General features: G+C 63.2%; 56 protein-coding genes and 1 pseudogene (2 of these 57 cut by a window edge). 10 read left to right on the top strand and 47 right to left on the bottom strand.

Annotated elements, in window-relative coordinates; translation table 11 throughout:
- Positions 1-535 carry the 5' end (the start) of an APC family permease gene (locus BSY16_RS27910; protein WP_069063020.1) on the bottom strand. 959 nt of this gene lie to the left of the window's left edge, so 535 of the gene's 1,494 nt are visible here — the first part of the coding sequence; the start codon lies at positions 533-535; its stop codon lies beyond the left edge, outside the window.
- Positions 536-810: 275 nt separating this feature from the next.
- Here BSY16_RS27910 and BSY16_RS27905 point away from each other — a divergent pair, with 275 nt between their 5' ends.
- Both BSY16_RS27905 and BSY16_RS27900 read left to right on the top strand, forming a co-directional pair.
- Positions 811-1,353, top strand: coding sequence for an Lrp/AsnC family transcriptional regulator (locus tag BSY16_RS27905; RefSeq protein WP_069063019.1), 543 nt, complete (start codon positions 811-813; stop codon positions 1,351-1,353).
- An 18-nt stretch (positions 1,354-1,371) separates the two neighbouring features.
- Entirely contained in the window at positions 1,372-2,283 is a 912-nt protein-coding gene (locus BSY16_RS27900) for a carbon-nitrogen hydrolase family protein (RefSeq protein WP_286157273.1), read from the top strand.
- On the opposite strand, the gene BSY16_RS27895 is transcribed toward BSY16_RS27900, so the two are convergent.
- The 5 genes from BSY16_RS27895 to BSY16_RS27875 are packed head-to-tail and all read right to left on the bottom strand — an operon-like array spanning position 2,284 to position 7,378.
- Positions 2,284-3,216: a phosphatidate cytidylyltransferase gene (locus BSY16_RS27895; RefSeq protein WP_069063018.1), complete on the bottom strand. Its 933-nt coding sequence runs from the start codon at positions 3,214-3,216 to the stop codon at positions 2,284-2,286. It abuts the gene before it with no gap.
- Entirely contained in the window at positions 3,216-3,869 is a 654-nt protein-coding gene (locus BSY16_RS27890) for a lysophospholipid acyltransferase family protein (protein ID WP_069063017.1), read from the bottom strand. The genes BSY16_RS27895 and BSY16_RS27890 overlap by 1 nt, the downstream gene beginning before the upstream one ends.
- Entirely contained in the window at positions 3,866-4,303 is a 438-nt protein-coding gene (locus tag BSY16_RS27885; protein WP_069063016.1) for a hypothetical protein, read from the bottom strand. Before BSY16_RS27885 ends, BSY16_RS27890 begins: the two co-directional genes overlap by 4 nt.
- The gene (locus BSY16_RS27880) at positions 4,300-5,634 is read right to left on the bottom strand and encodes a phosphatase PAP2/dual specificity phosphatase family protein (RefSeq protein ID WP_069063015.1); all 1,335 of its coding nucleotides are present in this window, start codon (positions 5,632-5,634) and stop codon (positions 4,300-4,302) included. Before BSY16_RS27880 ends, BSY16_RS27885 begins: the two co-directional genes overlap by 4 nt.
- 7 nt (positions 5,635-5,641) lie before the next feature.
- Positions 5,642-7,378 (bottom strand): bifunctional alpha/beta hydrolase/class I SAM-dependent methyltransferase, encoded by a 1,737-nt coding sequence (locus tag BSY16_RS27875; RefSeq protein WP_069063014.1) that lies wholly within the window; start codon positions 7,376-7,378, stop codon positions 5,642-5,644.
- 120 nt (positions 7,379-7,498) lie between these two features.
- Between BSY16_RS27875 and BSY16_RS27870 the strand changes: the two genes are divergently transcribed.
- Complete coding sequence (locus BSY16_RS27870) at positions 7,499-8,095, top strand: CDP-alcohol phosphatidyltransferase family protein (protein ID WP_069063013.1); 597 nt, start codon at positions 7,499-7,501, stop codon at positions 8,093-8,095.
- 3 nt (positions 8,096-8,098) lie between these two features.
- On the opposite strand, the gene BSY16_RS27865 is transcribed toward BSY16_RS27870, so the two are convergent.
- From BSY16_RS27865 to BSY16_RS27820, 11 genes and pseudogenes are all read right to left on the bottom strand, one after another.
- The gene (locus BSY16_RS27865) at positions 8,099-9,415 is read right to left on the bottom strand and encodes a replication-associated recombination protein A (RefSeq protein ID WP_069063012.1); all 1,317 of its coding nucleotides are present in this window, start codon (positions 9,413-9,415) and stop codon (positions 8,099-8,101) included.
- Positions 9,416-9,545: 130 nt separating this feature from the next.
- The gene (locus BSY16_RS27860; RefSeq protein ID WP_069063011.1) at positions 9,546-10,319 is read right to left on the bottom strand and encodes an ABC transporter ATP-binding protein; all 774 of its coding nucleotides are present in this window, start codon (positions 10,317-10,319) and stop codon (positions 9,546-9,548) included.
- A gap of 9 nt (positions 10,320-10,328) precedes the next feature.
- Positions 10,329-11,303: an ABC transporter substrate-binding protein gene (locus BSY16_RS27855; RefSeq protein ID WP_069063010.1), complete on the bottom strand. Its 975-nt coding sequence runs from the start codon at positions 11,301-11,303 to the stop codon at positions 10,329-10,331.
- 31 nt (positions 11,304-11,334) lie between these two features.
- Positions 11,335-12,186 (bottom strand): ABC transporter permease, encoded by an 852-nt coding sequence (locus BSY16_RS27850; protein ID WP_069063009.1) that lies wholly within the window; start codon positions 12,184-12,186, stop codon positions 11,335-11,337.
- Positions 12,187-12,196: 10 nt separating this feature from the next.
- Positions 12,197-13,549 carry an LLM class flavin-dependent oxidoreductase gene (locus BSY16_RS27845; protein WP_069063008.1) on the bottom strand — a complete coding sequence of 451 codons (1,353 nt, stop codon included), beginning with the start codon at positions 13,547-13,549 and terminating at the stop codon, positions 12,197-12,199.
- Positions 13,550-13,658: 109 nt separating this feature from the next.
- Positions 13,659-14,201, bottom strand: coding sequence for a flavin reductase family protein (locus BSY16_RS27840; RefSeq protein WP_069063007.1), 543 nt, complete (start codon positions 14,199-14,201; stop codon positions 13,659-13,661).
- A gap of 175 nt (positions 14,202-14,376) precedes the next feature.
- On the bottom strand, positions 14,377-14,769 hold the full coding sequence (locus BSY16_RS27835; RefSeq protein ID WP_069063750.1) for a RidA family protein: 393 nt from the start codon (positions 14,767-14,769) through the stop codon (positions 14,377-14,379).
- 105 nt (positions 14,770-14,874) lie between these two features.
- Positions 14,875-15,186, bottom strand: a pseudogene (locus BSY16_RS31765) (M81 family metallopeptidase); the annotation flags it as partial.
- 57 nt (positions 15,187-15,243) lie between these two features.
- On the bottom strand, positions 15,244-15,993 hold the full coding sequence (locus tag BSY16_RS27830; protein ID WP_069063006.1) for an SDR family NAD(P)-dependent oxidoreductase: 750 nt from the start codon (positions 15,991-15,993) through the stop codon (positions 15,244-15,246).
- Between the two features lie 10 nt (positions 15,994-16,003).
- Positions 16,004-16,783 (bottom strand): SDR family NAD(P)-dependent oxidoreductase, encoded by a 780-nt coding sequence (locus tag BSY16_RS27825; RefSeq protein ID WP_069063005.1) that lies wholly within the window; start codon positions 16,781-16,783, stop codon positions 16,004-16,006.
- A 30-nt stretch (positions 16,784-16,813) separates the two neighbouring features.
- Entirely contained in the window at positions 16,814-17,545 is a 732-nt protein-coding gene (locus BSY16_RS27820; protein WP_069063749.1) for a GntR family transcriptional regulator, read from the bottom strand.
- A gap of 205 nt (positions 17,546-17,750) precedes the next feature.
- On the opposite strand from BSY16_RS27820, the gene BSY16_RS27815 reads away from it, so the two are divergent.
- Positions 17,751-18,764 (top strand): SIS domain-containing protein, encoded by a 1,014-nt coding sequence (locus BSY16_RS27815; protein WP_069063748.1) that lies wholly within the window; start codon positions 17,751-17,753, stop codon positions 18,762-18,764.
- An 83-nt stretch (positions 18,765-18,847) separates the two neighbouring features.
- Positions 18,848-19,660: a PfkB family carbohydrate kinase gene (locus BSY16_RS27810; protein ID WP_069063004.1), complete on the top strand. Its 813-nt coding sequence runs from the start codon at positions 18,848-18,850 to the stop codon at positions 19,658-19,660.
- Between the two features lie 31 nt (positions 19,661-19,691).
- On the opposite strand, the gene BSY16_RS27805 is transcribed toward BSY16_RS27810, so the two are convergent.
- The 11 genes from BSY16_RS27805 to BSY16_RS27755 form a co-directional block, all read right to left on the bottom strand.
- Positions 19,692-20,579: a DMT family transporter gene (locus BSY16_RS27805; RefSeq protein WP_286157271.1), complete on the bottom strand. Its 888-nt coding sequence runs from the start codon at positions 20,577-20,579 to the stop codon at positions 19,692-19,694.
- On the bottom strand, positions 20,569-21,540 hold the full coding sequence (locus BSY16_RS27800) for an amino acid ABC transporter permease (RefSeq protein ID WP_069063002.1): 972 nt from the start codon (positions 21,538-21,540) through the stop codon (positions 20,569-20,571). Before BSY16_RS27800 ends, BSY16_RS27805 begins: the two co-directional genes overlap by 11 nt.
- A 51-nt stretch (positions 21,541-21,591) precedes the next feature.
- Entirely contained in the window at positions 21,592-22,872 is a 1,281-nt protein-coding gene (locus tag BSY16_RS27795; RefSeq protein ID WP_069063001.1) for an NAD(P)/FAD-dependent oxidoreductase, read from the bottom strand.
- Positions 22,873-22,933: 61 nt separating this feature from the next.
- Positions 22,934-23,761 carry a transporter substrate-binding domain-containing protein gene (locus tag BSY16_RS27790; protein ID WP_069063000.1) on the bottom strand — a complete coding sequence of 276 codons (828 nt, stop codon included), beginning with the start codon at positions 23,759-23,761 and terminating at the stop codon, positions 22,934-22,936.
- A 302-nt stretch (positions 23,762-24,063) separates the two neighbouring features.
- Positions 24,064-24,363: a DUF2218 domain-containing protein gene (locus BSY16_RS27785; RefSeq protein WP_150130167.1), complete on the bottom strand. Its 300-nt coding sequence runs from the start codon at positions 24,361-24,363 to the stop codon at positions 24,064-24,066.
- 155 nt (positions 24,364-24,518) lie between these two features.
- A complete protein-coding gene (locus tag BSY16_RS27780) occupies positions 24,519-25,583 on the bottom strand; it encodes an ABC transporter ATP-binding protein (protein ID WP_069062999.1) in 1,065 nt (354 codons plus the stop codon).
- Positions 25,580-26,503, bottom strand: coding sequence for a PfkB family carbohydrate kinase (locus BSY16_RS27775; protein WP_069062998.1), 924 nt, complete (start codon positions 26,501-26,503; stop codon positions 25,580-25,582). Before BSY16_RS27775 ends, BSY16_RS27780 begins: the two co-directional genes overlap by 4 nt.
- Positions 26,504-27,520, bottom strand: coding sequence for an SIS domain-containing protein (locus tag BSY16_RS27770; RefSeq protein WP_069062997.1), 1,017 nt, complete (start codon positions 27,518-27,520; stop codon positions 26,504-26,506).
- Positions 27,517-28,362 carry a carbohydrate ABC transporter permease gene (locus BSY16_RS27765; protein WP_069062996.1) on the bottom strand — a complete coding sequence of 282 codons (846 nt, stop codon included), beginning with the start codon at positions 28,360-28,362 and terminating at the stop codon, positions 27,517-27,519. The genes BSY16_RS27770 and BSY16_RS27765 overlap by 4 nt, the downstream gene beginning before the upstream one ends.
- Positions 28,362-29,246, bottom strand: a complete 885-nt coding sequence (locus BSY16_RS27760) for a carbohydrate ABC transporter permease (protein WP_069063746.1) — start codon at positions 29,244-29,246, stop codon at positions 28,362-28,364. The genes BSY16_RS27765 and BSY16_RS27760 overlap by 1 nt, the downstream gene beginning before the upstream one ends.
- Positions 29,247-29,316: 70 nt before the next feature.
- A complete protein-coding gene (locus tag BSY16_RS27755) occupies positions 29,317-30,555 on the bottom strand; it encodes an extracellular solute-binding protein (RefSeq protein WP_069062995.1) in 1,239 nt (412 codons plus the stop codon).
- 167 nt (positions 30,556-30,722) lie between these two features.
- On the opposite strand from BSY16_RS27755, the gene BSY16_RS27750 reads away from it, so the two are divergent.
- Positions 30,723-31,928: an ROK family transcriptional regulator gene (locus BSY16_RS27750; RefSeq protein WP_069062994.1), complete on the top strand. Its 1,206-nt coding sequence runs from the start codon at positions 30,723-30,725 to the stop codon at positions 31,926-31,928.
- A 253-nt stretch (positions 31,929-32,181) separates the two neighbouring features.
- Here BSY16_RS27750 and BSY16_RS27745 read toward each other — a convergent pair whose 3' ends face one another.
- Positions 32,182-32,868 (bottom strand): TetR/AcrR family transcriptional regulator, encoded by a 687-nt coding sequence (locus BSY16_RS27745; RefSeq protein ID WP_069062993.1) that lies wholly within the window; start codon positions 32,866-32,868, stop codon positions 32,182-32,184.
- Positions 32,869-32,936: 68 nt separating this feature from the next.
- The gene (locus BSY16_RS27740) at positions 32,937-33,875 is read right to left on the bottom strand and encodes an ATP-grasp fold amidoligase family protein (protein ID WP_150130166.1); all 939 of its coding nucleotides are present in this window, start codon (positions 33,873-33,875) and stop codon (positions 32,937-32,939) included.
- Between the two features lie 88 nt (positions 33,876-33,963).
- On the opposite strand from BSY16_RS27740, the gene BSY16_RS27735 reads away from it, so the two are divergent.
- Complete coding sequence (locus BSY16_RS27735) at positions 33,964-35,478, top strand: lipopolysaccharide biosynthesis protein (protein WP_069062992.1); 1,515 nt, start codon at positions 33,964-33,966, stop codon at positions 35,476-35,478.
- A 2-nt stretch (positions 35,479-35,480) separates the two neighbouring features.
- Here BSY16_RS27735 and BSY16_RS27730 read toward each other — a convergent pair whose 3' ends face one another.
- From BSY16_RS27730 to BSY16_RS27695, 8 genes are all read right to left on the bottom strand, one after another.
- Positions 35,481-36,599 carry a GumK N-terminal domain-containing glycosyltransferase gene (locus tag BSY16_RS27730; protein WP_150130165.1) on the bottom strand — a complete coding sequence of 373 codons (1,119 nt, stop codon included), beginning with the start codon at positions 36,597-36,599 and terminating at the stop codon, positions 35,481-35,483.
- 131 nt (positions 36,600-36,730) lie between these two features.
- Positions 36,731-37,120: a monovalent cation/H(+) antiporter subunit G gene (mnhG, locus tag BSY16_RS27725; RefSeq protein WP_069062990.1), complete on the bottom strand. Its 390-nt coding sequence runs from the start codon at positions 37,118-37,120 to the stop codon at positions 36,731-36,733.
- Positions 37,117-37,398, bottom strand: a complete 282-nt coding sequence (locus BSY16_RS27720) for a K+/H+ antiporter subunit F (RefSeq protein ID WP_069062989.1) — start codon at positions 37,396-37,398, stop codon at positions 37,117-37,119. Before BSY16_RS27720 ends, mnhG begins: the two co-directional genes overlap by 4 nt.
- Entirely contained in the window at positions 37,395-37,871 is a 477-nt protein-coding gene (locus tag BSY16_RS27715) for a Na+/H+ antiporter subunit E (protein WP_069062988.1), read from the bottom strand. The genes BSY16_RS27720 and BSY16_RS27715 overlap by 4 nt, the downstream gene beginning before the upstream one ends.
- A 1-nt stretch (position 37,872) precedes the next feature.
- The gene (locus tag BSY16_RS27710; protein ID WP_069062987.1) at positions 37,873-39,510 is read right to left on the bottom strand and encodes a monovalent cation/H+ antiporter subunit D; all 1,638 of its coding nucleotides are present in this window, start codon (positions 39,508-39,510) and stop codon (positions 37,873-37,875) included.
- Positions 39,507-39,845, bottom strand: a complete 339-nt coding sequence (locus tag BSY16_RS27705; protein WP_069062986.1) for a Na+/H+ antiporter subunit C — start codon at positions 39,843-39,845, stop codon at positions 39,507-39,509. Before BSY16_RS27705 ends, BSY16_RS27710 begins: the two co-directional genes overlap by 4 nt.
- Entirely contained in the window at positions 39,845-42,763 is a 2,919-nt protein-coding gene (locus tag BSY16_RS27700; RefSeq protein ID WP_069062985.1) for a monovalent cation/H+ antiporter subunit A, read from the bottom strand. The genes BSY16_RS27705 and BSY16_RS27700 overlap by 1 nt, the downstream gene beginning before the upstream one ends.
- A 101-nt stretch (positions 42,764-42,864) precedes the next feature.
- The gene (locus BSY16_RS27695; RefSeq protein ID WP_150130164.1) at positions 42,865-43,248 is read right to left on the bottom strand and encodes a hypothetical protein; all 384 of its coding nucleotides are present in this window, start codon (positions 43,246-43,248) and stop codon (positions 42,865-42,867) included.
- A 402-nt stretch (positions 43,249-43,650) separates the two neighbouring features.
- On the opposite strand from BSY16_RS27695, the gene BSY16_RS33190 reads away from it, so the two are divergent.
- Positions 43,651-43,977: a DUF2934 domain-containing protein gene (locus BSY16_RS33190; protein WP_069062983.1), complete on the top strand. Its 327-nt coding sequence runs from the start codon at positions 43,651-43,653 to the stop codon at positions 43,975-43,977.
- Positions 43,978-43,983: 6 nt separating this feature from the next.
- Here BSY16_RS33190 and BSY16_RS27685 read toward each other — a convergent pair whose 3' ends face one another.
- Genes BSY16_RS27685 through BSY16_RS27675 form a run of 3 tightly spaced genes read right to left on the bottom strand, consistent with a single transcriptional unit; the run spans position 43,984 to position 47,746 of the window.
- Positions 43,984-45,030 (bottom strand): glutathione synthase, encoded by a 1,047-nt coding sequence (locus BSY16_RS27685; RefSeq protein WP_069062982.1) that lies wholly within the window; start codon positions 45,028-45,030, stop codon positions 43,984-43,986.
- A gap of 11 nt (positions 45,031-45,041) precedes the next feature.
- Complete coding sequence (locus BSY16_RS27680; protein WP_069062981.1) at positions 45,042-46,937, bottom strand: flavohemoglobin expression-modulating QEGLA motif protein; 1,896 nt, start codon at positions 46,935-46,937, stop codon at positions 45,042-45,044.
- Positions 46,934-47,746: an N-formylglutamate amidohydrolase gene (locus BSY16_RS27675; protein ID WP_069062980.1), complete on the bottom strand. Its 813-nt coding sequence runs from the start codon at positions 47,744-47,746 to the stop codon at positions 46,934-46,936. Before BSY16_RS27675 ends, BSY16_RS27680 begins: the two co-directional genes overlap by 4 nt.
- Positions 47,747-47,888: 142 nt before the next feature.
- Between BSY16_RS27675 and BSY16_RS27670 the strand changes: the two genes are divergently transcribed.
- A complete protein-coding gene (locus BSY16_RS27670) occupies positions 47,889-48,248 on the top strand; it encodes a YbaN family protein (RefSeq protein ID WP_069063744.1) in 360 nt (119 codons plus the stop codon).
- A 34-nt stretch (positions 48,249-48,282) separates the two neighbouring features.
- The gene (locus BSY16_RS27665) at positions 48,283-49,725 is read left to right on the top strand and encodes a cryptochrome/photolyase family protein (protein ID WP_069062979.1); all 1,443 of its coding nucleotides are present in this window, start codon (positions 48,283-48,285) and stop codon (positions 49,723-49,725) included.
- 1 nt (position 49,726) lies between these two features.
- Here the strand turns inward: BSY16_RS27665 and phnN are convergent, their stop codons facing one another.
- The 6 genes from phnN to phnD form a co-directional block, all read right to left on the bottom strand.
- A complete protein-coding gene (gene phnN, locus BSY16_RS27660) occupies positions 49,727-50,332 on the bottom strand; it encodes a phosphonate metabolism protein/1,5-bisphosphokinase (PRPP-forming) PhnN (RefSeq protein WP_069062978.1) in 606 nt (201 codons plus the stop codon).
- Entirely contained in the window at positions 50,329-51,462 is a 1,134-nt protein-coding gene (locus BSY16_RS27655; protein ID WP_069062977.1) for an alpha-D-ribose 1-methylphosphonate 5-triphosphate diphosphatase, read from the bottom strand. The genes phnN and BSY16_RS27655 overlap by 4 nt, the downstream gene beginning before the upstream one ends.
- Position 51,463: 1 nt before the next feature.
- Complete coding sequence (locus BSY16_RS27650; RefSeq protein ID WP_069062976.1) at positions 51,464-52,171, bottom strand: DUF1045 domain-containing protein; 708 nt, start codon at positions 52,169-52,171, stop codon at positions 51,464-51,466.
- A 150-nt stretch (positions 52,172-52,321) separates the two neighbouring features.
- A complete protein-coding gene (gene phnE / locus BSY16_RS27645; RefSeq protein WP_069062975.1) occupies positions 52,322-53,824 on the bottom strand; it encodes a phosphonate ABC transporter, permease protein PhnE in 1,503 nt (500 codons plus the stop codon).
- A 9-nt stretch (positions 53,825-53,833) separates the two neighbouring features.
- Positions 53,834-54,796, bottom strand: coding sequence for a phosphonate ABC transporter, permease protein PhnE (gene phnE / locus BSY16_RS27640; protein ID WP_069062974.1), 963 nt, complete (start codon positions 54,794-54,796; stop codon positions 53,834-53,836).
- A 73-nt stretch (positions 54,797-54,869) separates the two neighbouring features.
- Positions 54,870-55,538, bottom strand: the 3' portion of a protein-coding gene (phnD, locus tag BSY16_RS27635; protein ID WP_069062973.1) for a phosphonate ABC transporter substrate-binding protein. It continues 237 nt past the right edge of the window; the window shows 669 of its 906 coding nt (coding positions 238-906); the start codon falls outside the window, past its right edge; it ends in the stop codon at positions 54,870-54,872.

Below are 55,538 nucleotides of genomic sequence, written 5' to 3'. Positions count from 1 at the left end.
CGGAGCCTTCCGCGAAGAAGGCCATGGCAAAGGGATGGTCGCCGTCGACGACGGTGATCGGCCCCTTGATCATCCAGCCGGGCAGCACGATGCCGGTGATGTTGAAGAGCAGTTTTTCGACATATTCGGCCCAGCCGACCGCCACCGCGGCGGCGGAAATTCCGTATTCCAGCACGAGGCAGGCGGCGACGAAGAAGGCGATACCCTCGCCGAGCGTCGCATAGGCATAGGAATAGGAGGAGCCCGAGACCGGGATCATCGAACTCATCTCGGCATAGCAGAGCGCCGACAAGCCCGCAGCGACCGCTGCGATGATGAAGGAGAGCACGACCGCAGGGCCGGCCACCGGCACCTGTTCGCTCAGCACGAAGAAGATACCCGTGCCGATCGTTGCCCCCACGCCGAACATGATCAGCTGGAACAGCGTGATCGAGCGTCCGAGATGGCCATGCCCGTCGCCGGCGCCCGAGGTGTCCGCAATCAGCCGGTCAACCGGCTTCTTGCGTGTGATTTGTTCCAGGATAGTTGACGCCATCGTTCCCCCCGATGTCTCCCCATATGCAATCACTGTAGCGTCGGGTCCAACAAAGGTGCTGCCGTATTTCTGTCATTTTCCGACACTTGCTGCTGAGCACAGCACCCTTCTCGAAAGTTCTTGTCGCAAGCGCCAAGGGGGGACCGGGAGGGGCGAAACGGTGACCCGGAGGCCAGCTTGACAGGGTCGGGACAAACGTATCCTTATGGGTCGAGGCTGTCGGGCCACGCTCATCGGGAGACGCATGGCCCGTCCATGCAGCAGGGGGCGAGTGAATGAAGGATGAAGACGGGTCGATCCGGCTCGATCAGATCGATCTGCGTATTCTGGCATGTCTTCAGGCCAATGCGCGCATGACGAACCAGGAACTGGCCGATGCCGTGGGCCTTTCGCCCAGCCCCTGCCTGCAGCGGGTGAAGCGGCTCGAAAAAGCCGGCGTCATTACCAATTACCATGCCATTATCGACCTCGCGAAGGTCTGCCGCCATGTCGACGTCATCGCCGCGGTGACGCTCAACAGCCATGGGTTGGAGGATTTCGAGATCTTCGAAACGATGGTCGAAGAGATGCGCTACGTGGTGGAATGCACCAAGGTCAGCGGGCCGATCGATTATCTCGTACGCTTCGTCTGCCCTGATATCGCCTCCTACCAGATGCTGTCGGACGAGCTTTTGCGGCTCGGCCCCAAGATCGGCAATCTTTCGAGCTACATCGTGCTCAAGTCGAGCAAGCCCTACCGGGGCGTGGCCTTCGACGATCTCGTCTCCCCGACGCCGCGCGGCGTGCCGACCCGGCCCGCTGTCCGCACCGGCAAATAGCTTCCATAGAGATACATCATGTCAGGCACCTTTTCCGACGCAAACGCTATGCCCGCCTCCGCCGGCCGGCGGGACAATTCCCGCTTCATGATTGCCGGCATCCAGATGTCGGTGCCGATCACCGGCCGCAACATCGCGGCCATGACGATCCAGGTGGAAAAGACCATGGCGCTCTATCCAGGCACCGATATGATCGTCTTTTCCGAACTCGCCATGCACGGTCCGCTGCATGCCTGCGCGGCGGAAGATCCGCTCGCCGACGAGGCCGTTTTCCAGGCGCTCGCCGCAAAACACCGCGTCTGGATCATTCCCGGCACCTATTTCGTGCACCGGGAGGGCAGGACCTACAATCATTCGGTTGTCATCAATCCGGACGGTGAGATCGTGGGGCGCTACGACAAGATGTTCCCCTTCATGCCTTTCGAGGCGGGCGTGACCGGCGGCACTGATTTCCTGATCTTCGACGTGCCGGATGTCGGCCGCTTCGGCCTTTCCATCTGCTACGACATCTGGGTCCCGGAGACGACGCGCACGCTGACCTCGGCGGGCGTCGAGGTGCTCATTCACCCCGTGCTGACAGGCACGACGGACCGCAAGGCGGAACTCGCCATCGTGCAGGCGACGGCGGTGATGTTCTCCTGCTACGTCATCGACGTGAACGGGCTCGATGCCGGCGGCGTCGGCCGTTCGCTGGTCGCCGATCCGACCGGCAATGTCGTGCACCAGTGTGGCCAGGTCACGGAAATCTTCCCGATCAACATCGATCTTGGCCTCGTGCGCCAGGTGCGCGCCGAAGGCGCCAACGGCCTCGGCCAGGTACTGAAATCCTACCGCGATCGCAACGTCGCGTTCTCGACTTACGAAAACGGCGGGGCATCGACCTATCTCGACAGCCTCGGGCCGCTGGTGCCCATGCCGAAGCGCCGCTGATCAGGTCCAGGCGTAGCGCACGATGTGAAAGAAGACCGGGGCTGCGAAGACGAGGCTATCTGCACGGTCGAGCATGCCGCCATGGCCCTCGATCATGTGGCCCCAGTCCTTGACGCCGCGGTCGCGCTTGATTGCCGAAGCGACCAGGCCGCCGAAGAAGCCCATGATGCAGGCAAGTCCTGCCAGCACGCCCGCCTCGAAGGGTGAGAAGGGTGTCAGCCAGTAGAGCCCGGCCCCAAGCAGCGAGGCGCTGGCAATGCCGCCGATCAGGCCTTCCCAGGTCTTCGACGGCGAAATGCTCGGCGCGACCTTGTGCCGGCCGAAGAGTTTTCCGAAGATATATTGCAGCACGTCGCTGCCCTGCACGGTGGCGATGAGGAAGGCGATCAGAAGCAGGCCGCGTCCCTCGTTGCCCGGAATGGGCAAGGTCACAAGCGCCGGCACGTGGCTGATGCAATAGACCGAGAGCATGATGCCCCATTGCTGTTCGGTGACCCGTTCGAGGAAACGCGATGTATCGCCCCGGATTGCCGTCAGCGCCGGCATGGCGAGGAAGCAGTAGACGGGGATGAAGATCGAATAGAGCCCGTACCAGTCGATCCAGATCAGGTAGTACTGCACCGGTATGATGATCAGGAACATGCCGAGCAGCGTCCAGCGGTCGGCATGGCGCGTGTTGGTCAGCGTGACATATTCGCGAAGCGCCGCGAAGGAGACGAAGGCGAACAGCAGGATCACCCCGCCCGTGCCGAACAGGAAGGCGACGCTGATGCCCGTCACCATGATCCACCAGGCCTTGATGCGCGCGTTGAGATTTTCGAGCGTCGACGGCAGCGGTTTCGGACTGCGATAGGAAAGCGCACCAGCCACGACGCTTGCCGTGACGAGCACGGCAACGAGGCCGAAAAAGAGGCGTGTGGTATCGTCGCTCATCAGCGGTTTCCATCATTTTGCGGCGCCAGCGCCAAAAGTGCCTGTCGGGCCCTGTCGAGAAAAGCCTTGCGCTCCTCCTCGGCCTCCAGCACGATCGGCGCGCCAAAAACCACGCGGCAGAGCAACGGCACGGGCAGTACCGCTCCCTTGGGCAGCACGCGCGACATGTTCTCGATCCAGCAGGGCACAAGTTCGACATCCGGCCGGGCGGCCGCGAGATTGTAGAGGCCTGAGCGGAAGCGCAGCAGCGGCTCTTCGGTCATGTTGCGCGTGCCCTCCGGAAAGAAGATCAAGGATTCGCCCGCTTCGAGCGCCGAGAGCATGACCTGCAAAGGATCGGCCGTGCGCTCGACCCAGTTGCGCTCGACGAGCACCGTGCGCAGCAGCTTTCCGGAAATGAAACGGCGGACGGAATCCGCGTTCCAATAGTCGGCGCCCGCGACGGCGGCGGTGCGGCTGCGCTCGGCCGGATACAGGCAGGTCGAGATCAGGATGAAATCACCATGGCTTGCATGATTGGCAAAATAGATGCGCTGCCGGCCGTTCGGTGCTGCGCCCGCCCAGATCGGCCTGACGCCGGTGACGGCGCGGGAAAGGCCCGCAAGTGCTGCGCCGGACACTTTTTGCAGGAGGGACGCTCCACCACCCGTCATGCGCCGCCTCCATCCATCGCGTCGAGGAGAAGGATGGCATAGAGCACCACACCGATGGCGAGCGATGCGCGCTGGAACCAGACAAGCCGGCGGCATCCCTGAAGACGCTCCGCCAGCGATCGCGGCGTGTGGTCCCTCGCCCGGAGCCCCGTGCGAGACAAGACATCATCGATGGCAGAGAGACCTGCCTCTTCCGTGTCATGGGACGCGGCAAGCTGGAAGAGTGCTGCGTCAAACAGCAGATGGACCGAGACGGCAAGCGGCAACAGGCAGAAGGCCAGCAGCAGCCACCAGCCGAGCGGTGCGGTAAAGCCATGCACGCCCGCCGTTGGCGGGGCGATCGCGAGGATCAGCAGAGCCAGCGCGCCGCCGATCAGGCCGTTCCGCCGCAGGCGGCGACCGGCGTCGCCTGCAACCCCCTTCCAGTCCGTCACCGCGCGGCCTCCTCGATAAGGGCATAGGCGTCAAATGGAAGATGGACCGGCCGGCCCTTCGCCTTGACCTGCGCCACGGCCGCGGCCGCATTGGTGGCGTGGCCCGACCGCATCAGCCAGCAGCTTGCAACGGCGGCGCTCCGTTGGAAGCCGAGCGCGCAACTGACGAGAACGGGGCCGTGCCGCCGCGCCTCCTCGACCGCCATCGCCGCTTCACGAATGCGCGGCGCGGAGGCAGAAAGCAGATCAAGGACGGGAAAGGCGTGCCAGGCGAGGCCAGGCACGTTATGTCCCGGAAATTCCGCCGACAGGTCGATCACCGCGACATAGGTCGAAAGGCCCCCACGGGATGGATAGCGACCGAGGAAGACGCCGTCCGCCACCTCCACTGCCGGTGGAAGCTTCCGGGTCCACCACAGGATGTTCAGCCGCGCGCCAAGGCGGTAGGGTGCAAGCAGCCATCGGCTGGCAAGGCTGATGCGTCCATCCGCCTGTTTCTGGAAAACGGCCGTCCCTGCCCCGGCATAGCCGAGTGCCACGATGGCAAGCGCTAGGCTCGGCCAGAGCAGAAGCAGCCCCGCCCCGGAATCCAACGTCGCGAGGATTGTCAGGATGAGGAACACCACTGCGCCGGCGGCGTAGTAGGTCGCGAGCCGCCACGCCTTCGCATCATTTGTCCGGCGGAAACCGGCGAGCGGTGAGGGTTTGCCCGCCGGAAAAAGCCAGAGCGCGAAGAGGCCGAGCAAGGCGCCGGTCGGGATGTCGATGACGTGATGCTGCCAGGTTGTCAGCACGGAAAGGCCGATCAGCAGGCACCAGACATGCCAGACGGCGAGCCCGATCCCGTGTAGCCGCCCACGCCAATGATCCCAGATGATGACGAGTAGCGCGATATGCAGTGACGGCGCCTGGTTGAATGGCTTGTCGAAACCGCCAAGCACGTCGAACATGAAGCCGGGCAGGCCGTCCGTCTCCGGCCGCACGAAAATGGCCTGCAAGGGCAGGACAATGAAGCAGACGACGGCGACGACCTGCGCCGTAAGATAGCGCCGTGCCAGCCGGCCCACCTCATCCGGCGTGTCGTTGACGAAGAGCGAGAGCGCATAGAAGGCGTTGATCGACCAGTAGGGGATGATCGTCCAGGCGATGAAGGGAATGTGTGTTTCCCAGCCGAAGGCGAGGTTCGGCACCCCTGTCCGTAAAGAAGCCAGCCAGTTTGCGGTGCCGTAGGTCAGGTAGAAGAACGGCGCCAGGACGGCGAGCCAGAGTGCCGCCGCGCGAAAGACCGCGCGGCGATCGGTGACAAGAACCGGTACGATGCCCTCTCCCATGCCGGCCTCAGAGACGTTCGGCCAGCGAGACAGTGAAAATGCCCCACTTGTCGATGCGCTGCTCGATCTTGCGGAAGCCGGCGGCGGCAACGAGCTGGTCCATTTCCTGCTGGGTACGCCGGCGCATGATCCAGGCCTCGCCGCCACGGTGCGAGGTCAGTGCGCGGGCGATCATTTCCAGCTGCGGATGCCAGGGTTGGCCGGTGTAGATCAAAAGCGACCCGGGCTCCACGGCACGCGCAAGGCCGGCAAGCGAGGCCTCGATCATGGCATTGTCCGGGAAGAGTTCGTAGAGGCCGGAGACGATGGCAAGCGTCGGTCGCGGTTCTATCGTCGCCAGTCCTTCCGTATCGAAGGCATCGGCGCGGTGGAAGGCGGCGACGCCTTGAAGACCCCGCTCGGCGATCAGGGCCGTCCCCTTCTCCACGTTGATCGGCGAACAGTCCTGCAGGCGGATCCTTTCGGGTTTCGCCTCCGATGCCGCCACCGCGTCGAGCACGTAGCGCCCGTGACCGGCTGCGATATCCAGCACGCGAAGCGGCTTGCCTTCGGTCTTGAGACGCGAGAGTGCCTTGCCGATCAGTTCCTCCAGATGGACCTTGCGCTGGCGGATGCCGCGCCAGCCGATGGCGTCGATAAACTGCCGGTCGATCAGGCGGCCCCCCGGCCCCAGGCCGCGCGGTTCGTTCTCATAGACGTAATCCAGCGTCGAGCCGGAATCGAAGCCGGTGCGCACGCCAGTGGCGATGCCTTTGGAAAACAGCCCGCCAAAGCGGATCGAGGCGCGCGTCATCGCCCAGTAGAGCCCGCGCGGCGACAGAAGCGGCAGCGGCGTCGCCAGCCGGTCGGCCTCGTCGCGGGTGTAGCCGGAAAGATGCGCACGGCGGACATCCGCCACCACCGGCGGCTCGGCGAAACGCGCCGTGACGAAGGCGCGCACCTTCTCCAGGGCTTTCGCCCGATCCCGCTCGCCCAGCGTGTCGTGGTAGAAACCGGGCAGCACATGCCGTTCCTTGATCGTGCTGCCGAGGTTTTCGAAGAAACGGTGCTGCGGCCCGTGGCGCACGACGAAATCGGCGCCCGAGATGAGGAGTTGTGTCGGCACGGTGATGGCGCGCGCATCGGCGACCACCCGGTCCGCCGCCTCGTAGAGTTCGAGCAGGATGTTGGAGGCGATTGGGCGGGTGATCAGCGGATCGGCCTCGAAGGAGGCGATTCGCGCCGGATCATGCGTCAGGAAGCGCGCCTTCACGTAGGAATTGACGAAGAACGTGCCCTTCAGCTTCTGCCACAGCGCAATCCCCTCCTTGGCGAAGGGCACGTAGAGCTTGACGTCGAAAGCGGGTGAGGCAAGCACCAGTGCGCGGATATCCGGCGCATAGTCATGCACCCAGGTTGCGGCCAGCACCGCGCCGACGCTCTGGGCGATGACGGCGATCTGATCCATTGCGAAGCCGCCCGTCTCGCGGATGTGGCGCACGAAGCAGTCGAGGTCGCGCACCGAATGGGCAAAGGACGGCGAGTGACCGCGCTCGCCGGGGGATCGGCCATGCCCGCGGGCATCCCAGGCGTAGATGGCAAAGTTGTCGAGGCCGAGCTCTTCGGCGATATGGGCCACCCGGCCGCTGTGCTCATGGCCGCGGTGCAGGAGCACGATCGCACCCTTCGCCGTGCCGGAGCGTGCGGGCCAGGTGCGATAGAAAAGCTCCACGCCATCGTGGCTCGCAAACGCCGATTCGATCATACGATCCTCACTCCCTTTCAAACCTTGTCCACCCTATACGGATGAGCCCTGCGGTTTGCAGTTGATTTCATAGCGTTGCGTCTGCATTTGTTGAAGGCAATCGAGCGGATTTAAACTTTCATGTCGATCTATAAACTGAAATCGTCCTTCCAGACCCTTCTTCGCCCGCTTGTCGGCCGGCTCGCAGGCCTGGGCGTCACCGCCAACCAGGTGACACTCATCGCGGCAACAGTCTCGGTCGCGATCGGCGCGCTTCTCGTTCTACGTCCCGAGCCCGCCCTGTTCGCGCTAGTGCCGATCTGGATGGTCCTGCGCATGGCGTTCAATGCCGTCGATGGCATGCTGGCCCGCGAACATGGGCAGAAGAGCGCGCTTGGCGGCTATCTCAACGAGATCACCGATGTCATCTCCGATGCCGCGCTCTATGTGCCCTTCGCGCTGATCGCCCCCTTCTCGCTGCCATGGCTCTTCGCGATCATCTTCCTCGCCACACTGACGGAATTTGCCGGCGTGCTCGGCGTCGCGCATGGCAAGGGGCGCAACTACGAGGGGCCGATGGGCAAGAGCGACCGGGCACTGCTGTTCGGCGCGCTCGGTGCACTGGTCGCCGTTTTCGGCGTCCTGCCGGCATGGACATGGCATATCCAGCCGATGACCTGCGTGCTGCTGGTCTGGACGGTCGTCAACCGCATCAGGGCTGGCCTCGTCGAGGCTTGAGCCTCAGCGCCCGCCGCCGAACCGGCGCGGCGTCGGACGGCCCGTCACCTGATCCCAATGCTCGTCGGCACGCCGCTCGAAGGTCGCCGCATCACGGGCGTCGCTCTGGTAGAAGCTGCCGGGTGGCACATCCGGTGCATAGACCTGTTCGCTCCAGCCACGTCCGTCGTCATGCGGAAAGGCATAGCCGACATGGCCGAGTGCGGTCGCGCCCTTGTAATGCGCATCGCGCAGGTGCATCGGCACGGCCGACGGCGCCTCGTTTGCCACATGCGCCAGCGCCAGCGAAATGCCACGGCAAGCGGAATTGGATTTCGGCGCACGGGCGACGTGCAGTGCAGCGTGCGCCAGAATGATTTGCGCCTCGGGATAACCGATCTTTTCCACGGAGTGCAGTGCGGCGACGGCGGTCTGCAAAGCCGTGTTGTCGGCAAGGCCGACATCTTCCGAGGCGTGAATCATGATGCGCCGCGCGATGTAGCGCGGATCCTCGCCGCCATGGATCAGCCGGGCGAGCCAGTAGAGCGTCGCATCAGGATCGGAGCCGCGCATCGACTTCACGAAGGCCGAGACCACATCATAATGCGCATCGCCGGACCGGTCGTGATTGACGGGAGCGGCCGCATAGGCCTCCTCGACCATGGCCTCGGTTATGACGACCGGCTTGTCCGGCGCATGGCCGACAGCGAGGCCCTCCAGCACGGTCAGCGCGCGCCGCGCATCGCCGCCGGAACGGCCTGCGATACGGCGCAATTGAGCAGGCTCAAGCCGGACGTCCAGGCCGCGCGCCGCCAGATGGGCAAGGCCGCGCTGCACCACTTCCTCCATCTCCTCGAGGGTAAGCGGCTCGAGCTTCAGAATGGTCGAGCGGGATATGAGAGCGGGCGTCAGCGTGTGATAGGGATTGCCGGTCGTCGCGCCGATGAAATCGGCGACGCCCTCCTCGCAGAGCGCCAGAAGGTGATCCTGCTGGGTGGCGCTGAAGCGATGCACCTCGTCTGCAAAAAGCAGCGTCGGCCGCATGCGCGCCTCATCGGCGATCTTGCGGATATCGGCAACATTGTTGTGTGCGGCATGCAGCGGCCGAAAGCTTTTTCCGAGCATGTTGCCGATGGCGCGCGCGATCGACGTCTTCCCCAGACCCGGCGGGCCGTAGAGGATGATGCTGCCGAGCCGGCCGGCTGCGATACGCCGGCGCAGCATCGTACCCTCGCCGATGATCTTCTCCTGGCCGATCACATCGTCCAGCGTGGCCGGCCGCAGTTCGGCGGCAAGCGGCATGGAGCCTGTGCGCGGTGCGGCATCGAAAAGATCGGTCATGGGATCCTCGTCGAAAGATTCTGTCCGTCCGATGAGGCCAGGCGTCAACAAAAACGCCTGCCCCGGTCGAATGACGTTCGTCTACCGGCCGAAGCAGGCGGGGTCAAAGGCAATCGTCAGGGGATTGCGGTCAGTGCAGCCCGAAGAGGTTCAGCAGCTCTTCGCGGTGGCGAACGAATTGCGGCGAACTCCGGTCGCGCGGGCGCGGCAGATCGATTTCAATCAGTCGCGGCGCGGCATTTTTCTCGCGCGGCAGGATGAGAATGCGGTCGGCGAGATAGATCGCTTCCTCCAGATCGTGCGTAACGAGGATGGTCGTCACGTCCTCGTCGCGCCAGATGCGCGTCAGTTCCTGCTGCATGCTGATCTTGGTCATGGCGTCGAGCGCGCCCAGCGGCTCATCGAGCAGCAGGATTTCCGGCTGGACGGCAAGGGCGCGTGCAATGCCGACGCGCTGCGCCATGCCGCCGGAGAGTTGGCGCGGGTATGCGGTCTCGAAGGCCTGGAGCCCGACAAGATGCACGTAGCGTCGGGCCCGGTTGCGCGCCTCCTCCCGGCTGACGCCACCACGGGTATCGAGACCGAAGGCGACGTTGTCGAGTACGGTCAGCCAAGGCAGCAGGCGCGGTTCCTGGAAGATGACGGCGCGCTCGGCCCCCATGCCTTTAACCGCCTTGCCGTCGATCAGCACCTCGCCGTTGTCGGCCTCGTCGAGGCCGGCCAGAATGCGCAGCAGCGTCGTCTTGCCGGAGCCGCTGGCGCCGACGATGGCGAGGCTTTCGCCGGAGCGGATCTGCAGGTTGACATCGCTGAGAACCGGCAGCGGTCGGCCGTTCAGGGTGAAGGATTTGGAGAGGTGACGGATCGTCACCTCCCCGCGCACAGTCTGTGGAGCAAGGCTCATGATCGTGCCTCAGTTTGTTGCAGCATCGGGAGAGTAAAGCACGTCCTTGGCCGCAAGCTGGCCTTCCTTCAGCTTACCCTCGCGGACCAGCACGTCGATCCAGAACTGCACGTCCCGCTCGACCGGAAGACCACCGGCGCGCACGCCGTAACCACGAAAATACTGCGCGATTTCAGGGTTTTCGCCGCGTTCTCCCAAGGCTTTCGCGAAGATCTTACGGGTTTCTTCCGGATGCTCGCGGGCATAGTCGAGGGCGCGCGCGGACTGTTCCACGAAGGTCTTGGCAGCCTCCGGATGCGCCTTGATGAAGTCGCGTCGCAGCACGACGAAACCGCCGGCGATTTCGCCGAGCACATCCGTATCGCCGAAGACCGCACGCAGGCCACCGGTCTTTCTTGCTGCGCCCTCGAATGTTGTCTGCCAATAGCCGAAGGCGGAAATATCCACCTGGCCGGACCGCAGAACCTGCTCAAGTTGCGGCCCGGGCACGACGATCTGGTTGGCGGCATCCGTGGGCAGTCCGACCGAATGCAGCGCCTCGCGGATCGTGTAATCGAGATGGGCGCCGAGCGTGTTCACGGCGATGCTCTTGCCGGCAATATCCTTGATGTCCTTGATCGGGCTGTCTTCCAGCACATAGAAAATCGATTCGACTTCCTTGTTGATGCCGTTCGAGGGATAGGCCGCGACGAAGTCGTTGCCGCTGATAATGGAATTCAAGACAGCCGATGTCGCGGCGCTGCCGAGTTCCACATCGCCCGAGGCAAGCGCGATCAGCGAGGCCGGGCCACCCGTGGCATAACCGACATTTTCGATCGTGATGCCGGTTCCGTCGAAATAGCCGAGTTCGGCCGCCAGCTCATGGGCGGAAAGGCCGCCCTGGCTGGCGAGATAGCGCAGCTTGACGTCTTCCGCCGAGGCGGTGCCGGCGAGGCCGATAAAGAGGGCTGCGGAGAGGAGCAGTTTGCGGGAATGGAAGGTCATGGACGTGTCCTTTCGGAAAGAAAAATTGGGATCAGGCGTTGGGCTGCGCCCAGCGGCAGAGCTTGCGCTGGAGAAGGACGAGCACCGCATTGGCAAGCAGACCGAGCAGTGCCAGCAGCAGGATGGCAGCGAACATCAGCGGAATCTGGAAATTGTACTGGGCGTTCATCACCTGGAAGCCGATGCCCTTGTTTGCGCCGATCATCTCGGCGGCGATGAGCAGCAGCAGCGCCGTGGTTGCCGAAAGCCTGAGGCCCACGAAAATCGCCGGAACCGAGGCCGGAAGTACGACGCGACGGAAGATTGCGAGGCGCCCCGCACCGTAGGTTCGCGCCATCTCGATGAGCTTGGTGTCGACTTCCTTCACGCCGCCGATCGTCGAAAGCAGGATCGGAAAGAGCGTCGCCCAGAAGATGACGAAGACCTTCGAGGTTTCGCCAAGGCCGAGCAGCAGGATGAAGACCGGATAGAGCGCAAGCGCGGAGGTCTGGCGGAAGAATTGCAGTAGCGGGTCGAGCGCCTGCTCGATGACCCGCGCCTGCCCCATAACGAGGCCGAGCGGGATGCCGATAACCACGGCGGCGGCAAAGGCGATGCCGGCGCGCTGGAGGCTGATGGCGATGTCATCCAGCAGCGCCCCGCTCGAAAGACTGCCCCAAAGGGCGGACAGGATAAGGTCGAGCGGCGGGAAGACGGACGGATTGACCCACCCTTGCGTGCTCGAAACCTGCCAGAGCGCCAGGAAGGCCAGCACCAGCCCGTAACGGGCGAAGAATGCCGGCAACAGGGCATTCAACCGGGTGATGAGAGCCGGTGTTGCGCGGGGGCCGTTGGTCAGGCGGAAGTCCGCACCAAGGGTGGAATTGACGTTTTCGTAGGACATGGCGCTCTCCTTACTCGGCAGCCTGGGCCGTGGCGCGCGCGCCGGCCCAGAGGTTGACGGGGTACGGCAGGCCGAGATTTTCGCGCAGTGTCCGGCCCTCGTAGGCCGTGCGGAACAGGCCGCGGCGCTGGAGTTCCGGCACGATCAGCTCGACGAAATCCTCAAGCCCGGTCGGCAACCATGGCGGCAGGATGTTGAAGCCGTCGGCGGCCTCGTTCTCGAACCATTCCTGCAGGGTATCGACGATCGTTTCCGGCGTGCCGACGATGGTGAAATGGCCCCGCGCGGTGGCGATCCACTGATAGAGCTGGCGAATGGAGAAATTGTTTTCGTCGGCGATCTGGCGGATCAGCGCCTGCCGGCTCTTCATGCCCTCGGTCGGTGGGGCGGGCGGCAGCGGGCCGTCGACGTCATAGCCGCGCAAATCGAGCGTGCCGCCGGTGAGGCCGTTCAACAGGCCGATGCCGTCTTCTTCGACGATGAGTGCCGTCAGACGGTTGTATTTCTCTCGCGCCTCGGCTTCAGTACGTCCGACGAAAGGCGCCACACCGGGCATGACGAGAATATGGTCCGGGCTGCGGCCGAGGCCACGCGCGCGCGCCTTGATATCGCGGTAGAATTCCTGCGCCGTCTCGATGTGCTGATGTGCGGTGAAGATTACCTCGGCGGTGGCGGCGGCAAGTCCGCGTCCGTCTTCCGACTGGCCGGCCTGCACGATTACCGGATGGCCTTGCGGCGAGCGGGGAACGTTGAGCGGCCCGCGCACCTGGAAATGTTCACCGCGATGTTCGCTCTCATGCAGCTTTTCCTGATCGTAGAAGACGCCGCTCTCCTTGTCGCGAATGAAGGCGTCATCCTCGAAGCTGTCCCAGAGTTTCTTGACCACGTCGACATGCTCGGCGGCGCGCCGATACCGCGCGGCATGGGGAAGCTGGGTGTCGCGGTTGAAGTTCTGCGCGGTCGGGTCGCCGGTCGTGGTGACGACGTTCCAGCCGGCCCTGCCGCCGGAGAGGAGGTCCAGCGAAGCGAATTTGCGCGCTGTGTTGTAAGGCTCCTCATAGGTCGTGGACGCCGTGGCGATGAAGCCAATATTCGTGGTCAAGGGGGCGAGCGCGGAGAACAGCGTCACCGGCTCGAAGCCCGCGATACGCGCATTGCCGCCTTCACGCGCACCGCCAAAGCCGATGGCGAGGTTGTCGGCGAGAAAGTAGGCGTCGAAGAGCCCGCGTTCGGCCGTCTCGGCGAGCTGCCTGTGGAATGCGAAGCTCGTTGCGCCGTCGACCGGCTGGTCCGGATGCCGCCACGAGGCGACGTGCTGTCCCCCGCCGGGAAGGAAGGCGCCAAGTCTGATCTTGCGTGTCATCTTGTTGCCTTTCGAAGACGGCCGCGCGGCCGCAGGTTCTCGATCCCGCCAGCTGCGGGTTGGGGCATTGCAGAGTGGGTGATGCCTGCGGCGGGTGACCGCTTAGCCGTTACCGGGGCACGGCGTGATAGCGACCGTCCTGATAGAGCAGCGAATGACCGGTGCCGATGCGGATCGCCAGAACCCTGCCGATAACGATGACGTGGCTGTGCCGCTCGATGGCTTCCTCGACGGTACAATCGATCGCCGCGACGGCATCGACGAGCAGCGGCGCGCCGCTGACGGCCGTGGTCCATTCGGCACCCCGATAGCGGTCCGGCCCACGAAGGCCGCCGCGCCCGGCGAACTGGTCGGCGAGCGCTTCATGGCTGGCACCGACGATGTTGATGCCGAGATGGCCGTAGCGCTCGACGACGGGCCAGGTGGACGAGGTGCGATTGAGGGAGACGAGCATACGCGCCGGCTCCATGGACAGAGCCGTCGCGGAGGTGACGGTCGCGCCCGTGCGGCTTTCGCCCTCGCCTGCCGTGATGATGCTGACGCCGCCGCCCAGTGTGCGCAGGGCCGCTTTCAGGTGATCGGCATCCGCCGGGTGATCGAGTGCCGCCGTGTCACGGACGTTGAAGAGAGTGTTTTCGACATGCGCATTCATCGTTCCCGCTCCGCTTGAGACTTCGGATGTTCATAGGGATAACAAACGAAAACGAGAGGTAGCAGGCACGGATTTCTGAAATTGACTATTTTTATAGAAAATATGCATATCAGTCAGAAGGCCTGCCGACTTCCCCTGCCGGCGGGCCTGTTCGCACGGAGAATGCGACGAAATCTCAGACGCGCCTGCGCCGCGCCGCCATCGCCGTCACCTCGACCTTCATGCCGGGGTCGGCAAGGGCCGCGGCGCCGACGGCACAGCGGACCGGATAGGGCTTCTTAAAATAGGCGCAGTAGACCTCGTTGAAGGCCGGACGCTCGGCCATGTCGGTGAGATAGATCGTCAGGTGCATCACGTCGGCAAGGCTGCTGCCGGCTTTTTCCAGCGAGGTCTTCAGGCTTTCCAGCGTCGCGATGCTCTGGGTCTTGATGTCCCCGGTTTCCAGCGAGCCGTCCGCGGCGAGTGGAATATGCGTGGTGACAAGCAGGTTGCCGAGGCCGGCGACGTCGGAGGAAATCTCGCTCTCGTCGGTATCCTCGATGAAGAAGGGTGCGTCGTAGTCAGCCATGGCCGATTCTCCTCTGGAATGTTTCGTCCAAGAACCACCGGCTTTGGCGGCCGCCGTCAACCGGAAATGACAGGATCGAGCCCCAGCGGGTCGGCGACACGGCCCCCCCTTCGCTTGGTCATCATCCGTGATGACGACGATGCGCGTGCCCATTTCCGGCACGTCGCCGGCCATGAAACCGTGAATGACGGAAGTCGACAGGATGCCGCCCTTGCCTTCCATCGCCTTCAGCCGGTCGACAAAGGAGCGCATCGGCTCGCGGCTCGTCGGGTAGATGGTGATATCGAACTCGACGGCGATCAGCACGTTCGGGCCGACACGGTCGCGAACGTGCTCGAGAAAATCCCCCTCCGGGTCGTCATAACCCTGAGCGACCATCGCGCCATGCAGGCCAAGCACGACGGCGACGACCGGCAGGTGCTCGGGGACTAACAGAATTCGGCAAAGCACCGCTCCAATTCTCCCGATCCGGCATCAGTGCTTTGCCTCTTGCAGGATGTTGCCGCCATCCACGACGAGAACCGCACCATTTATGTAGCTGGCTTTCGGCGAGGCGAGGAAGGCGACCGCGGCGGCCACTTCGTCCGGCCGGCCGGCGCGGCCGCAGGGCGTGGCCTGCGCGGCACGGCGTTCCTCTTCCGTGGAGGCGCCGGTTTCGATCCAGCCGGGCGCCACTGCATTGATGGTGACGCCGCGCGGGCCGGCTTCGAGCGCCAGCGCATGCGTCATGCCCACCATGCCGGCCTTGGCGGCGGAATAGGCGGTCTCGCCGGGATTGGCGACATAGGGGCCGGTCACCGATGCGACATTGACGACCCGGCCATAGCCGTCCGCCAGCATGTCCGGCAGGTAGATGCGGGTGGCGAGGAAGGCCGTCTTGAGGGTGACTGAAATGCCGTGGTCCCAGTCCTCTTCCTCCAGGTCCACGAAATGCCGCTGGAGCGCCGGCTGGGCGAGGCTGCCCATGCCGGCATTGTTGACGAGCACGGCCGCCGGCCCGGTCACCTGCCGGAGCTTTTCGACGGCGGCCTTGGAGGTGAGATCACAGAGATGGCCCGTGGCCGAGAAATCCGCCGCGCGAAGCTCTTCGGCGCGGGCGAGGATGCGGTCGCTGGTTGCGACGAGATGAACCGCATACCCTTCTTCGGCAAGGCTTTTTGCGCAGGCAAAGCCGATGCCGTCCTTCGCCCCCGCCCCTGTGATAATCGCTGTCTTGCGCTGCATACCCGTCTCCTCAGTAGCCTGCCGTCACGCCGAAATCGACCGACAGCGCGGCACCCGTGATCGGTGCCGCGTCCGGTTCGCAGAGGAAGGCCACCATGCGGGCGATTTCCTCGGGCTTGATGAAGCGCGCCGCCGCCTTCTGTGGATAATTGGCGAGCAGCTTCGCCTTGTAGCCATCCGGATCGCCGTCGCCATAACGGTCGGCTTGGAACTCGATCATCGGCGTCGCGACATCGCCCGGGCAGACGGCATTGACGCGGATCTGGCGCGGGGCGAGTTCCAGCGCCAAAGCCTTGGTGAGGAGCACGAGCCCACCCTTCGAGGCACAGTAGATGGCCGCGCCATTGTTGCCGACGAGGCCCGCGTCCGAGGCGATGTTGACGATCGAGGTGCCGGCGCCGAGATGCGGAATGGCGGCTTGGATGAGGAAGAACGCCCCCTTGAGATTGACGTCCATGACGATGTCCCAGTCCGCCTCGGTCATTGTCACGGAATCGCCTTCGCGCCAGACGCCGGCGGAATTGACGACCACGTCGAGGCGGCCGCGCCAGCCGATCACAGCCTCAACCGCAGAAGCGCAGGAGGCGACCTTGCGCATGTCGAGCGGAACGGCGAGCGCATCGCCGCCCTCGCCCGCGAGCCTTTCCACCGTTGCGGTCAGTCGTTCCGATTCGAGATCCGCGATGGCAACGGCATAACCGCCGGCGGATAGCCGTGCAGCGATCGCCGCCCCCATGCCGCCGGCCCCGCCGGCAATGAGCGCTACTCTTCGGGTGGCCTGATCGGTCATGTCTGCCTCTGCTGGATTGGGTGCCGGCAGCTATTTGCGCGTCAGGCTGAAGGAAAAATGACTGCCGCGATGGTAATCGATCGCATAATTGACCGGCTCGCCGGCCGCGTTGAAACAGACTTCGGTGATCAGCAGTGCCGGGCCGAAATCCCGCAGGCCATGGCGCTCGATCACCTCGTCCGGCAACAGCACGGCGGAAACGCTCGCCGCCGACATGCGGGGGCGGTTGCCGTACTCCTCGAGAAGATTCAGGAGCGACCCGCTCCAGTCGATATCGTAGAGCCGGCCCGGGATGATGCCGCGCGGCAGGTAGTCAACGCAGTAGAGAATCGGCTCGTCTTCATGCAGGCGAATGCGCTCGATACGGATGACGCGGTCGGTTGGGCCCAATCGCAGACCCTCGGCGACGCGCGTGTCCGGTGTCTCTTCCGAGATCGACAGAACCTTGTTGACTGGGCGGTAGCCGTATTGGCGCGTCATGTCGGTGACGCTCTCGAAGACGGTGATCGGCCGGTCGACCTGGACTGCGGAGAGCGCCGAGACGAAACGCCCGCGGCCATGCTCCACATAGATCACGTCGTCCTGTTCGAGCAGTTTCAGCGCCTCGCGCAGAGCGGGCCGGGAAATCTTGAAACGCTGGGTGAGTTGCGCCTCGGTCGGCAGCTTGTCGCCCGGCCGCAGTCCCTCGTCACGGATCAGGTCGGCAATCCGGTCGCGTAGCTGGACGGCGAGGGTGCGCGAATCGCGAAGGGGCTCGTCCACCGAAATGCCTCTGTGTTCATTGATCACGCTTCCTTTCTTGTCTGACAAATTTTGACCGGTCAAGTGCGAGCAGATTCGGCATAACCGTGTGCAATATGTTACGCTTTCGTGTCCCCTGAATTTTCGGCTCCACCATCTTGACAGACAAATGTCGCGATGTCAGTTGTCAGACAACATTGAAATGATCTTCATCGGGGGCAGAACCATGTTGAATTTTGACGAGCAGAGATTCCTCCGCATCCAGTCTGGCGCAGTCGGCTTGCAGGCGCGGCTGGAAAGCGTGGTCGGCTCCTGCCTGTCGGCGGGCGCAGAAAACATCTTCTTCCTTGGCACAGGCGGCGCGGCAATCCTGATGCAACCGGCGGCGCAATTGTTGCAACGCCGCTCGCGTTTCCCCGCCTTCATCGACATGCCGGCGGAACTCGTGCTCACCGGCTCGGCCAATCTGACCGACAAGTCGATCATCGTCATGCCCTCCCTCTCCGGTACGACAAAGGAGAGTGTGGCGCTGCTCGACAAGCTGAAGGCGATCGGTGCGACGGTCATCACGCTGGTGGGGCATGCGGAAACGCCGCTCGGCAAGGGCGGCGACCATGTCTTCATCAACTTCGCCGAGGATGACACGTCCTGCGAGTCGTTCTATCTCCAGTCGCTCTTCGTCGCGCTCGCGATCCTGAAACATCGCGGTGAAATCGAAAACCATGACGCGCTCATCGCCGAACTCGCCCGCATGCCGGAACTGCTGCTGGGGGTGAAGCGCGCCTATGAGCCAAAGGCGGAGGCTTTCGCCGCGGTGCTGGCGGGCTCCGACTACCATATCGTCACCGGCGCCGGAAACGTCTGGCCGGAAGCCTTCTACTACGGCATGTGCATCCTGGAAGAAATGCAGTGGATCCGCACCCGCCCGGTGCATGCCTCCGACTTCTTCCACGGCACGCTGGAACTGGTAGAGAAGGGCGTGAGCGTCATCCTCTTCAAGGGTGAAGATGCGTTGCGCCCGCTCGCCGACCGCGTCCAGGCTTTCGTTCCTAGCTATACGGACAAGCTGGCGGTGTTGGACACCGCCGAATTCGACCTGCCGGGCATTTCGCCGGAGGTGCGGGCACTGGTCTCGCCGGTGCTGCTGGCGACCGTGCTGGAGCGCATCAGCGCGCATCTCGAGGTCATGCGCAACCACCCTCTGACGACGCGGCGCTACTACAAGCGTGTCACCTACTGACCTCGGTGACTTGACGACCCTTCCAAAGTCGCGAATGCAGGTGGTGCTGTATTCGCGGCTTTGAAGCCCATCACGAGACCCGTATGAGACCCCTCCGCTTCGCCGCCGTCGGCGACAATTGCATCGACCGTTTCCGCCCGCCCGTCTCGCAGTCCCTTGTCGGCGGCAATGCGGTTAATGTCGCCGTGCAGCTCGCCCATCTCGGCTGGACATCGCTCTATTTCGGCGCTGTCGGTCCCGATGCGGCCGGCAGGCGGACACGCACATTGCTCTCGGCAAATGGCGTCGATGTCACCTATCTTGGCGAACGCCCCGGCATCACCGCCTACACCGAGATCGACGTTTTGCCCTCCGGCGACCGCGTCTTTGTCTACGAGGATTTTGGCGCCTGCGCCGGCTACAGGCCGAACGATGCGGAAGTCGCCCTCCTCAAGAGCATGGATCACGTCCATATCGGCTGGATGGACGATGGCGGCGCCCTGCGCCGGGCGCTTGCTGCTGCCGGCGTCAGCGTCTCGCAGGACATTTCGGTCAATGCGGATCCGTCCAATCTCGGCACCGATGGCCTCTCCATCGCCTTCGCCTCGGCGGGCGGCGACGACGACGTGGCCGAGATCCTGTTGCAGCGCCTTCTCGCAAATGGGGTGCCGCTCGCCGTCGTCACGCGTGGCAGCAAGGGCTCGCTCGCCAGCGATGGCGTGGACCGCGTCGAGATTGGCATCCGGCCGGTCGATGTGGTCGATACGACCGGTGCCGGCGACAGTTTCATAGCCGGCTTTCTCTCGGCCCGCATCGCCGGCCAGCCGCTATTGCAATGCCTTGAGGCCGGTCGCGATCAGGCAGCAGTAACCTGCATGCATGTCGGCGGGTTTCCGCAGGAGCCGCAGCCGCTATAGGCAGCGTATGGGATCGCTACAGCAAGGGCTTCTACTTCAGGACCAGCCAGCCTGAAAAGATGATGATCGCCGCCCCGGCAAGCGTGTGCATCTCGACCGGTGTTGCAAAGAGAAGCACACCATAGAGGCAGCCCCAGATGATCTGGCTGTACTGGAACGGCGCCACCACCGACGCTTCGCCGACCCGGAAGGCCCGCACCAGCAGCGCATGACCGCCGAGCATCATGGCGCCGCCGGCCAGCGCGAACCCCAGATCGGCAAGGCCGATCGCGATCAGACCACCGGAGCTGGCGGCGACCCCCAGGGCGACCGGCGTCATGACGACCAGCAGGCTTGCGACGAGCGCCTCGTCCGTCTCCGCAAGCTTCGCCCGGCGCAGCAGGATGAGCGAAAACGCAAAGAACACCGCCGAGCCGAGGGCTGCGGCATGGCCGAGATTGAGCGGTGCGACGCCCGGCTTCAGCGCGACGGCCACGCCGGCAAAGCCGATCAGCACACCCGCCCAACCCACTGTGGAGAGCCGCTCTCCGAGCAGGAAGAAACCGAGCATGGCAACGAGGATCGGCGTCAGGAAGGCAATGAGATAGGCTTCCGCCAAGGGCAGTTTTGCGAATGCGTAGTGGATCAAGAGGGTATCCACGGCAAGCAGCAGAGCACGCCAGAAGGCAAGGCTCGGCTGGCGCGGCACCAGCCGGCGCACACGCCCCGTCACGAGGGCATGGACGAGCAGCAAAGCGAGCGCCGTGACGGTGACGAGGAATGTCACCTGTGGTGCCGGCATATCGGCCGCCATGATCTTCACGATGGCGTCGGTTCCGGAAAAGATCGAAAAGGCCACGAGCACGATCAGCGCACCGCGGCCGTTCGACGGCGCGATGGGTGCGCCGCCGCCATTCATAGCCTGCGCCTCAGCGGGCATTGAAGCGACCGAACCGTTCCTCGATGCGGGACTGGGCATATTCCAGCCCGATCGAAAGAATCCAGTAGATCATCGAGGCCGTGATCAGCATCTCGATATGGCGGAACTCGGTCTGACCCATGGTGCGGGCGAGATACATGATTTCCCAGACGCCGACGACCGATACGAGCGACGAATCCTTCAACATGGCGATGAACTGGTTGCCGGTCGGCGGGATGATGACGCGCATGGCCTGCGGAAGGATGACGAGCGTCATCGTCTGTGCCGGGCTGAGGCCGAGCGCGGTGGCGCCCTCCGTCTGCCCGCGGTCGATGCTCTGGATGCCGGCGCGGAAGATTTCGGTCATGTAGGCGCCGTAGCAGAGCGACAGCGCGAGGATGCCGGCCGGGACGGCGCCGATCACATAGCCCACCTGCGGCAGGCCGAGATAGATGATGTAGATCTGCATGAGCAGCGGCAGGCCGCGGAACAGCGAGGTGTAGAAGGTCGCAAGGCCGTAGATGACGCCATTGTTCGAGAGTTTTGCAATGGCGCCGGCAAGCGCGATGATCGTGGCGATGATGATGGAGATCGCGGAAATGTAGAGCGTCGTCGTCACGCCCTGCGTGATGAGAAAGCCCACCTTCTTGGCGATGAAGGCGAAGGAGAGGTCGAAGGAATAGAAGAACAGCATCAGGAGCGAGAACAGCTCGACCCAGACGGCGATGGTCTGCTGGCGGCGCGACAGCTGGCGCAGCGCCTTCCAGTTCGCGGCTACGATAAGGGCGATCAACACCGCCGAGACAAGTCGCCCGGCTGCCGGGTTCTCGCCAAGCCAGGTTGCCGAGGACGGCAGGAGATGCCCAAGCCAGGCGGAACTGACGCCGATGGAGTAAAGCGCCGCCGTCACCATGGCGAGGATCAGCAGGCCGCCGGCCCTGCGTGATGTTTCAGGGTAGGTGAGTATCAGTCGACCGATCATGTTCCGCCCTTGCCTTGTTGTTTATGTCCGCAAGCCGTCGCCGCAAACGCTTCAGGCGGCGCGCTCGCGCCACCAGTCCTGTGCCTGGAGCTTCCAATAGGTGAGCTGCGCCACGGCGAGCCCCGCAAGACCGCCGGCCCAGACGAGGCCGAAGGGTTCATACAGCTTGTAGCGCTCGCTTTCGCCCAGAATGCCTTCGGCAATCACCTTGCCGCCGATCGCCGTCGTGTTGAGGCCGTGCCCGCCGAACGCGGTGCAGTACCAGACGCCGGGGCTCATGCGCCCGATCTGGGGCATCAGGTGCCGGGCGTAGGACATCAGGCCCGACCAGGCGAGTTCCGTCTTCAGGCCGGCAAGCTGCGGATAGGTGCCGACCATTTCGTCGCGCAGTTCCTTGACGAGACCCGCCGTCGAAGCGGCATGGGTGGTAATGCGCCCGCCCCAGAGCAGGCGGCGGCCGCCGTCGACGACGCGGTAGTAGTCGCCTGCCCTACGGTTGTCGCCGATCGCATTTCTGGTGGTGATCGCCGAGGCGATCAGCTCCGGCGCTTCTTCGCTCACCATGACATAGGTGGCGATCGGTAGGAACGAGCGCTTCAGCCTGCCGTTCAGCGCGCCAGTATAGCCGCCCGTCGTGAAAACCACGTCGCGGGCCTTCACCACACCGCCAGCCGTCGTTACCTGCTTTTCCGCACCGGAAAGATCCACGGACGTCGCTGGCGACTGTTCGCAGATTCGCCCGCCAAGGCGTTCGATTTCCTGTGCTATGGCCCGCAGATAGTTGAGCGGATGCATGTGGAAGGCGTTCGGATTGCGCAGGGCCTGGAAATAGCGTTCGGATTTCAGCACCGAACGCACGGCATCGCGATCCATATATTCAAGTTCGCAGCCATAGTCCCTGCGTGTCGCTTCCGCATAGGCCTTGAGGCCCGCGCCATCATCGTAGCGCAGCACGCTCATGATGCCCGGCTCAGGCTTGGCATCCACGATGCCGAGCGACTGGATATTCTCGCGAATGAACTCCATGCCCTCGACGGAAAGCTGGTGGAGTTGGCGTGCCGCGCTTTTGCCGACAACGCGCGCGATATCGTCGCCGCCCGTTGCGTAGCCTGGCCCAACGAAACCGCCATTGCGCCCGGAGGCGCCGAAACCGATGCTTTCGGCTTCCAGAACCGTGACGCGCTTGCCGGCGCGGGCAAGCTGCAAGGCGGCCGAAAGGCCGGCAAGGCCGCCGCCGACGATGACCGCGTCGCATTCGACCGTGCCCGAAAGGGCGGCGCGCGCCGTCTGGTCCGCCATGGTGCGTTTGTAATAGGTGTCCGGATAGGCCATGCGCATGCTCCCCCTCGAATATGAAGGGCGCGGGCAGGAAACCGCCCGCGCCGGTAGTTCATCAGTCGGCGCTGTAGTCCTTGCCGTACCACTTGGTGGTGAGCGTGCCGAGCGTGCCGTCCTTCTTCATCTCTTCGATGATGCCGCCGACCTTGGCGGTCCATTCCGGATCGACCTTTTCGGCGATGACGACGAGCGGCTCGCGGAAGGCATAGTCGCCATCCAGAACGCGCAGCGGATAGCCATTCTTGATGGCGTTGAGCGCGGTCTGTTCCGGCGCGATCACGGCATCGAGACGCACACCGGCGCCGAGGCGCAGGTCATCGAAGGGCAGCATGGAATCGGCGAAGGTGCGAACCTCGCCCGGCTCCAGCTTGTATTCGATCGGCGGCAGGCCCGGCGCATCGATTTCCAGCTTGCGGTTGATGAAGTCTTCCGATGTCGTTGCCGTCTCGACGCCGATGACCTTGCCGTTGAGATCGGTGACGGTCTTCGCGCCGCTGTCCTTGTGCACAACGTAGACATAGGGGCTGTAGTAATAGATGCCGACGAAGTCGATGACCTGGGCGCGCGCCTTGGTGGGCGTCACGGAGCCGACGCCGAGATCGTAACGACCCTGCCAGCGGCCACCCGTCAGCGTCGCCCAGTCCGGGGTATCGAAGGTGACCTCGACGCCGAGGCGCTTGGCGATCTCGCGCGACACGTCGATGTCGAAGCCGACCATCTCGTTGCTGTCGTCCAGATAGCTCTGGGGCGGCCAGCCGCTGTTGGTGGCAACGACCATCGCCTTCTTTTCCATGACGCGGTCAAGCGTCTCGCCGGCCTGGGCCGAGACGGCGGCTGCGACGAAAGCGGCACCTACGGCCAGTCGCATGAAGAGCGTTTTCATGTGGTCCTCCTTTTGATCCGGAAACCGGAATCCCCATTTATGTAAGATGTCTGACAACGAAATGTGTCAGGTCGGAGGTTTCAGAGTCAAGGGTGCTGGATGGCGGAAATCATGAAACGATGAGATGAGGCCATAGAATTCTGTGATGACTTGGCCAATCGACAACGACACGGCTCGCTGTGCGATCCCGTGTAGTTGTCGTACATCTTTACCCGATCCTGCGGAAAGGCTCGGGCGGCACGGCCCATGATCGGGCTGCGATATTGCCTGCTTCACCGGTCATGCCGGTGAGAGGAAATTCGTCAGGCGGCCTCGCCCTGACGCTGCCAGTCGAAGGCGCCGAGCTCTTCGCGGAAAGCAAACCGGACAAGATGGGATTCGATGACCGACTGGCCCCAGCCGAGGCTCTCCTCATCGTCCGCCTTCACCGTCACGCGCAGACCGGCCGCATCCGCGTCCAGCGTGGCGACGCCACGGTCGAAGCGGCATTTGCCGTGATTGTCCGAGTAGGTGACGTCAACCTTGTGGGCGAAGTGCTTGCACAATTGCACCAGATATTTCGAGCCGTGCTCGGTCTTCAAATAGGCGGCGGATTCGATCATACCTTTTCCTCTCATCCCTGGACTGCGACGAGACACGCTGCGCAGTTAAAACACAACCTCCATACTCATGTTTTTTCGACAAGAAAAGCCGGGCGGCAAAGCCAAATCTCAGATGCCGGCCAGATAGCGACCCGGCAGGAAACATCGCATTGCCGTCAGTTCAGCCGCTGTTCCGTTTCCGCGTCGAAGACGTGAAAGGCGGCGGGATCGGCGCTGAGGACGATCTCGTCGCCAGCCTGAAGTTTCGCAGAGGCCGGAAGGGCTGCAACGATGCGCTGGCTGCCGACCATCGCGGTCACGACCAGTTCCGGGCCGGTCAGTTCTGCTACCTCGCAGCGCGCCGATAGAGACAGGCCGCCGTCGGCTTTCCGGATGGCCTCCGGTCGGATGCCGAGAACCAGCCGGCGGCCCGGAGCGATGGATTCCAGTCCCGGCACGGGCACAACGATATCCGTACCGTCCACCTGGAGACCGCCCTCACCCGCGGTCGCTGCCAGCAGGTTCATCGGCGGCGCACCGACGAAGGTCGCGACATAGAGGGTCGCCGGCCGGTTGTAGATGTTTTCCGGCGTGTCGAGTTGCTCGATGCGGCCGTTGCGCATTACCGCAATGCGCGTTGCAAGCGTCATCGCCTCGATCTGGTCGTGCGTGACGTAGACGACCGTCGTCCGGGTCATCTGGTGCAGGCGCTTCAGTTCGGTGCGCATCTCCATGCGCAGCTTTGCATCAAGGTTCGAAAGCGGTTCGTCGAAGAGAAAGATTTTTGGATTGCGCACCAGCGCACGGCCGATCGCCACACGCTGGCGCTGGCCGCCGGAAAGCTGGCCGGGTTTGCGCTCCAGAAGATTTTCGATCTGCAGGAGCTTTGCGGTCTCTTGCACCGCGCGGTCACGCTCCGCCTTGTCGACCTTGCGCATTTCAAGCCCGAAACCAATGTTCCGGTGCACCGTGAGATTGGGATAGAGCGCATAGGACTGGAACACCATGGCGATGTCGCGATCCTTCGGATGCACGCCGACAATCGAGCGTTCGTCGATGCGGATATCGCCGCTTGTCGGCTCGGCAAGGCCGGCAATGATGTTGAGCAACGTGGACTTGCCGCAGCCGGATGCCCCGAGCAGTACCAGGAATTCGCCGCTTTCGAGTGCGATGTCGATGCCCTTCAGCGTCTCGACGGCGCCGTAGCTCTTGCGGATGGCGTTGATGGTCAGCGTGCTCATGCGAGGCCTTCCTGCAAGGTCGGTGCGTAGCGTCTGGGATTGGTGGACACGGCGCGCGAGGCAACGCTGGTTCCTGCCGCAAGGCTTTGTTCGAGCCCGTTTCCTGCAGCATAGGCTGCCAGGAAGGCTGCATTGAAAACGTCTCCGGCGCCGATCGTGTCGATAACGGTCACTGGTGGAGCCTCGGCGCGAAAAACCTTGCCGTCGGCATTGACGGCAACCGCACCCTTCGGCCCGCTTTTCACCACGACGATGGCATCCGTCGGCATGTTCCGGCGAAGGATGTGCGCCGCCTCGACCGGGTCGGACGCGCCGGCAAGGTTTGTCGTTTCCACCTCGTTGAACAGCGCGATGCGGCTGCGCGACAGCCAACGCCTAGCTGCCGCCTTGTTTTGCTCGGTCCAGCCCGCCAGCGGCCAGCCGGTATCGAGGGCAACGGCGATGTCGTGGCGACCCGCCCAGTCGAAGAAACGGTCGTAGTCCTCCGCCAACTTGTCGGTGAGGAAGGCGCCGCAGAGCAGCGCAATGCCGCCGGCAAGACGCGGGCCGTCGAGCACGGCGAAAACATCCTCCAGGCTGAAGAGCGGCAGATGGCCTCGCGTCGTGAAGAAGGTGCGCTCGCCGTCCGGATGGGTGATGCCCACCGAGAGCGTGGTGCTTTCGCCATGCACCGGCCAGTGTTTGGCATGATCGCCAAAACTTTCCGCGAGCCAGGCACCGAAGCGGTCACTGCCGATGCTTGCGGCAATTTCGAAGGGCGTGCCGAGGGCGAGCCACGCAAGCGCGGCATTGCCGGCCGAGCCGCCGACGCGCAGTTCGTCATGGTCGACGATGATTTCCGTGCCGGGCTGCGGCCAGGGCGCGGCCGGACCCATGATCAGGTCGACATTGACGTTTCCAATGACGGCAAGCGGTTTCACTCATTCACTCCGGGTAATCTTGCTGGAGCGCACCGGCGTTCCGGCATCGGCAACGCGTGCGGCGGCGAATGCGATCATCAGGCGTTGTGCCGTCGGCAGCATGGCGAAGACAGCGCCAAGCCCGGTCGAGGGCGGAAAGGCGATCGTTGCCGCGTCGGCGACCGGCGGGTGGCCGGAGGCATCGAAGATCACGAGCCTGGCGCCGGCCGCGACCACTGAGGTCGCCATGGCCGTTACGAGATCGGCTGTCTCATCATTGCTGCGGAACAACACCACACCCACCTTCGGCGACAGCATTTCCATCGGTCCGTGGCGCAACTGGCCGCCTTCCAGCGAGAAGCACGGCACACGGGACAGCTCGGTAAAGCCGAGTGCAATAGCCTCTGCAAGGCCCTGCAGCCGGCGCCCGGATGTCACGACCGAGCGGACGCCGGAAAGGGCGGCAAGCGCCTCGTCGATGGCAGGCTCAAGCGGATTCTCCAATGCATCGACGGCCTGCGCGGCATTCTCACCAAGCGCTTCGAGGATGGCGAGGTGCAGGGCAAAGCTCACAGTCAGGCTTCGCGTCGCGGCAAAGGCTTGTTCGGTGCCGCCTTGGCCGATCAGGCAGGGGGCGGTGCGGGCGAGGAAGGAGCCATTTTCGAGCGTGAAGCCGAAGGTTTCGGCGTGGCCGCCGGTCTCGTCGTACCAGCGTAGCACTTCTGCGCTTTCGCCCGATTGCGAGGTGATGAAGACCGTGCGGCCCTCAAGCGACAGCGGTGCGCCGAGCTGTTCGGACAACGGCAGCGCGATCGCGTCGATGCCGAGCAGGCGGTAGAGCGGCTCGACGGCCCGGCCGACGGCGTGCGAACCGCCCATGCCGAGCAGCAGCAGCCTGCCGGTGCATTTCAGGCTTTCGGCCGCCTTCGCGGCCACTTCGCCATTGGTGCGGAAGGAGGCAAGCGCATCGGCATGCTGCCGGGCCATTTCCCGCTCGATGGCCAGAAGGCCCTCCGGTCGTGTCGTCGTCATTGTCATCCTTTCACACCGCCGCTGGTGAGGCCCGAAATCAAGGCCCGTTGCATGAGAAGGCCGACCAGGACCGGCGGCAGTGCGGCAAGCACGCCGGCCGTGGCGATCAGCCCGTAGTCGGAAACGCGCCCGCCGGCGAGGTCGGCGATGGTCACCGTCAAGGTTCGTGCGCGCTGGTCCGAGGTGAAGAGCAGCGCATAGAAAAACTCGTCCCAGGCGAGCAGGAAGGCGAACAGCGCCGATGTGGCGACGATCGGCATGGCAAGCGGCAGGGTAACGATACGCAGCGTGGCAAAGAGGCTCGCACCGTCCATCATCGCGGCCTGCTCGATCTCGCGAGGAATGCCGTCGAAGCCGGATTTCATGAGCCAGGTCGTGAAAGGAGCAAGGATGCTGAGATAGACGAGCGCCAGACCGAAGACCGAGTTGAGGAGCCCCAGGGCTGCGAGCGCCATGTAGAGCGGCACGGCGAGCGCAACAGGTGGCAACATGTAGGTGGCGATCACCAGCGACAGCGACCAGCCGATCGAGGGCGTGCGCGAGACGGCCCAACCGGCCGGAACGGCGAGCGCAATAGCCGCGATCGTCGCCATGCCGGCGACGAGGATGCTGTTGACGAGCGAGGCGGTGAAGGCCGCGCCGGCGCTGTTGGGGATGGTCGACAGCAGTGTGGCATAGCGCGAGAAATCGACCGTGCTCGGCCACCAGCGCAACGGTTTTGCGACAAGATCCGCGGCCGGCGAGATGCTCATGACGAAAAGCCAGAAGATCGGTGCGAGAATGACGGCGGCGAACAGGAGGGCTGCGGTATGGATCAGAATGGAGGCCAGTCGGCTGCGGTGTTCCATCAGGTGGCACTCCCGGCGGCGCGGCGCACCAGCATGCCGTAGCCGATCGCCAGCACCGTCACGATGAGCGTGACGACGAGGGCGAGCGAAGCCCCGGAGCCTGCGCGCTGGAAGGAGAACGCTTCCTGGTAGACGAGGATCGACAGAGTGCGCGTCGAATTGGCCGGGCCGCCGCGCGTCATCACCCAGATGATGTCGAACACCTTGAAGGCCTCGATCGTGCGCAGCACGAGCGCCACCATCAGCGGGCCGGCGAGATAGGGCAGAATGACGAAACGGAAGCGGGCGAAAGAGCCGGCACCATCGACCAGCGAGGCAGAAGTGATGTCGCGCGGTACGGCCTGAAGGGCAGCCAGCGCGATGAGGGCGACGAGCGGAAAATTCTTCCAGCAATCGGCAACGATCAGCGCCGTCATTGCCGTGCCCGGCTCGCCCAGCCATGAACGGTAGCTGTCAAGAAGGCCAATCTGGGTCAGCGCCGCATTGAGCGCGCCGTATTCCGGATTGTAGATGAGCCGCCACAGGGTCGCGTTGACGACGGTCGGCAGAGCCCAGGGCAGGATCAAGAGGGCGCGCAGCACCGTGCGGCCATAGAACTGCTGGTTCAACAGCAGGGCCGCGAGAACGCCGATCACCATTTCCGCCGTCACGGACACCACGGCAAACCAGGTGGTCGCCCAGAGGGCGCGTTGGAAGTTGCTGCTGCCCAGCATTTTCAGGTAATTGTCGACGCCGACGAAATTGCCGGAAGCGCCGACCAGCTTGGCGTCGGTGAAGGACAGCCGGACCGTGTCGATCATCGGCCAGCCGATCACGGCGAGCATGATTATCAGAAGCGGCAGCATGAGAAGCCATGCCCGGGTGGTCATCCAGGTGCCGGACATAGCGTCCTCGTCATCGATTGTCGGGAAGGAAAGTGTGCGGGCGACCGGGGCCGCCCGCAAGGTATGATTATCAGAGGCCGCTGTTTTCCGCGGCGGACTTCAGCGCGTCTTCGGGCGACGCCTGATCGAGCAGAGCCTCCTGAATGGCCTGCTGGAGCGCCGTGGACAGTTCCTGATACTTCGCCGTCGTCGGACGCGGATACATCGCCGCCAACCCGAGCTTGGCGGCGGCGATCAGCTCTTCCTGGCCGGCAGTGACAGCTGCATCTTCGTAGGAGGACGCCCAGATCGGCAGGCTGAGCTTCGCATAGGCGTTCTGCGTCTCCTGCGAGGTCATGTGCACGATATATTTCCAGGCCTCATCGGGATGTTTGCTCGTCGTGGTGACGCCGAGACCCATCGAGCCGTTGACGGCCGAAACCGTGCTCTTGCCTTCGACGCCCGGTGCCGGCACGACGCCGACCTTGCCGGCAACCTTGCTGTCCTTGCCGCCATTGGCCATGTTGTACATGTAGGTCCAGTTCAGTGCGAAGGCCGCCTCGCCGTTCTGGAAGACGTTGCGTACGTCCTCTTCCAGGAACTCCTTGGAGTTCGGGTTGGTGAGGCCCGACTTGTAGCTGTCGACCATGTATTTCAGCGCGTCGAGACCGCCGCCTTCGGTAAAGGCCGGCTTGCCGTCCTTCAGGAACTCGCCGCCATAGGCACTGACCAGCGTGGTGTAGTCGCAGATCGCGGCTTCGGCCTGCGACCAGCTCCAGGCGATCGGCGTCGCCAGCAGGCCCTTGTCCTTGATGATCTTGGCCTGATCGTTGAGTTCGGCCCAGGTCTTCGGCGGCGCCTTGATGCCGGCCTTTTCGAGAATTTCCTTGTTATAGAACAGGTATTTCGTGTCGAGGATCCACGGCATGCCGTAGGACTTGCCGTCATAATTGACGGTCGTCCAGGCGCCCGGCAGCACGCCCTTCTTCATCTCGTCGGTAATGCGCGAGGAAACGTCGACAAGCACGTTGTTCGTCGCGTACTCAGCCGGCCAGATCACGTCGAACAGCACGACGTCATAGCCGCTGCCGGACCCTTGCGCGAGCACCGCCTTGTCGTGCAGGCCCTCGTAGGGAACGAATTCGAGGTTCACCTTGACGTCCGGGTTCGCCTTGCTGAAGGCGTCGGTCATAGCGCGCACATCGGCTTCGCTATAGGCGGCCTGCGCCATGAAGAGGGCGTTAAGCGTGGTTTCAGCAAAGGCGTGCGGGGCCGAAACGGCCGCGATCAGCGTCGCGCCAAGCAGGGATTTCTTGATTGATTTCAACATGTCTTCCTCCGGTTTGCTTCTTGATTGCGAAAGTAACGAAAAGGCGCCTGTCGTTGTGTAGGCCCGTCCGTGGTTCGTGTTCCCTGGAACTCTTTGGTCCCTATTAAGTCAAATGGCTTGACTTAAATGTTCTGTATTATTCAAATGGTGTCAAGAGGGAATTGCCGATGCATGATTTGCGGACGATCCGTGCCAAGAGCGGGACCAATCAGGAAGGTACGAGCGCGCATAACCGGCGCGTCATCATCGAGGCCATCCGCCTGAACGGGTCGCTGTCGCGCGCCGATCTCGCCCGCGCCACCCGGCTGACCAAGCAGACAATTTCAAACCTTATCGAAAGCCTTGAAGTGGACGGGCTCGTCGCCTCGCAAGAGGTGGTTCGCGGCGCGCGGGGGCAGCCTTCGACGCCCTACCGGCTGGTTCCGGAAGGCGCCTTTGCGCTCGGCGTGCAGATTGACCGTCACCTGACGCGCGTCGTCGCCGTCGACCTGATGGGCCACGAAGTGGCGCGTGTCGTGGCAAACCTACCGCCCGGCGGCCCTGCGGAAGGCAGCAAGCTTATTCTCCACCTGATCGATACCGTTCGCCGCGATCTAGTCGCCCGCTTTCCGGAATCCGTGCACAGGCTTGCCGGCCTGGGGGTCGCCATGCCGGGCCCGTTCGGGTTACCGCCCTCAGATGACGACACCTGGATGATGGCGCAGTGGCAATCCTTTCCGCTGGTGGAAACGTTGGCGGCCGGCACGGGGCTTGTCACCAGCCTGCAGAACGATGCGACGGCCTGCGCGACGGCAGAAAGAATGAATGGGGCCGCCGATGGCCTCGATCACGCCGTCTGCATCTATTTCGGCTATGGTATCGGCGCTGGCCTCATCCTCGGCGGAGAACTCTACACCGGCAGCAACAGCAATGCTGGCGAGATCGGCATGGTGCTGTTTTCGCGCGGCGGCACCCAGTCGCCGCTCGAGCATCGCGCCTCGCTCGCCTCGCTGTTCCAGCATCTCGGCCTCGATTCGGCGACCACCGAAGCCTATGCCGACGTCGAGCGGCTCACACTTGCGGGGGACCCGCGCATCCTTGATTGGATAGCCGGCGCTGCTGCCGACATGCGGCAGGCGGTGCATATGGTCGAAACGATTTTCGACCCGCAGACGGTGATCCTTTCCGGTAGCGCGCCAGGCCCGCTTGCAAATCGGCTGTTTGAGGCGATGTTCCCCCTCCTCCCGTCGAACGCCGACCGGCCCGACCGCAGTCTGCCCCGCCTGCAGATCGGCATGATCGGCCTCTGGGCGGTAGCGCTTGGCGCGGCAGCCGAACCAATCCGCCGCGCCTTCGACCCGCGCTTTTCCGCGATCTTGAAGGACGCCCCATAGGCGATGCGCGCATGGTTGACATGGACAGGGCCGTTGCTCATTTCTCAGGCATTTGCCGCCTGAGAGAGGCCAAACCAGCGGCTTCTGCAGTTTATTTGCACGAGCGTACCGGAATCGCCGAATCAGACCTTCCCTGCATTTCGGCAACATCCTACTGGGATATCACTCGCGCAACCCGCGAGCTTCCCCGCGTCATTGGGAGCCAAACCGTGGCGCTTGCTGCCCCGCTTCGTGCGGGGCTCTTTTTTTGCGCTCACCCCGGAAAACTTCTCGGAAAAGCCTGGCGCAGCAGGGCCATGGCCGTCTTGTGCAGGGCGTCCGAACGGACCATGTCTGGATTGAACGTATCCCAGTACCAGGCGCCCTGAACGAGGTAGTTCAGACCCTCGGCGAGCGTATCCGTATCCACGCCCTCATACCCGCCATCCCGTGCCACCTCGGCCAGCAGCGTGCGTGACTGGGCGAGATAGGCCTGGTCGCTCGGCAGGCTGATCAGGCGGTCGAGCTGCATGGTTTGCCGATCGCTGCCGAACACGACCCAGACCGAGACCCAGTCGGGATGCTGATTGCGGAAATGCCGGGCGCAGTCAATGGAGGCGACGACGCGTTCGGCGGCCAAAAGACCGGGCTTGTTCACCGTCTCTTCCCAAAGCCGGGCGAACTGTTCGTCCAGATATTCGAGAACCGCACGAAACAGCTTTTCCTTCGAGCCGAAGTGAAACACCACCAGCGCATTGGAGGAGCCGATTTCGCGGGCGATGCGCTGCATGGTGACACCGGCAATCCCTTCCTCTGCGATGAGGCGGATGGTGGTGTCGATGATACGCTGTGCGCTCGCCTGCCCGCGCAGATGGCGACGATCCTGTCTGCCGGTCTTGGTCATCGGCGTGGAAGCGTCCGCATCGTCGTTCGGCGCCGGAGCGGCTTTCGGTGTCTTCAACGCATCGCCCCCGGTTCGCGTGGTCCGCCCTTATCGAATGACGAACCGCCGTGGTCAACGGCTGCCCGCTAGGCGGCGTTCGGCAGGTCGAAATCGAGTGTCCATTTGTCGCCGATCAAGCGGTCGTACTGTGGGGGATCGAAGCGCTCGAAGCCACCGCCGGGATAAAGCGTCAGCTCACCGAGCTTGATCCAGTCGTCGCTGGCATAGAGGTCGATGCGCAGGAAGTCGAAGCCGCGGCCGATGGTCTGGGCAACGCGCATCATCTCGTCGAAACGGGCCGGCTTCGGCACATCACCCGGATAGAATGTCAGGTAGTCGGGATCGTGGAACGGCAGCTTTTCCCAGTCCGGCGTGTAGTGGCAGGCATAGCCTTCGCCATCGATCCGCAAGTTGATCTCGATATGGGAAACGACACCGTTAAAGGTGAAGAAGCGGTAGTCCCACGGCACGCCGCCATCGACGACGAGCATCGCCTCTATGAGGACCTGCGGTTTCACGCCGCTATAGGCCCATTCGCGATTATACTGGGCATGGTCAAGCTGCAGCCACGCCGGCGCGGGGTTTTCCGCAAGCAGCCGCTGGATGTCGTCCTGCGCATAAAGGAACCGTCCCTGCGCGCTGGCATGGGTGGGTTTTACCACGGCCGGCAACGGAACCGCCGTCCAATCCACCGTCGAAAGATCCGTACCGACCCAATAGGTCGGCGTCACATAGGCCGGCCCGAGCTTTTCGGCAACGAAGGGCTTTACAGCGGCCTTGTCGACCAGCGTCGCATAGACCGGCTTGCGATCGTAGAGCTTGCGCGCCTGCACCTTCTCGCAAAACGTCCTTGGCTGGTCGATATTCGGCCATTGACCCTTGATGACCCAGTATTTCAGCTTGAGGTACGGCTTGTCCGGCAGCGGCTTGATCACGCGCCAGATCAGGTGATGGAACATCTCCTTGAGCGTCCGCTGCTGATAGCCGGGGACAAGGAACGTCTCCTTGCGCTCCGGTTTCTCCATGATCGCCCCCACCGCCTTTATTTTGCCACGCTCCACCAATGCCCGGCTTTATTTAATGCAAAGTTATCTTTTCGTGAGAAAAGGGCGAATGACCAGCATCCTCGGCTCTTCCTTGCTCAATTTGGCGGCAACACTCGTGTCGCTGATGGCAGGCTTCCTCGTCAGCGTCATAAACGCGCGTGTGCTCGGCCCCGCCGGCTCGGGCACGGTCGCCTATGCGATGTGGGTGGTCGTCTGCGCCGCGGCGCTTGCGGACCGGGGTTTTCCGCAGATGGTGCTGCGCTACGTCGCAGCGCTGCGTGATCAGGGCGAGGCTGCATGGCAGCCGGTTGTACGGCAGGCTTTCCGGTCGTTCCTGCCCGTTGTGCTGGCGGTTTTCCTGCTGCTGCTTGGCTATGGCCTCTACCACCGAACCCTGGACCGCCCTGCGCCCTGGATCTGGATCGCCGCGAGTGTGCTTTTCCTAGCCTATGTCTTTTCCGCTTTCTCGGCCGCTACGGCGCGTGGGCGCGGGCGCTTCGGCGAGGTTGCGGCCATCACCGCCGTCGGCAGCCTTTTTCAGATACCGCTTGTCTTCATCGGCGCGTTTCTCGTGGGGCCGGGCGGCGCCTTTCTCGGCATGCTGACCCGCTACCTGCCGCAGGCTCTCAGCCTGCCAAAACACCTCGGCCGCCGCTCCGCGTCGGACGCAACCACCGTGTCGCCCGAAATGCAGAGCTATCGCCGCAGCATGTGGGCAAGCGACGCGATCGACATCGTCCTGCTCACCCGGATCGAATACCTCGTCATCGGCTATTTCCTGGCGGACGCGGATATCGGCTACTTCGCCGCCGCGGTGGTGTTTGCCGGCCTGGTGGGCCAGATGACCCTGCAACTGTCGCCGGCCTTCCTCGTCGGTCTTACGGCGCGTGCGTCCAGTGACGGCACGTCCGGTCCACCCACGGAACTCTACAGGAACAGCCTGCGGCTGACCGCCCTCTTCATGATGCCGCTCGGCCTTGGCGGGGCTGCCGTCGTCGGTCCGCTCGTTCCCCTCGTCTTCGGCGCCGACTTTGCGCCGGCTGCAAATGCCGCCGTCCTGTTCATGCTGGCTTCCGTGCCGGCCGGGATCGCCGTGGTGCCTTGGGCCTACCTCGCGGCCGGAGCACGGGGGCGGACCTTGATGCATGTGACGCTTTTTTCCGCCGCGCTGATTTTCGCCCTGCTTGTCGTCGTCGTGCCGGTCGCGGGCATTCTGGGTGCGGCAGTGGTTCGGGTCCTGTCGGAAACGCTGACGCTGGCGTTTTTGCTGAGGGCTGCAAGCAGCCATGGCGGTCCTACTGCTCCCTGGAGCGCGCTTTTGCGTACGCTGGTGGCCGCAAGCGTATGCGGGCTGGTAGCCTTTGCCGTCACGACCGTGGTGCCGGGCGCCATTGGGATTGTTTTGGCTATTGGGACGGGTGCGCTTGTCTACCTGGTGGCGATCCGCGTGCTCGGCCTCATCGCCGCAGACGAGGCAACGCGCCTGTTCCAGCTGGTCGAGGCACGCCTGCCGGGCAAGGTCCGCCCCCTCGCTCAGCGTCTTGTCGGCTTGATCGCCGCGTCCCCGGCGGGGAGCGGCTGAGGTTACTGCGGAAACACCGTGGCGAGCGTCTGTGCCGCCACATCCTCCCAACTGAGAATGCCGAGACGGTAGGACCGATCGTGCGGCCAGCCGAGCGCCGTATCGATGATTGCCCGCCAATCGTTGGCGGCATCGAGCGAATAGGTGATCTCATTGCCGCGAGACACGGGAATGATATCCGGAAGCACGACGGGGAGCAGGCAATAGCCGTATTGCAGCAGCTTGAGGCTCGATTCGGCCAGATAGACTTCGCTGGTGTTCACCTTGTATGGCGCAAGCCCGATATCGGCATGCCGGATATAGGCGGCAAGCGTCTCGAAGGACTGCTCGCCATGAACCTCGATATTGGCCGGCGCCTCGCCGCGCCACTTGATGCCGAAGAGATGGAACGTCACTTCGGGCGCAACGCTGGCCATCTGCTCCACGGCAGCCTGGTCGAACAACATGTCGCCGACGGCAACCGCGTTGCGGCTGCCCGGCGCATAGGGCGAGGCCTCGGCTTTATCGAAGGCAGCCCCCTCGATACCCTGCGGAACAAAATTCACCTTGCCACCCGATGGAAGCATTTCGCCAAGGCGGCGCGACGGAACGCAGATGCTGTCGAACAGACCTATGACCCGACGCTCGGTTTCGCAAAGATAGGGCGCCGCACCGACGCTAAGCAGGAGGTCGCGGCAGAAATAGAGCAATTTCGCCTTCGGATTCAGGCGCCTTAGAAGTGGTACGAAGGCGATCGGCGTGCCGCTCTCGACGACCACGAGATCCGCATCCTTGATCTTCTGCGCCACGAATCCGGGAAGAAAACGTCCGTAGAGCGCGAAAAGCGGTTTCACCGCCGCATTGACGAGCGGATTGGATGTGCTGAAGGCGTGGATCGGCGGCAGATAGGCGCCGGCATGAAGGTGCGGCTTGATTTCGGCGTATCGGTTGCCTTGTGTGCGGCGCAGCGCCTCCAATCGCGCCTTCTGCTTGAAGCGGCTCAAGCCGCTGTGGCCGACTGTCGTGAAAAACACGTCATGGCCGGCGGCTGCCCAGTTGCGCGCAACAAAATGGATGCTCGCCTTCCTGAAACCGTCGAGGAAGACGTGCGACGTCAAGACGACGATTTTTCTGGCATGCATGATCGGCTCTTCCATGATCGACGCATCACGGGTGGCGTGTTGTGAATGGCTTTGCCCCATGGTCGGGCAAATTAGAGGGGGCAGCCTTAATATTGCTGGAACATGCTCCGCAAGTTCTTACAACCAAAAGATCATTTGGCGTCCACAATCTCGACCGGCGGCTGGGCGGGCCCTTCGGCTGGAACGCCCGGATTTCCCTCGGTTCGGTCGCGATGCAGCGCCGCACGGGCGAGCAGCATGAGCGTGACGGGCGTGGTGACGGTCACGAAGATGCCGATCAAAATTTCGTGAACGACGGGCCGCGTGGCAAGCATGGTGAAGAAAATCATCGAGGCCATGACGATGCCGCCCGTACCCCAGCTCGTGCCGAGCGTCGGCGCATGGATGCGCTCGTAGAAGGTCGGCAGGCGGACGAAACCGATCGTGCCGATCAGCGTGAGCCCGGCGCCGATCACCAGGAAGAAGGAAATGAGGATTGCAGCCCAGGCCGGCAGGTCGCTTGCGTGTTCGATCGTGCTCATTCGACCACCTCCCCCCGCATCAGAAATTTGGCGAGGGCAACCGTCGCGACGAAGCCGAGCATGCCTATGACGAGAGATGCCTCGAAATAGATGACCTTGCCGGTGCGGATGCCGAACACCATCAGGAGAAGCATGGAGTTCACGTACAGCGTATCGAGCGCCAGCACCCGATCCTGCGCGCGCGGGCCGCGCGACATGCGCAGTGCGGCAAGCGCCATCGCAACCGCCAGGCAGATCTGCGCAAAGGTTACGGACCAAAGGAGGATCGTTTGGCTCATTCGAAGATCTCCATCAGCAGCGCCTCGTAGCGGGTCTTGATCAGCACGCGCCACGCCTCCTGGTCGACGAGGTCGAGCACATGGATCAGCACCGATTTTGTCAGCGAGTTGTATTCCAGCCAGGCGGTTCCCGGCGTGCTCGTTACCACCACGGCAAGCACGGCAAGCGCCGTCGGGTTCTCCAGCTCCAGCGGCACGGTTATGAAGCCTGATTTGATGCGCTTGCTGCGCCCGGTCAGCAGGATGGAGGCGACGGCGATGTTCGAGCGCACGATGTCATAGAGCACGATGCCGACCAGCTTGGGCAGCAGATACCATTTTCGCAAGCGCGGCTTGGCGGGCCGCAAGGCGGCCATGCCCCAGGAAGCGAAGACCGAAACGATGCAGCCAAGAATGAGATGGCCGAGCGTGAACCCGTTGAGGGCAAGCCACATGAGGACGAGCGAGGCGCTGAGAAGCGGATAGGGCAGCATGTCAGATCCCTCCCCCGCCATCCGGGCCGCTCGGCTCACTCACGCCGGCGCGGCGTGCATTGATTACGGCATCGATATAGGCCGTCGGCTGCTGGAGGTTGCGAACAGTCTCCTCCATGTAGCTCATCGCCGGCCCCGCCTTGATGGTCAAGGCGAGCGTCAGGGCGATCAGCAGCATCACAGGCGCCATTTCCATGACGAGCACGCGGGGGACGGTGCCCTCCATCGAGGCCCAGAAGGTGCGGATGCCGGCGCGGGTCATGGAGATGAGCGCGGCAAGCCCGGACAGGATGAGCAGTCCGACGATCCACCAGGCGGGGGCTGCGATGGGCGCGTCGCCCTGCGCAGTCGCGCCGATCATGCCCGACAGCATGGCAAACTTCGCGACGAAGCCGGAGAGCGGCGGCAGGCCCGACAGCAGGATGCCGCAGGCGGCAAAGCAGATGCCGAGCACCGCAATCGTTCCCGGCATGGTTACGCCCACCTCGACCTCTTCGTCCTCCTCGTCCGCGTCGCCATAGGCTTCCATCGTGACGGCGAGAACCGATGCACCAGCATCCTGCCCGCGCTCGACAAGTTCGATGAGCAGAAAGAAGGCGGCGATCGTGAGCGTGGAGCTCACCATGTAGAAGAGCGCGCCGGCCGTCACCATGCCGTTGTTGAGGCCGAGGACTGCGAGCAGCGTACCCGAGGAAACGAGCACGGAGTAACTCGCCAATCGCCCGAGTGCCTGGGAGGCAAGCACGCCGATCGTACCGAAGGCGATGGTCGCCATACCGCCGTAGAGCAGTACATTGAGCCCGAGACCGGCGGAAGCGCCCTGCCCGAAGACCAGCAGCGACAGACGCAGGATGACGTAGATGCCGACCTTGCTCATGATCGCGAATATGCCGGCGACTGGAGCGGTCGCGGCGCTATAGGCGCCCGGCAGCCAGAAATTCAGTGGCCACATACCGGCCTTGATGAGGAAGACGATGCCGAGAATGCCGGCGCCGGCCTCCAGCAGCATACGCCGCTCGCCTTCGATTTCGCCGATGCGCACAGCGAGATCCGCCATGTTGAGCGTGCCCGCCGAGCCATAGATGGCACTGACGCCGATCAGGAAGCAGAGTGCTGCCGCAAGGTTGACGGCGATGTAATGCAGGCCCGCCTTGACGCGCATGGGGCCGGAGCCGTGCATCAGCAAGCCGTAGGAGGCGGCCAGCATCACCTCGAAGAAGACGAAGAGGTTGAAGAGATCCCCCGTCAGGAACGCGCCGTTGAGCCCCATCAGCAGGAACTGGAACAGCGAGTGGAAATGCGCACCCGCGGTGTGCCAGCGGGCGAGCGCGTAGACGAGTGTCGGGATAGCGAGGATCGAGGCGAGGACGAGCATCAAGGCCGAGAGCCGATCGACGACCAGCACGATGCCGAAGGGCGCCGGCCAGTTGCCGAGCATGTAGACGCCCTCGAAGCTGCCGTCGCCGTTATTGGCAAGCCGGAACAGGCTGATGGCGACGGCGGCTAGCGCCAGGCCTGAGACGACGCTGATCATGGCCTTGATGACGCGCTCGCGCTCATCGAAGAAGAGGAGCGTCGCGCCGGCGACAAGCGGGATCAGGATCGGTGCGATGATGAGGTGTTGCTGCCAGCCGCTCATTTCGGCTGCTCCCTGCCGTCGACATGGTCCGTGCCGGTGAGGCCGCGTGCAGCGAGCAGCACGACGAGGAACAGCGCCGTCGTCGCAAAACCGATGACGATGGCGGTCAGCACCAGCGCATGCGGCACCGGATCGGTCACCGCCGAGATGTCGACACCCTCGCCGAGTAACGGCGCGGCATTGGATTTCACACCGCCGACGCCGAAGATAAAGAGGTTGACCGCGTAGGACAGCAGGGAAAGGCCGATGATGACCTGATAGGTGCGCGGGCGCAGGATGAGCCAGACGCCGGAGCCCGTCATGATGCCGATGCCGATCGAAAGAACGAGTTCCATCAGGTTTCCTCCGCCTTGGTGGCTTCGAGGCCGCGGACCCGATGCGTACGTATGGATTGGTGTGCAAGCGCAATCAGGATCAGCACCGTGGCGCCGACGACTAGCGAGAAGACCCCGAGGTCGAACAGGAGGGCGGTCGCAGCCGGAATTTTGCCGATGAACGGTACCTCTATGTATTGTGAATAGGTCGTTAGGAACGGATAGCCGAACAGCCAGGCGCCCATGCCGGTAAGGGCTGCCAGCAGAAGGCCGATACCCATCCAGCGCAGCGGCAGGATGCGCAGGCGATCCTCCGCCCAGCGCACACCGCCCGCAAGATATTGCAGCAGGAAGGCGATCGCCATGGTGATGCCAGCGGCAAAGCCACCGCCTGGCAGGTCATGTCCGCGCAGGAGCAGGTAGATCGAGAAGGTGATGATGACCGGGAACATCCACTGCATGATCACGGACGGCACGAGCAGATAGTCGCGCACGGTGTCGCCGGCCGAACGCTCTGGACGCTCCGCATCATAGGCATTCTGTATGCGTTGCTGCTCCGGCTTGTCGACGCTGTCAGCGGCCGGACGGAAGCGGCGCAACAGCGCGAAGACGGTCAGCGCTACGATGGCGAGAACCGCGATCTCGCCCAGCGTGTCGAAGCCGCGGAAGTCGACGAGGATGACGTTGACCACGTTGCGCCCGCCGCCTTCCGTATAGGCCTTTTCCAGGAAATAGCTGGCGATTGCATCCGGCACCGGCTGCTTCATGATTGCGTAGGAAAAGACGAACATGCCGAAGCCGCAGGAAATCGCGAGCAGGAAGTCGCGGAAGCGGCGGCTGCGGGCAGAGAACGACACCGAATTGTCGACTTTTTCCGAGCGCTTGGGCAGCCAGCGCAGGCCGAGCAGCAACAGCACCGTCGTGACGATCTCGACGACGAGCTGCGTGATGGCGAGATCCGGTGCAGATAGCCAGACAAAGGTGATGCAGGTGGTGATGCCCGCACCGCCGAGCAGGACGAGTGCCGCAAGACGGTGATACTTCGCCTGGTAGGCGGCACCCAGCGCGCAGAAGGCACCGATGCACCAGACGGCTGCGAAGATCGGATCAACGCCGTCAAAAACCAGCGGCGTCGGCGCAAAGCCAGCGATGTAGAGCGGCACGACACCCGCCAGCAGACCGGCCGTGGCGATGAGGCGCAACTGCGGTTGCAGATTGCGGGTACCCAGACGGCTTTCCATCCAGCGCGCCCATTTCCACGATACGGTCACGAGCACACGCTCGAAGATGCGCTGGCCGCCGAGATGGCGGAAGAGCGGCGGACCATCGTCGCACTTGGCGAGGTAATCCTTCATCACGGCGTAGAGTGCCACGCCGCCGACGAGCGCAATTATGCTCATGATCAGCGGCGTGTTGACGCCATGCCAGACGGCGAGGCTGTATTCCGGCGTGCGGTCGCCAAGCACGGAGACGACGGCCGAATGCAGGAACGGGCCGATCGACAGGCTCGGAATGATGCCGACCACCAGGCAGGCGAGCACCAGGAACTCGATCGGGAAGCGCATCCAGTGCGGCGGCTCGTGGGGTTTCGGTTTCGGCAGATCGGTTGGCTCGGGGCCGAAGAACACCATGTGGATGAAGCGGAGCGAATAGGCGACGGAGAAGGCGCCGGCGAGCACCGCGACATAGGGCAGGATGCGATCAAGAACCGAATCTGCATGCGTTTCAACCGCTTCGGCAAAGAACATCTCCTTCGAGATGAAGCCGTTGAGCAGCGGCACGCCCGCCATCGCCGCGCTCGCCACCATGGCGAGCGTGCCGGTAATCGGCAGGTATTTTAAGAGCCCGCTTAATCGTCGCATGTCGCGCGTGCCGGTTTCATGGTCGATGATGCCGGCAGCCATGAAGAGCGATGCCTTGAAGGTGGCATGGTTCATCATGTGGAAGATCGCAGCCACCGCCGCCAGCGGGCTGCCGAGGCTGAGCAGCGTGGTGATGAGGCCGAGATGGCTGATCGTCGAATAGGCGAGCAGGCCCTTAAGGTCCTGCTGGAACATGGCGAAATAGGCGCCGAGCAACAGTGTGCTGATGCCGGCGATGCCGACCAGCATGAACCATTCATAGGTACCGGACAGCGCCGGCCAGAAGCGCACGAGGAGGAAGACGCCCGCCTTCACCATGGTAGCGGAATGCAGATAGGCCGAAACCGGCGTCGGCGCCGCCATGGCATTCGGCAGCCAGAAATGGAACGGCACCTGCGCGCTTTTGGTCAGCGCGCCCATGAGGATCAGGACGAGCGCGGTAAGATAGAGCGGATGCGCCTTGATCTGGTCTCCGGAGGCGAGCACCACGTCGAGATCGTAGCTGCCGACGATATGGCCGAGCACCAGCAGGCCCGCGAGCAGGCAGAAGCCGCCGATGCCGGTGATCGTCAGCGCCATGCGCGCACCGTCGCGCGCCGCGGCATTGTGGTGCCAGTAGCTGATCAGCAGGAAGGAGAAGATGCTGGTCAGCTCCCAGAACACCGAGAGCAGGATGATGTTGCCCGACAGCACGATGCCGAGCATCGAGCCCATGAAGGCGAGCAGGAAGGAGAAGAACCGCGGGACCGGATCCTCCTCCGACATGTAGTAGCGCGCATAGAGCACCACGAGGCAGCCGATGCCGGTGATGAGCATGGCAAATAGCCAGGCAAACCCATCCATGCGCAGCGTGACGTTCAATCCGAGCTGCGGCAGCCATTCGAGATCGAACCGCACCTTGCCGCCAGCGCGCACCGCCGGGTAGAGCGCTGCCGTCAGCAGGAGGGCCGCAAACGACACGGCGCCCGACATGCGCGCTGCAAGAATGCGGGAATCCGTCCGCAAGAGAATGGTCGCGGCGAGGCTTCCCGCAAAGGGAAGGCAGACCAGCAGGACCAGAATCATTTCACCTGTCATCGGATGATCGATCGCTTTCGAACGTCAGAACTTCTCACATGCCGGCACGCCGGCGACATCGGGAAGACCGCGGCGATCGACGGGAACGATCGAGGCGGCCGTCAGGCGAAATCGAGCGGGGGCGCACGCGCCCGATGCGTCTGGATACAACCATTGCCGATACCGGAAGGCGGTACAATGGCAGCGTTGACGGCAATGCCGTTCTGGTGAACGTTCGTCTCTGTCGACAGACAGGCGTGGTCTATTCCGCTGCCATCGAATGTCATTGCCGTGCCAGCCACGACGCGCTTGCGGCATTCCATATCGGCAAGAGCAGATGAGGTATTCGCCGTCTTCAGCGTGCCATAGCGAAGCACTTTTGACGGAGAACTGGCGGCGGCGGGAACCGTCAGCGTCGATATCAACAACAAAAGACAGGTCAGCGAGGTGCAGAGAAGGCGAAAAGTCCGACAAGCCGGTCGATGCTGTTGCCCGAATGCTGCCAAACGCCCTGCCTCTCTAGTTCGTCGATTATCTTGAAGATTCTTTCATCCGGACAATACGTTGGCCGAGTTGGCGCTGTCCACCCGCAAGCACGAAACTTTTCCAAAATTACGCCGTTTCACCGCGAGGAACGCGATAAGATTTCCTTACCATCCCTCAAAACGGTGATCCCGACGCAATCCGCTCGGCTTGATGCCATTTCGCTTTGGGCGCATTCTAGTTCGGCGAATCGCATTTAGCAGACCTGCTCCCGGAGGCTTCGGCCGGAGCGAAAGGTGCGTCGAATATCTGGACCTGCCGGTCGATGTTCCCGGTCGTCCAGTGAGTTCCGTGTCCCGGTGACTGCTCGCAAGCCTGCGGCATATCCGGCACGGCGTCAGTCCACTCTGGAACGGGGATACACGATGACGGATGCGAAAAGTGAATGGATCAGCAAGCGCGCCTACTTGATCTGGGAAGAGGCCGGCCGGCCACACGGTAATGACGGCGACCATTGGGAACAGGCCGTGCGTGAGCGCGAGGAACTCGAACGTGTAGCCCTTGTCGCAGAGGCAAAGCCGTCGAGCGCGAAGAAGCCGCTGATCGAAATCTCCACAAAGGCTGGGGAGAAAAAGGCAGAGGCGGCCAAGCCGAAGAAGAAGGCGGAAGCCGCTGCTGAGAAGCCTGCCGCAGCCAAGGCCGTCGCCAAGGCGAAATCGACCAAGGCTTCGGCAAACAGCAAATTGATCTGATCGCTTTCACAAGGTGGCGAGCGTTCTGTTGGCAATCGCGCCGGCATAAGCATCGCGCTGGGCGACCTTGTCCTCCAGAGCGGATATGATGTTCTGGCCGAAATCGACATCGTAGAGGTCGAGCATCGCGCTGAGGCCACCCGGCGTGAAGACGTTGATCTCCAGAATCTTGTCGCCGACGATGTCGAGGCCGACGAGGAACATGCCGTCCTCGATAAGCTTGGGTCGGACCATTTCGGCAATTGCCAGGATTTCCGGCGTGATCTCGACCGCGACTGCGGTGCCCGCGGCATGAATGTTCGAGCGGACCTCGCCCTTGGCCGGCACGCGGCGGATGGCAGCATATTTGCCATCCTGCTCCAGCGGGCGCCCGTTCATCAGGAAAAGGCGGATGTCCCCTTCGGTTGCCGCCGGCAGGTAGTTCTGGACGATCAGGTATCCCTCGCCGCTGACTGCCTCGAAAATCTGGTTGAGGTTCGCTTCGTCGGCAGAACCGATCTTGAAGACGTTCTTGCCGCCGGATCCCTGCAGCGGCTTCATGATGACGCCGTCCTTGTGACTGTCGATGAAGGCGCGAATCTCGTCGATGCTCTTGGAAATCAGCGTCTCCGGCCGAACAGCCCGCGGAAAGCCCTGAAAGTAGAGCTTGTTCTGCGCCAGCGTCAGGCCGTCGGGATCGTTGACGACAATGCTACCGCGTGCGGCGGCCAGCCGGCCGAACATTGCACCAACATGAGCGGCCCAGGGCCGGTCGTCGGCGTCGAGCGACGGGTCGTTGCGAAGGAAAACCACGTCGACGTCGCCCACGTCCATCGTTTCAACGGTTGCGTCATCGCCCTGGAGGGCGGCGTGAAAACTCTCCGGCTTCTTGTAGCGTTTGCCGGGCAGAACATGGCCGCGGATGGCGAGACTATCGTCGGCCCGCAGCACGAAATCACCGGGCGTTATGTAGCAAATGTCGTGTCCGCGCGCGACCGCCGCCATGGCGAGCGCTGTGGTCGTATAGGTCGGGGTCTCCCCCTCGATCGAGTTGACGAAAAAGGCGATACGCATGGTTGCTCTCCTCAAGCTTCGAGCATGGAAAGGGGTGTGAGACCGGTGCGGGCGCGTTCCAGCCTTGCGCGGCCCCGGTCGGTTTCGAGACAGAGTGGTCGCAAGATCGGCGCCTTCAGCAGGCCGCGAGCACCAAGCTCCTCCATCACGCTGAAATGGGACGCGGAAATCTTGCCCATCCAGAACGGGTCGAGCGCGCCGCCGGCCTTTAGGTGGCTGAGCAGCGATAACAGTCCCCGCAGATAGATCGCATCCTTGGCGAGTCCTCCTCCCCGGAAGACCCGCAGCAGAAGGCCGAAGGCTGTTTCTGCATCGAAATCATGCTCTTGTACCAAAGTACGAAAGCTTTCGGCGAAGGACGCTCCGGCCAGCATGAGATCGCAGCCGATGACGCGGGCGGCCAGCAGGCGCAGGCGCTCCGGCGTAAAACCACCAGCCAGGAATTCGGCGAAAACCGCAAGCCCCTCCTGCATGCCCTCGTAACCGGAAAGGCCGATCCGGAACACACGCAACCCCTGTGCCGACCCGTTGAAATAGGTAAGAAGATGGACGCCCACCTCGTGGCTGAGCAGCGCCTCCACGCGGTGGCGCATCATGCGCGTGCGGCGGGAAATGAGCAGGCGCCGCCCCGACACCAGCAAACCGGCAGGCACGTCGTCGCGCAGTTCGATGGCGGCGTCGAAACCATCGTAGCGGAGATGATAGTCCAGCATCATCGTGCGTGCGCGGTGCTCGACATAAAAGCAGTCCACGACCTCGTCGTCACCGCCCGAAAGGGAAGACGTGCGCCCGGCATCGGAGGTTCCATCCAGAACCTCGTGGGCCGCCTTCAACAGCGACGGCTCGACCGGACCGTAGAGCGCGCGCCCGAACTCGACGAATCGCGCTTTTTCCCGTTCGGCGATCAGCGTCAGCTGAAGATCGAGTTCCTGCTGTTTTTCCCGGTAGATCTGGTGCAGCACGGGATCTTCGAGCCGATCAAGCGCGATCGAATAGAGCCGGCGTTTTTCCTGCTCCACAAGCAGGCTCAACGGCCGATAGAGAAAGCGTGGTGGTTTTTCGAATTTGTTCGCCTTGAACTCCTTCCAGGCCGCATCCGCATTGATCGGGGTGACGGCGAGCAGAAAATCGAAGCTCGAGGCGACGTCATCCATGCCGCGATCCGCCCGTTCGACGGCATCGATGAACGCCTTCCGGCCAAAGGCTCGGTAAGTGGCCGGCTTCGGGAAACCATCCGCATCGAGAAACGCTGCGAAGGCCCGCAGGCCCGCATCGAGAAAATTGTCGATGAGACGTTCGCGCAAATCCGGATAGGTGGCTTCCGATCCGGTGACGCGGTAGATCGGCGCGAAACGCAGCGTCAGAAGCGGCAGCCGCAGCGCCAGAAGCTCAGGGCGCACGCACGGATCGTCCTCTGCGGCGCAAAGCTCGACATGCGGTGTGCGAAAACGGGCCTCGAACCCCTTCACCGCCGCCTCGAAGGCCCCGAGCGCCCGCTTCGCCGCAGTGCCTGAGGTTGCCGACAGCATGACTTCGAACGGTTGCAGAAACGGTGCGTCGTCGGAAAGCAATCGGTCACGGTCGAATTCGTCCACGTCGAGCAGCACGAAGGTACCGAATTTCCGGCGGAGAGCCTTCGCAATCGGCACGATGAGTTCGATGGCATCCTCGATGCGGCTAACAAGCAGATAGGACGCGTTTGCGGCCGCAACCTCGCGGGCCACGATATGCCCGCCTGGATCCCCGATATGCAGGCACAGGAACGGCAACGGCCGGTCGATATGCAGGCGTCCCCCGTCGAGATCCCGGCGCATGGATTTCCCGGCGTCGAGCGCCTCGACCACCTCTTCGACAAGAGACTTCTCTTTTTTTCGTCGTGGCTTGCGGGCCGTCGTGGTGGGACTCATGCGACCTCCCGCAGCGCCCTTTCGAGCACTGGTACGGATCCGGCTATCAGCGTGCGAAACGCCGCGATGGCCTGCCAGTCCGGCGCGCCCGTCCACTCATCCATGAAAATCTTCTTGAATTCGATCGCGATGGCACAGCCGGTTTCGGGAAACCGCTCATGGATGAACCGCGTCTGCTCACCGCGCCCCTGGAAGGCGATGTTCTCGCGCACATCCAATCTGCGGCCAAGAAAATCGAAATCGGCAGCAAAGCCCATGAACGCATCGACGATCGGCGCCCAGCGGTCGCGGTCCATCGAGATGGTGCCGATATTGATCTCCGGCGCGTCGCTCGCCTCGGTCGAGGCGGCCGCCGCTCCCGCCCGGCGATGGTTGTAGCTGTGGATGTCGAGCACGATGAAACGGCCGTACTGCGCCGCGACACCCCGCAGGTAGTTTTCCAGCATGTCATAATAGGCGTCATGAACGGCGAGCGTCTCTGCGATCTCCGCATCGGAGGGCGTTTCGCGCCAGACCTTCAGTCCCCAGGCCTGCTCGGGTCGGAGATAGAAAGCCCCATCCCGGGCACGATTGAGGTCGACCTCGAAACGGGAACGATGAAAGACGATACGGTTTTGCAGATCGCGGATGGTTTGCGCGGTGAAAGGGTCCTCTTCACGCAGGCGTTCATCCTCCTTGAGCGCCATTTTCAACAGCAGATTTTCGCGGACCGCATGGCCATCGTGAATGGCTGTCGCAACCACGGGCGACGCGCCCCGGTGCGTCGTCCACCAGGCATTCGTGTTTTCGCCCGCGGCATCATCCAACATTCGCTTAGCCCGCCCTGCTTCAGTCGGCATAGGAATGCCTGACGAAGATGTTCGTTCCAATCGTCGCGACGTCGTGGCCTCTTGGACACAAGGACAAAGCACTCTATCTGAACGGTCAACACCGTTTGTGATGAGGAACCTCGTGCGCTCGATCTACATGCTGGCTGGCCTGCTGATGACAGCGCTCGGCATCGTCGGGGCCTTCCTGCCTCTGCTGCCCACAACGCCGTTCCTGCTGGTCGCCGTCTGGTGCTTTTCCCGTTCCTCGCCCCGCCTGGAGAAGTGGCTGCTCAACCATCGCACGCTCGGCCCGCCGTTGAGAAATTGGCAACGCGAGGGAGCGATCGCCGCGCGTGCGAAAATCGTCGCCGTTTCTCTCATTGCCGCGAGCTACGGCTTCTTCTGGTACCGCACGCAGCCCTCGCCGCTTCTTGCTGCCATCGTCGGGCTTATCCTGTCGGGGAGCGTGCTCTTCATTCTGACCCGGCCACTGCCGAAATGATCGCCTATGTCGCGACACAAAAAGGAAACGAGACATGACGATGAAAAGTGGGCCTCCGATCATCGTCTGGTTCCGCAAGGATTTGCGTACAGACGACAACCCTGCTCTGATCGCTGCGGCCGAGGCCGGCCGTCCCGTCATCACGCTCTACATACGCGAGCCGGAGGAAGCTGGTACCGGTCCGCTTGGGGCGGCGCAGGACTGGTGGCTGCACCACTCGTTGACCTCCCTTGGTGGGACGCTCGAGAGGCTTGGTTCGCCCCTCACCCTTCGCAGTGGAGCGGCGAGCAAAGTTCTTGATGACCTGATCAGCGATACCGGCGCCGACAGCGTCTACTGGAACCGCAGGCACAATCCAGCCGGCGTGAAAATCGACATGGATATCAAGGCGGCACTCAAGGCACGTGGTGTCGACGCCAGCAGCTTCGCGGCGGAATTGCTGCACGACCCGATGCGCCTGCTGACTGGAGAAAAGAAGCCGTACCGCGTCTATACACCCTTCTGGAAAGCACTGGAGCGGGACGGTGAGCCACACGAGCCGGTCGATGCGCCGGAAAAGCTGAGGCCTCCCGAAAAAGTTCCGAAATCGGAGGTACTGGACGATTGGCAGCTGCTGCCGACGAAACCTGATTGGGCAGCCTCATTCAGGGACATCTGGACGCCGGGAGAAGGCGCGGCACGCGAGCGCCTTGACGACTTCGCTGACGGTGCAATCGACGGCTACAAGACGGATCGCGACTTTCCGGCAATCGATGCCACATCCATGCTCTCGCCCCACCTGGCGTTCGGCGAAATTTCCCCCGCCCGCGTCTGGCACGCGACCCGTGGCCTGACGTCAGCGAAGGACGATGTCGTGCATTTCCGCAAGGAACTGGCATGGCGTGAGTTCTGCTACCATCTGCATTTTCATTTCCCGGAACTGGCAGAAAAGAACTGGAACGACCGGTTCGACGCCTTTCCATGGGAGGCGGCGGGCAAGAATTTCAGGCTCTGGACACGCGGTATGACCGGATACCCCATCGTCGATGCGGGGATGCGGCAGCTCTGGAAACATGGCTGGATGCACAATCGCGTGCGCATGATCACGGCTTCCTTCCTGATCAAGCACCTGATGATCGACTGGCGACACGGCGAAAAATGGTTTCGCGACACGCTTGTGGATGCCGATGCCGCGTCGAATGCGGCAAACTGGCAATGGGTGACAGGCTCCGGCGCGGATGCCTCGCCGTTTTTCCGCATCTTTAACCCGATCCTGCAGGGGGAAAAGTTCGATCCCGATGGGACTTACGTACGCAGCTTCGTGCCGGAGCTGGAAAACCTGGATTCCGCCTGGATCCACAAGCCTTTCGATGCGCCGGAAAATGCCCTCAGCGAAGGCGGCGTAGAACTTGGAAAAACCTATCCCAAGCCGATCGTCGACCATCGCAAGGCGCGCGAACGCGCACTCGCAGCCTACAAATCGCTGAAGAACGGTTGAACTAGTCGTTGCGCGCAAGCGCCGAGGCGAGCAGCGATACGAAGGCATCGCCCGCCTCTTCGAGTGCACCGCTGTTGTCGATGACGACGGTATCGGCCGTGACGACGATTTCCGGCACGGCACGCTCAAGCCGCCTGGCGATCGCCTCGGTGCTTTCCCGGCCTCTCGCGGCAAGGCGGGCAGCGAGAATGTCTGGGCGGGCAGTGACGAAAACGACCTTGAGCCGCGGATAGGCCTCGGCAAAAGCCGGCAGTGCCGAGCGACTGCCATTGGCGATCAGCGTTACGCCTTGTCCCAACTGGTCGAGAGTTTCGCGCGGAATGCCGTAAGACAATCCGTGCGCGTCCCAGGAAACGGCAAAGGCGCCTTCGGCCGCGTGTTGGCGAAAACCATCCGCATCGATCGCCTCATGCGCCTCCCCGCCGGCATCCGCCGGGCGGGTGATGACACGGCGCACGAAGCGCACCCGCGCCTCCTCGGCGAAATGCCGTGCCGCATAGGACATCACGCTGTCCTTGCCGGCGCCGCTCGGGCCGACGACGACAACCATCGTGCCCGCCGCGACAGGCGACGGCCGCACGACGACCTCTTCGGCGGCCATGGTCATGCCACCCGCTTGCCCTGGCGCCAGACCGAACGCACGACCGGCACGCCCGACGGACGGCGGACACGGGCGAGATCGGCACGAAGACCCGTGGCAATGGCGCCGCGATCGTCAAGCCCGACCGTGCGGGCGGGCATCGTCGACACCATGGCGATCGCCTTCGGCAGGCTCATGCCCTCGTCGGCGAGGATGAACGGTGCATGCATCAGGCTGAACGGCACGTAATCCGACGAGAGCACGTCGAGCACGCCCATGTTCGCCAGATCGCGGGCGGCGATGTTGCCGGAATGCGACTTGCCGCGCACGATATTCGGGGCGCCCATCAGCACGCTCATGCCGGCACCATGCGACGCTTTCGCAGCCTCGAAGCTCGTCGGGAATTCGGCAAGGCGGATGCCGTAGCCGATTGCTTCCTCGACATGCTCCAGCGTCGCATCATCATGGCTTGCAACCGAGATGTTGCGCGCGGCACAGGAAGCGGCGATCGCATCGCGGTGCGGCTTGGCGTAGCGGGCGGAAAGGTCCTGCTGGCGCTTGCAGAAGGCGTCGAACTCATCGTCGGTGAGGCCGCGCTTCTTCTTGTAGTAGAGGATATATTGCTCCAGCGTCTGGAACTGGCGCTGGCCGGGCGCGTGGTCCATCAGCGAGACGAGGCGGACCATCGGGTCGTTCTCGAATTCCTCGTAATGCTCCAACACGTTGTCGGTCGAGACTTCGCAGCGCAGGTGAATGAGGTGTTCGGCGCGCAGGCGATCTTCGGCCTGCGCTTCGGCGATGGCGCTGGCCATAGCGCGCATCTCGCCCTTCTCGAAACCGCCGTCCTCGTCCGATCCCATGCGCAGGCAATCGAAGACGGTGGTGATGCCCGAGGTGACGACCTGGGCGTCATGCGACTGGATGGCGGCCGTCAGGCCCCAACGTACACCGGGACGCGGCGAATAGTGGGCTTCGAGGTGATCGGTGTGCAGTTCCACGAGGCCGGGGAGCAGGAAGTCGCCTTCCATGTCCTCGCCGGCGGCGGAAGCACCTTCCGAGATGTCGGCGATGAGACCATCGCGCAACACCAGCGTGCCGTCGAGGATCTTGTCCTCAAGCACGATACGGGCATTGGAGAGAACGATTTCGCGGGTCATGTCAGGCGGTCTTTCTGTTGGCTGCTCCACCCAGCGGGAAGAGCGAATGGACGGTGAAATCGGCGCCGCGCGACTGTTCCCGGAACAGCGCGAGGCCGTGAACTGCCAGCGGGCGGTCGTGGAAATCGGCGAATTGATCGAGAAGCACGCCTTCGACGGCATCGCGGCGCTCGGCCGGCACGCGTCCCGTCAGCGTCATGTGGAAGCGGAACTCGTCGAACACGTAGGGATAGCCCCATTGCACGAGGTTCTGTCGCTCGGCGCCGGTCAGTTCGTCGGGCTTGCGGCGCGCGATATCGGCGGAGGTGAGCGGCGCACGGAAGCGCTCGAAACGGCGCACGACCTCACCGGCAAAGCTGTGCAGCGGCTCGCAGTGATCGCCGGGCACCAGCGCAAAGAAGGAACCGAGGCGCCCGACGACAAGCTCGGGGATTTCAAACGGCTCGACCTCGGAGACGAAGCGCCCGACCTCGGCCACCAGTTCGGCCTCCGTGCGGCCTTCGGCAAGCGCGAACGGCGCCTTCAGCGTCGCATGAAAGCCATAGCGGCGCGGGTCTGCCGTCAGTCCTGCGAGTGTGGCCGCATCAAAACCCTGCACGGATGGCTGCGCAAGCGTGGCACCCGTAAACGCGTTGCGCCCCAACCAACGCTGGGCGGAAAGGGTCAGCGGATCGCTTGCGGACGGGGTGAAGTAGAGGGCGTAACGCAATGGCTCATTCCTATGCAATTCAGAAGAAGCCGCCGGACCGGCGACATCGAACCTTGTAGGGATTCGTGTGGCAGCATCATGCCGCCTCACGGGTCTTTCGTTTTTCGCACGTCCGTACGCAAAACCGCTCTACACTTTTGCTGGACTTGCTCAGTGCGCCGGTTTTCCCATCAGGCGCGAACGCAACGCATTCGAGATACCGTCGAAGACGAAGACCACGATGAGGATGAGCAGCACCATGTAGGCGACGTTCTCCCAGTCGGAATTCGTGCGCATCGCTTCCCAGAGCTTGAGACCGATACCACCCGCGCCGACCGCGCCGATGATGGTCGCGGAGCGGGTGTTCGATTCCCAGAAGTAGAGCGCCTGCGAGGCAAAGAGCGGCATGACCTGCGGCAACACACCGTAGCGTTGTACGGCAATGGGGGCTGCCCCTACCGATTTCACACCCTCGCGCTGCTTGTCGTCAATGTTCTCCAGCGCTTCGGAATAGAGTTTTCCGAGCGTGCCGGTATCGGTGAAGAAGATCGCCGACATGCCGGCCAGCGGCCCCGGACCGAAGGCGCGGGTGAAGAACAGCGCCCAGATCAGCATGTCGACAGAGCGCAGGAAGTCGAACAGGCGCTTGGTGACCTGGTTGGAGATCCAGTTGCGCGTGATGTTGCGCGCCGCAAGGAAAGCGAGCGGGAAGGCCAGCAGCATGGCGAACAGCGTGCCGACAAAGGCCATGACGATGGTCTGGAGCAGCTTCGTCCACACGTCGAGATGCTGCCATTCCGCATTGTAGAGGATGTTATTCCAGGCAAGCGAGAGGTTCGATTGCTTCGCGTCGATCCGGTCACCCGAGGTGATCAGCGAGACGACTTCCGAAGTCGACTTTCCATGGAAGGGCGAGTTCGTGTCGAAGATGAAGTTCGCCCAACCGAGGAAGCGCCTGCGGATGCTGATATCGCCCGGCTCGATCTCGCCCCAGCCGGCAAAGCCAAATGCAAGCGTGATCTTCTGACCTGGCGTCTTCTGCGTCGCCCAGGCCGGAAGTGCGCCCTCGACCGCCATCTCGGCCCCGTCCATATCGACGACCAGCGTCTCGCCGGCATGCTGGACGGTCACGCGCTCCGGCACGACCTCGACGCTCGTCGAGGAATTGAGCGTGATCTTCGCGCGCTTGACCACCTCTTCCTCGCGCGTCGTCGCCGTTGCCAGGCCCTCCACGGCAGCGGCCGAGCCGCCGAGGGTGGCGCCGGTTCCCATGAAGCCCATGGATGCCGGTTTCTTGGCCGCCGTGCTTGCGGCATCTGCGGCCGGCGTGGTGCGGGTCATCGTGCCAAGCTCGATCTCTACCCAGTCCGGCGCGGCATTGGGCCCGAGCGGCGAGAAGCGCGGATAGGTGAGCTTCATGGCGCCATCGGGTGCGATCGCCACTTCCGGTCGCACCTCGTAGGAAACCCAGTCGGCGAGGTAGGTGCCGGCTATGTTCCAGTTGGCCGTGGTCAGCACATGGCCGATAGCGAAGAACCACCAGCAATAGAGCGCGTAGAGCACAAAGCCGCCGGTGATGAACGCCACGCGAAAACGCTGCCAGAACGAGCGGTGGAAGACGGCCGGATGGCGTGCCGCGATCTCATCCATCTGTGCGGGATTGAGGGTCGTCATGGCACACTCCTATTGGGCCAGCCGGAAGGCATGATCGCCGACGAGCTTACGGCGCAGCCAGGCGGAAAACTGGTCGACGGCGATGATGGTGATGAGCAGCAGCAATACGATTGCGAGCGTCTTGGCCTGATGGTTCTGGCCGATTGACAGGCGCAGCAATTCGCCGATCCCGCCACCGCCGACGGCACCGATGATCGTCGAGGCGCGCACGTTGATTTCAAGGCGCAGCAGGAAGTAGCTCATGAAGTTCGGCAGGACCTGCGGCACGATACCGAACCAGACGCGCTCGATCCAGCTGGCGCCAACGGCACGAAGCCCCTCCTCCGCCTTCATGTCGGCATTCTCGACCACCTCGAAGAACAGTTTTCCGAGTGCGCCGACCGTATGGATCGACACGGCGATGACGGCTGGGAGAGGCCCAAGGGAAAGAATGGCGAGGAAGAATCCTGCGAGCACCACTTCCGGGAACGCGCGCAGGATTTCCATGAAGCGGCGAACGAAGCCGCGCAGCAGGCGGTTCGCGACGAGGTTCTTGGCCGCGAGGAAACAGAGCAGGAAACCGAAGACCATGCCGATCAGCGTGGAGAACAGCGCGATGTTCAGCGTCTCCAGCATCTTATGGAAATATTCCGGGATGTAGAAGCTCTCGGTGAGGTAGAGCCGGCCTTCGGGATAATTGTACTTGAAGCTGCCGTCGTCATAGGGCGACGGCAGATCGAACAGCGCGCGGAACACTTCGAGACCATCGCGCGGCACCATGTCGCCGACGAAGTCGAAGAGATAGGGCAGCCGGTCGAAGAACTTGCCGGCATTCGTCTCGTTGGCGAACCACAGCGAACCGGAAAGCGCGACGGCCAGGATGGCAAGGCCGAGCCAGGTGTAGAGGCGGCGCCGTGCGTTCAGCTCCTGCCAGTGCCGCTCGATGAGAGCGCCCTTCTCGCTGAAGCCGTCGTGAAGCGTGTTCAAGGCCATGTCTGTTCCGCCTGGGCTCAAAAAAGACGAGGCGCCGGCCGGGTTGCGGCCGGCGCCAGTGTCTGCGTGGCTATCAGCCGCCGATCGTTGCCTTGCGGGCGTCGATGATCGGCTTGTAGAAGTCGACATTGACTTCCGTGAACGCGGTGAAGTCGCCGCCCATGACGGCGGAGAAGCAGGCTGCGTCCTTCTTCGGCAGGTCGAGCATGAACTGCTTGAACTTCGCCTTGGTCTCGTCAGCCATCGAGGTGCGAACGACGATCGGGCCGTTCGGGATCAGCGGCGACTTCCAGAGTTCGACGATGTCGTTCATGTCGAGAATGCCCTTCTCGACCATCTTGTGCAGGTTGCCGGACGTGTAACCGTCCTTCCACTCGCCAACGCCCGAACCGAAGGTCGTGCCGGCGTCGAAGGTGCCCTTCAGCACTTCGAGGACGAGGTTTTCGTGACCGCCGCCGAAGCCGGTTTCAGCGAAATATTCCTTGACCGGGCCGCCGATGGCTTCCGGCAGGGTGACGAGCGGTACGAGGTAGCCCGAGGTCGAGTCCGGGTCGGCGAAGCCGAGCTTCTTGCCCTTGAGGTCTTCGAGCTTGGTGATGCCGCTGTCCTTGCGGGCGACCATGATCGAGTGGTAGCCGGTCGAGCCGTCGGTCTGGACGGTCGTCAGGATCGGCTCGACGGCGTCGGCCTTGGCGAGGTAGATCTTGGCAAAGCCGGACGCGCCGAGTTCTGCATAGTCGAG

Origin of the sequence: Sinorhizobium sp. RAC02, assembly GCF_001713395.1 — a bacterium.
Lineage (GTDB): Bacteria > Pseudomonadota > Alphaproteobacteria > Rhizobiales > Rhizobiaceae > Shinella.
Note: the sequence above shows the minus strand (reverse complement) of the source record. Positions and strands in the feature narration are given on the sequence as shown.

What these genes read in the sequence shown, in the direction of transcription:
- BSY16_RS27905 (WP_069063019.1), top strand. Translation starts at nt 811, where the DNA reads ATGAAGGATGAAGACGGGTCGATCCGGCTCGATCAGATCGATCTGCGT.
- BSY16_RS27900 (WP_286157273.1), top strand. Translation starts at nt 1,372, where the DNA reads ATGTCAGGCACCTTTTCCGACGCAAACGCTATGCCCGCCTCCGCCGGC.
- BSY16_RS27895 (WP_069063018.1), bottom strand. Translation starts at nt 3,216, where the DNA reads ATGAGCGACGATACCACACGCCTCTTTTTCGGCCTCGTTGCCGTGCTC.
- BSY16_RS27890 (WP_069063017.1), bottom strand. Translation starts at nt 3,869, where the DNA reads ATGACGGGTGGTGGAGCGTCCCTCCTGCAAAAAGTGTCCGGCGCAGCA.
- BSY16_RS27880 (WP_069063015.1), bottom strand. Translation starts at nt 5,634, where the DNA reads ATGGGAGAGGGCATCGTACCGGTTCTTGTCACCGATCGCCGCGCGGTC.
- BSY16_RS27875 (WP_069063014.1), bottom strand. Translation starts at nt 7,378, where the DNA reads ATGATCGAATCGGCGTTTGCGAGCCACGATGGCGTGGAGCTTTTCTAT.
- BSY16_RS27870 (WP_069063013.1), top strand. Translation starts at nt 7,499, where the DNA reads ATGTCGATCTATAAACTGAAATCGTCCTTCCAGACCCTTCTTCGCCCG.
- BSY16_RS27865 (WP_069063012.1), bottom strand. Translation starts at nt 9,415, where the DNA reads ATGACCGATCTTTTCGATGCCGCACCGCGCACAGGCTCCATGCCGCTT.
- BSY16_RS27860 (WP_069063011.1), bottom strand. Translation starts at nt 10,319, where the DNA reads ATGAGCCTTGCTCCACAGACTGTGCGCGGGGAGGTGACGATCCGTCAC.
- BSY16_RS27855 (WP_069063010.1), bottom strand. Translation starts at nt 11,303, where the DNA reads ATGACCTTCCATTCCCGCAAACTGCTCCTCTCCGCAGCCCTCTTTATC.
- BSY16_RS27850 (WP_069063009.1), bottom strand. Translation starts at nt 12,186, where the DNA reads ATGTCCTACGAAAACGTCAATTCCACCCTTGGTGCGGACTTCCGCCTG.
- BSY16_RS27845 (WP_069063008.1), bottom strand. Translation starts at nt 13,549, where the DNA reads ATGACACGCAAGATCAGACTTGGCGCCTTCCTTCCCGGCGGGGGACAG.
- BSY16_RS27840 (WP_069063007.1), bottom strand. Translation starts at nt 14,201, where the DNA reads ATGAATGCGCATGTCGAAAACACTCTCTTCAACGTCCGTGACACGGCG.
- BSY16_RS27835 (WP_069063750.1), bottom strand. Translation starts at nt 14,769, where the DNA reads ATGGCTGACTACGACGCACCCTTCTTCATCGAGGATACCGACGAGAGC.
- BSY16_RS27830 (WP_069063006.1), bottom strand. Translation starts at nt 15,993, where the DNA reads ATGCAGCGCAAGACAGCGATTATCACAGGGGCGGGGGCGAAGGACGGC.
- BSY16_RS27825 (WP_069063005.1), bottom strand. Translation starts at nt 16,783, where the DNA reads ATGACCGATCAGGCCACCCGAAGAGTAGCGCTCATTGCCGGCGGGGCC.
- BSY16_RS27815 (WP_069063748.1), top strand. Translation starts at nt 17,751, where the DNA reads ATGTTGAATTTTGACGAGCAGAGATTCCTCCGCATCCAGTCTGGCGCA.
- BSY16_RS27810 (WP_069063004.1), top strand. Translation starts at nt 18,848, where the DNA reads ATGAGACCCCTCCGCTTCGCCGCCGTCGGCGACAATTGCATCGACCGT.
- BSY16_RS27805 (WP_286157271.1), bottom strand. Translation starts at nt 20,579, where the DNA reads ATGCCCGCTGAGGCGCAGGCTATGAATGGCGGCGGCGCACCCATCGCG.
- BSY16_RS27800 (WP_069063002.1), bottom strand. Translation starts at nt 21,540, where the DNA reads ATGATCGGTCGACTGATACTCACCTACCCTGAAACATCACGCAGGGCC.
- BSY16_RS27795 (WP_069063001.1), bottom strand. Translation starts at nt 22,872, where the DNA reads ATGGCCTATCCGGACACCTATTACAAACGCACCATGGCGGACCAGACG.
- BSY16_RS27790 (WP_069063000.1), bottom strand. Translation starts at nt 23,761, where the DNA reads ATGAAAACGCTCTTCATGCGACTGGCCGTAGGTGCCGCTTTCGTCGCA.
- BSY16_RS27785 (WP_150130167.1), bottom strand. Translation starts at nt 24,363, where the DNA reads ATGATCGAATCCGCCGCCTATTTGAAGACCGAGCACGGCTCGAAATAT.
- BSY16_RS27780 (WP_069062999.1), bottom strand. Translation starts at nt 25,583, where the DNA reads ATGAGCACGCTGACCATCAACGCCATCCGCAAGAGCTACGGCGCCGTC.
- BSY16_RS27770 (WP_069062997.1), bottom strand. Translation starts at nt 27,520, where the DNA reads ATGACAATGACGACGACACGACCGGAGGGCCTTCTGGCCATCGAGCGG.
- BSY16_RS27765 (WP_069062996.1), bottom strand. Translation starts at nt 28,362, where the DNA reads ATGGAACACCGCAGCCGACTGGCCTCCATTCTGATCCATACCGCAGCC.
- BSY16_RS27760 (WP_069063746.1), bottom strand. Translation starts at nt 29,246, where the DNA reads ATGTCCGGCACCTGGATGACCACCCGGGCATGGCTTCTCATGCTGCCG.
- BSY16_RS27755 (WP_069062995.1), bottom strand. Translation starts at nt 30,555, where the DNA reads ATGTTGAAATCAATCAAGAAATCCCTGCTTGGCGCGACGCTGATCGCG.
- BSY16_RS27750 (WP_069062994.1), top strand. Translation starts at nt 30,723, where the DNA reads ATGCATGATTTGCGGACGATCCGTGCCAAGAGCGGGACCAATCAGGAA.
- BSY16_RS27740 (WP_150130166.1), bottom strand. Translation starts at nt 33,875, where the DNA reads ATGGAGAAACCGGAGCGCAAGGAGACGTTCCTTGTCCCCGGCTATCAG.
- BSY16_RS27735 (WP_069062992.1), top strand. Translation starts at nt 33,964, where the DNA reads ATGACCAGCATCCTCGGCTCTTCCTTGCTCAATTTGGCGGCAACACTC.
- BSY16_RS27730 (WP_150130165.1), bottom strand. Translation starts at nt 36,599, where the DNA reads ATGCATGCCAGAAAAATCGTCGTCTTGACGTCGCACGTCTTCCTCGAC.
- mnhG (WP_069062990.1), bottom strand. Translation starts at nt 37,120, where the DNA reads ATGAGCACGATCGAACACGCAAGCGACCTGCCGGCCTGGGCTGCAATC.
- BSY16_RS27720 (WP_069062989.1), bottom strand. Translation starts at nt 37,398, where the DNA reads ATGAGCCAAACGATCCTCCTTTGGTCCGTAACCTTTGCGCAGATCTGC.
- BSY16_RS27715 (WP_069062988.1), bottom strand. Translation starts at nt 37,871, where the DNA reads ATGCTGCCCTATCCGCTTCTCAGCGCCTCGCTCGTCCTCATGTGGCTT.
- BSY16_RS27710 (WP_069062987.1), bottom strand. Translation starts at nt 39,510, where the DNA reads ATGAGCGGCTGGCAGCAACACCTCATCATCGCACCGATCCTGATCCCG.
- BSY16_RS27705 (WP_069062986.1), bottom strand. Translation starts at nt 39,845, where the DNA reads ATGGAACTCGTTCTTTCGATCGGCATCGGCATCATGACGGGCTCCGGC.
- BSY16_RS27700 (WP_069062985.1), bottom strand. Translation starts at nt 42,763, where the DNA reads ATGACAGGTGAAATGATTCTGGTCCTGCTGGTCTGCCTTCCCTTTGCG.
- BSY16_RS33190 (WP_069062983.1), top strand. Translation starts at nt 43,651, where the DNA reads ATGACGGATGCGAAAAGTGAATGGATCAGCAAGCGCGCCTACTTGATC.
- BSY16_RS27685 (WP_069062982.1), bottom strand. Translation starts at nt 45,030, where the DNA reads ATGCGTATCGCCTTTTTCGTCAACTCGATCGAGGGGGAGACCCCGACC.
- BSY16_RS27680 (WP_069062981.1), bottom strand. Translation starts at nt 46,937, where the DNA reads ATGAGTCCCACCACGACGGCCCGCAAGCCACGACGAAAAAAAGAGAAG.
- BSY16_RS27675 (WP_069062980.1), bottom strand. Translation starts at nt 47,746, where the DNA reads ATGTTGGATGATGCCGCGGGCGAAAACACGAATGCCTGGTGGACGACG.
- BSY16_RS27665 (WP_069062979.1), top strand. Translation starts at nt 48,283, where the DNA reads ATGACGATGAAAAGTGGGCCTCCGATCATCGTCTGGTTCCGCAAGGAT.
- phnN (WP_069062978.1), bottom strand. Translation starts at nt 50,332, where the DNA reads ATGACCATGGCCGCCGAAGAGGTCGTCGTGCGGCCGTCGCCTGTCGCG.
- BSY16_RS27655 (WP_069062977.1), bottom strand. Translation starts at nt 51,462, where the DNA reads ATGACCCGCGAAATCGTTCTCTCCAATGCCCGTATCGTGCTTGAGGAC.
- phnE (WP_069062975.1), bottom strand. Translation starts at nt 53,824, where the DNA reads ATGACGACCCTCAATCCCGCACAGATGGATGAGATCGCGGCACGCCAT.
- phnE (WP_069062974.1), bottom strand. Translation starts at nt 54,796, where the DNA reads ATGGCCTTGAACACGCTTCACGACGGCTTCAGCGAGAAGGGCGCTCTC.